Below are 57,671 nucleotides of genomic sequence, written 5' to 3'. Positions count from 1 at the left end.
GGGTTTAACTGGGTGTAGCGGCGGAGCTGGGATTTCACGCGGGCCGTGAGCTCCAGCGGGTTGAACGGCTTTACCACATAATCGTCCGCGCCGGTTCCCAGACCCAGGATCTTATCGAGATCCGTGGATTTTGCGCTCAGCATGATGATCGGAATGTTGTTGGTCTCGCGGATCTTCCTGCACATCTCAAGACCGTCCATTCCCGGCATCATGATGTCTAAGAGTACCAGATGGATATCCTCCTGATCCAGGATCTCCAGCCCCTCTTTCGCGTTATTTGCCTTAAATACCTTATATCCATCGCTGACCAGATAGATCTCTACAAGGTCCGCGATCTCTTTTTCATCATCCACTACCAGGATATTGATCTGCTCCATGATTTTTCCTCCTTTTAGACTTATTCCTAATATCCCTATCGTATCATATTTCGACCTTTTTTTCCTTACTTTTTTCTGAAAACTAATGAGTAATTGTTACAATTTTTTCCGTTCTCTGGAAGGTTTCCGAAAAACAGCGAACTTTGCTCAATAAATACCATGTCTCATGTATACACGCATTTAGGCTCATTATCTGTGTATAAAAGAGGCAGCAGAACTACTCTAAAAAGAATATGTCCCACTGCCTCATTTTAGATTTCATGTAACTGTTCAGTAGGTCTGCGCACTTGCCGCGCTGACCGTAAGAAAACAATTCTGTTTTCTCCCCACAGTACTCTTACAGCCCTAACTCCTCAAACACGCCCTTCAGGATAATCTTCACAGAACCATCCTCCAGCACTTTGTGAAGTCCGCTGTATTTCAGAAGATCGAAGTATCCCATGGATCCGCCCGCCGCACAGAGCTTATAGTAATCTGCCCAGGCTGCCTTCCGGTCTTCCTTCATCTTTGTGTAGAATTCAAAGGCGCCCATCTGTGCCATCGCGTAATCTACATAGTAGAACGGATACAGGAAGATATGCTGCTGTTTGATCCAGAATGCTCCACTCTCAAGGAACTCATTTCCTGCATAATTTCTCCAGGGCATGTAGATCTTCTCCAGACCGCTCCAGACTGCTCTCCGCTCCATTGTGGTCATTTCCGGATTTTCAAATACCTTATGCTGATATTCGTCTACGCAGAGCATATACGGGATCTTCATAAGAGCGTCTGCCAGATGCTCTCTGCGGTATTCCTCTGCCTTATCTCCAAAGAAATTCTCCATCCACGGATAGGTCCAGAGCTCCATGCTCATGGAATGGATCTCATTGATCTCACTGGTGGAATGACATAATTCCGGGGTCTTCTGGTATTTTGCCGCTGTAAATCCTGCAAACGCGTGACCAGCCTCATGGGTCAGAACATTGACATCTGCGTCGGTTCCGTTAAAGTTTGAAAAAATAAACGGTGCATGATACTGCGGGAGTGTCGTACAGTATCCGCCGGCGCGTTTTCCGTGCTTGGAGTCCAGATCGAAAAGCTCGTACTCCATCATGAAATCAAAGAACTCTCCGCTCTCCTTGGAAAGCTCACGGTACATCTTCTGGGCTTCGCCGACAAGATATTCCTTATCTCCGATCGGAACCGGATTTCCGGACGGAGAAGCGATGGATTCGTCATAATAATAGAGTGTATCGATCCCAAGAGCTTCCTTCTGACGCTCGTACAGCTTTGCCGCTGCCGGAACCACGACCTCGCGGACCTGTTTCCGGAATACCTCCAGCTCCTTTTCCGTATAGTCAAAACGACGGCGGCGCAGATATCCCATCGGAATAAAGCTCTTAAATCCAAGCTTCTTTGCCATACCGGCACGGACCTTTACAAGACCGTCATAAACCTCCTCTAACGTCGGTGCAATTCCCTCATAGAGCTTTGCCCATGCCTCAAACGCCTCTTTTCTCTCCGCACGGTCTGTGCTCTGCATGATCTTTAAGAGTCCGTAGTTTCCGATCTGCTCTCCCTTAAATTCCACGGTAGCAGCTGCCTGCGTTTTCATAAAGCGGCTGACAAGCTCCGCCTCTTTCACCTGATCATCCACGATAGATTCGTCAGAAAGCTGTTTCTGGGCCTCCATATTCTGGATCAGGATCGTGCCGAATTCTTTTTCCATCTCAGCCTTAAACGGAGATGCCACGATCACCTCGCCCATCTCTTTTTTCAGGATTTCATATTTCGGCATCTGGCTGTTGAAATATACCATCTCCGCCTCATAGAATTCATCTAAAAGATTGATCGTATTCCGGATATGGGCGACAGTCTTTGATGTCTCAAGCTCTGTGTCGGCTTCCACATAATCCATATAGGCATTCCGAAATTCCTCGTAGTTCTTTGCTTCCTTCAACACTGCGATATCCCCCGATACGCGCGCGAAGATTTTTTCCATGTCCGGACGGACATACTGAAGCTCTGCAAATTTTTTCATGATAAGTAACCCCTTTCCCCAAGTTTCTCATCCCGTTCCCTGCTACCCGCAGGAACCGGCTGCCTAACTGAAGACTACCCCGTTCTTTTTTAAGAACTTCTTTACATTCTCATCCCACTCGTTCTCTAACGTCCTGTCCAAGGTAAACTGCTTCATGGACGTCCCTGTAACGCAGATCATCTCGTGGTTCTCATACTGGATATTGATGTAAAGCCCGCCGACCTGATCCGGATAGATTCCCGGGATTTTTCCGGCAACGAACCGGTCTCTGGCGGATGGGGGCATCTGAAATACAATGCGGAAGCTCTCCGGAAGCCGTTTTCCTTTTATTAAGGAGTAGCAGACCGGCTTTAAGGTCTTCCATGAAGAGTACTCTTCGATCCTGTTTTCTTCCAGTTCCTCTTCGGAAAAATAGCCCTGACGGACCTTTCCGTCGATCGTGAACTGGTTGTAGGTCACGATCTCCGCTTCCCGCACCAGAAATTTATCAAAGATCTCCCCGATGAAAAGCCCTGCCGTAAACGCTTTCTGCTCTTCGATCTTTAATGCAACCATTATTTACCTCCGCATGTTGTTTCCCTGATTATGTCTGGAACTTTTTACCTGTTCCATATCTGTCCTGCTTAAAATAGTTACTGTTCACGCTTTGCGCAAACAGTAACTGATTTTGCCGATGCTTCGCATTCCGAATCGGCAAAATCCACTACCACCACTGTATTGTACGGAATTTTCAGTTCAGAAAATTCCTACCCGTGTACAGTAACTTAAAATATACTCTTATGTCATTACAGCTGTGCGGACCTGGTGAATATTTTTAAGCTGTTAACTGTCTGTACCTTTACATACTGTTTCAAATATCTCGAAAAAGTCCGCCGATGTCCTCTCTCCATCTGTTATCGAGAGATTCTTCCACAGGCTGTCATCCTTCGCGAGATGGACCTTCGCCGCGTACTCCGAGTAGGTCTCGTAAAACACCTCATTCCTCTTCTCCCGGACCATCTCTTCCTTCCGGGCCTTTGTGGCAGCTTCATCGTAGTCGTTGACGCAGCGCAGGATATAATATTTTCCATCCGCCTCGATCACATCGCTGATCTCCCCTGTGGCCAGGGCGTAAGCAGCCTTTTCGTAAGCCTCCGGTCTCAAGCCTCTGGAGATCTTCTTCTCGATCTCCTGATCCTCAGAAACCTCCTTTGCAACGGTCATAAAGTCGGTTCCTTCCATCTGGACTTTCTTTAACGCCTCATCCGCCTGGTCCTTATCGGAGAGCACGATCTCATCCACGGTGATGACCTTCGCCTCGCTGTCGCTGACTTCCAGGTTGACGCTGCCCGTCAGCGTCTCCACCAGTTTTTCGGTCTTCCAGTAGTCTTCATATAAAGATTCTACCACATCTTTGTCGATTTCGGAACTCTCCCCGGCGTTTTTCAGTTCTTTCATGTACTGAGCCGCTGCCTGTTTTGCCAGTTCCCGCTCTTTTCCGGAGAGCGTGACTTTTTCCTCGTCCGCCATGCGGCTCATGGTCTTTAATTCCTTTAAGAAATCATGGATCTGGGACAGCAATGTCTCCTCGAAGGTAGTTCCAGACTCGTCCACCACCGTATCCCAGATCTTGTCTGTATATAATTCTTCATAACGGAGCCGCTCCGTGGTGACGATCACCATGGTTTCGGATTTCCCATACTCTCTTTCACTTTTTCTGCCGGAAAGCAGCGTTTCCTTCACGCCGCATCCGCAGACGACTGCTGCCGCGAGGACGACTACGCTAAGCGTCCGTCCCCATCGGTTCCATTTTCCCATATTTCTGTCTCCACTTCTACACAGCGCCAAGTTCTTTCAATTTCTGGTACACTAAATGCACCGGAAGTCCCATCACGTTCGCGTAGGATCCCTTTAATCCCTCAATATATCTCGCAAAAAATCCCTGGACCGCATAAGATCCCGCCTTGTCCATGGGCTCCTCGGAATCCGCGTACTCACGGATCTCCGCCTCTGTCATCGTGGACACGTTCACGTCCGTCTCATCGTAGAAGGAAACAACGGTATCTTTCTCTCCCGCAGTTCCTTTTTTCACGATGCACACGCCCGTATAGACCTGATGGCTGCGTCCCGCGAGTCTTTTTATCATCTCATATGCCTCTTCATGGCTCTTCGGTTTTCCGAGGATCTTTCCATCTGCCGCAACGACCGTATCAGATCCTAAGACTACCGCGCCTTCCGGCATATCTTCCGCAACATCAACGGCTTTCTGCTCCGCAAGGCTCATAACTACCCCCGAGGGCTCATCCGATGTGATCTTCTCCTCCACGTGGCTCACGATGATCTCCGGGACGATTCCGATCTGCAGAAGCAGTTCTTTCCGTCTCGGGGAACCGGATGCCAGGATGATTCTCTTCTTTTCCATCTTGTTTTTCTTTCCTTTATGTCTTTCCTGCACGGACAGTTTCATACTCAAACTATCGCATTTTTCTATTTTATAGAAGAAAGAGGCGGTCTGACATAAGATCCAGCCGCCTCATCCTGTCCTAATCACTGATTTTTCCAGTAATTAGAAGCTTAATTTTTCCTCAAAATAGCTCTTTAACTCTGCGATCGGGATACGAACCTGCTCCATGGTATCTCTGTCACGAACGGTTACAGCTCCGTCTGTCTCAGAATCAAAGTCATAGGTTACGCAGAATGGCGTACCGATCTCATCCTGTCTTCTATAACGTTTACCGATATTTCCTCTGTCATCGAACTCACAGTTATAGTACTTGGAAAGCTCTGCATATACCTTCTCTGCACCCTCGTTTAACTTCTTGGATAACGGAAGGATACCAACCTTCACCGGTGCGATCGCCGGATGGAAGTGCATAACGGTGCGGACATCGCCGCCCTCTAACTCTTCCTCGTCGTATGCGGAGCAGAGGAATGCAAGTGTCACACGGTCTGCGCCGAGAGACGGCTCGATTACATACGGAATGTATTTTTCATTTACTTCATCATCAAAGTAAGACATATCCTGACCGGATACATTCTGATGCTGCGTCAGGTCATAGTCGGTTCTGTCCGCGATTCCCCAGAGCTCGCCCCAGCCGAACGGGAATAAGAACTCAAGGTCTGTGGTTGCCTTACTGTAGAAGCAAAGCTCTTCCGGAGAATGGTCGCGGGCGCGCATCTCGTCCGGCTTGATGCCGAGATCCTGCAGCCACTTGATGCAGTACTGTTTCCAGTATGCGAACCAGTCGAGGTCTGTGCCCGGTTTGCAGAAGAACTCTAACTCCATCTGCTCGAACTCTCTGGTACGGAATGTGAAGTTACCCGGTGTGATCTCGTTACGGAAGGACTTACCGATCTGTCCGATACCGAACGGAACTTTCTTTCTGGAGGTTCTCTGTACGTTCTTGAAGTTTACGAAGATACCCTGTGCTGTCTCCGGTCTTAAGTAAACCGTGTTCTTTGCGTCCTCAGTAACACCCTGGAATGTCTTGAACATTAAGTTGAACTGACGGATATCAGTAAAGTCATGCTTTCCGCAGCTCGGGCACGGGATCTGGTTATCATCGATGTACTTCTTCATCTGCTCCTGGCTCCAGCCGTCGATCGGAGTCTCCGGCTCAACGCCTTTCTCTGCCATGTAGTCCTCGATGAGCTTGTCGGCACGGAAGCGCTCTTTACATGCCTTACAGTCCATTAACGGATCGGAGAAACCGCCGATATGTCCGGATGCTACCCATGTCTGGGAGTTCATTAAGATCGCGCAGTCAACACCTACATTGTACGGATTCTCTTGAATGAATTTCTTCCACCATGCGCGCTTTACGTTATTCTTAAGCTCTACGCCCAGATTGCCGTAATCCCATGTGTTTGCAAGACCTCCGTAAATCTCGGAACCCGGATATACAAAGCCTCTGGATTTCGCAAGTGCTACAATTTTTTCCATTGTCTTTTCCATTGTGACTCTCCTCTTGATCTCTTTCTGTCCGTGCTGGTCTGCGCGGCAGAGTAATTCTTCTATTGTAACTGTCCAGCCCTTCAAACAGTGTTTTCTTACGGCCGGCGCAGGAAAACGCGCAGACCAGCTGAACAGTTTTTCACTATTTAAATATAATATAGGACGTCTCACCTTCCGGTGTCTCGGCCATACTTCCGTTAAGGGTCACACCCTCAGACACATACCGGACCTGTCCGTCTGTCTGGATCTTTGCGCTGCCCTTCACACATACCACATAGAGCTTTTTCTGTTTTGTTATATCCACAGCGGAGACCTCGGTATTCTCGTCTCCCGCCTTGTAGAACGTGGATCCGACGATATAGCCCTTTTCCACCCCATCCGGAACGGAAACGACATCCAGGCTCTCAATCCGGATCCCACTCTCAGTATCCGGATATTCCTCCGAGAAACGAAGATATTCCTCCGCATCCGGAAATGTGATGAGAAGCTTTGCGGTTCCGTCCTTCACGGTGCATTCCGCGATCTCAGCCTTTTTTTCGCTGCTTCCGGACTGATTTCCACTCTCAAACACGCCCAGCATTTCTTCTGCGTAAGCTTTTAATTCATCAGCACTGTAGTAATCATTCTCGTAAGTCTCCACATCTGCGCTGGTAACGGTTCCTTCCTTTGTGACATAAAGGCTGGTCTCCGTCGGGGCAAATGCGGTCGTTCCGTTTCCTCCGCCGCAGCCGTTTAAGGCAAGCGAAAGAAGGAGAATGGCTGCTGCCGTCTGTCCTTTTTTCATGAATTCCTCCTTATCCCTAAAAATCCGTAACGCTCCAGTACCTTCATCGTTACGCACGGATATTCCGGTATCTCCGACTGTACGAATAAGCCGCACAGATGTCCGCTATTTTTAAGGATTACCCTATTTATATACAAGAACATCCAAAATGTCAAGTGAATGGAAGGTTTTATCTACGAATCGCCGCTTATTTTCCGCTACGCACTTCGTAAATTCTTCCAGAACTTTCTCTGTGACCGTAAAGGTATAGAGCTTTTCCACCGGCGACGCAAGGACATACTCCCAGGTATAGATCGTGGAATCTTCCAGTCTTCCCAGAGGCTTTTCCATATACTCACCGTTGATCTCCATGAGTTTCAGTTCAAAGACTGCCCGCACAAGGCGATTGGGGATCGCGCTTTTCAAGAGCGCCCTGAGGGACTGATAGAGAAGCTTTAAGGTCTCCACTGCCTCCAGATTTTCTCTCCCGTAGTAGTCCGCAAACTCCAGAAAATAGGAGCCGTAACACGCCGCCTCCATATCCTCCGTGATCTCCCGGAAGTAGTTCTGTACATCCACAGAGACGAGAGAGTAGGCATCCCGGCCCTCATAGAGGGCAAACGTGCCGAATACAAAAGGCGCGGATGCCGCCATCAGCGTGCTTCCCGGTCTTCTTGCGCCTCTGGCGAAAGCCGTGATCTTTCCCCGTTCACAGGTCAGGATCACAAGTCTTCTGTCGTATTCGCCCGCCGGGGCGGATTTGATGACCATCCCGGTCAGAATCACCTGTTCTCTCATATCTTAAATGTCTTTCGAATTATAACCGTAGTTCTTCATGTAGAGCTCAGAATCTCTCCACTCCTTGCGGACCTTGACCCAGAGCTTTAAGTTGACCTTCGTGTCCATAAGGTTCTCGATCTCGATTCTTGCGGAGGTTCCGATACGCTTTAACATCTGACCGCCCTTTCCGATGACGATTCCCTTGTGGGACTCTCTCTCGCAGATGATCGTCGCGTCGATATCAAACATGCCATTATCGCGCTCTGTCATGCGCTCGATGGTGACTGCGATTCCGTGGGGGATCTCGTCAGACATCATGCGGAGTGCCTTCTCGCGGATCAGCTCCGCGGCGATCTGGCGCATCGGCTGGTCTGTGACGGTGTCCTCATCGTAATACTGCGGTCCCTCCGGCAGATACTGGAAGATCGTGTGGATCAGGGTATCCGTGTTTGTCTTCTTCATCGCGGATACCGGGATCACCTCTTTAAAGTGGTACGCGTCCTTATAAGTCTCGATAGTCTTTAAGATATCCTCTTTCTTCACCGTATCGATTTTGTTGATGACGAGGATCACCGGCGTCTTTACGGTCTGCAGCACCTTTAAGATATGCTGCTCGCCGGAACCGATGTAGGTTCCCGGCTCCACGAGCCATAAGATCACATCCACCTCGCGGAGTGTGTGCTCCGCTACATTCACCATGTACTCACCAAGCTTGTTTTTTGCCTTGTGGATACCAGGTGTGTCCAGGAAGATGATCTGACCGTGCTCATCTGTATACACGGTCTGGATCCTGTTTCTCGTGGTCTGCGGTTTTTCCGATGTGATCGCGATCTTCTGTCCGATCAGGTGGTTCATCAGCGTGGACTTACCAACGTTCGGGCGTCCGATCAATGTCACAAAACCAGATTTATATCCCTTTTTCATGAAATCTCCTTAATTCTTTTATATGTATCTCTCCCATACCGAATTGCTCCCGCATCTACGCTTCGCTCCGGTCGGTGCTGGACATGTGCCACCGGCACATAGCACCTTCAAAAGCATTGGTAATCTCTCTCATACCAGGTTGCTCCGCACTGCGTGCTCCCGCAACCTTCAAAAGCATTCGTAATCCGCTCATTTTTCTTCGAAAAATGGCTACTTACTCATGCTTTTGGCGGGCCAAAAGGTCAAAACTTCTCCTGCAGGCAAGCCTGCGTCGAAGTTCCGGCCTTTTTTCCCTTGGTATTATGCAAACAGCGGCTTGATCTCCTTAAATATCTCGCTGTCTGCCTTGATCTTATCCTCATTTCCGACCACGCATACCGCGCCAGTCTCAAGGATCGCCTTCGTGATCGGTGCAAGGGCGCGGATGTCTTCCACAGTCGCGTTTAAGATCTCCTCGCGCTCCTTCTTCAGCATCTCGTCCGTCACTCCGGAATACCATGCGGAGAGTCCGCGGCTTCCCTGTAAGGACGAGGTCAGCGGTGTGTCGATATCGCTGATGGTTCCGATGACATATTTTGTCATGGTGCGCTCATCCGCCTCGAAGTTCTCCAGATAAGCCGGAATGCCGAGATAGATATCATCGCTCTTCTTCACTTCCGGATCGCGATAAGAGACAAAATATCCCTCGCCGGAACGTCCAATGCCGCTCATACAGCCGTAAGCGCCGCCCTTCACGCGGATGTTGATCCAGAGGTAATCGTAGCTCAGCATCACCTTCAGGATCCGAAGCGCGCCTGTGTAGGAATATCCGCTTCCCGCGAAGGTTCCACAGTGTGCCACATAGTTGACCTTTGAGGAGGAAGTAAATCCCTCGTTTAAATTCTCCTTCGGTGCCGTAAACGGATAGATTTTTCCGCTGCCCGCCGGAAGCTTCTCAGAGAGCTTCTTCATAGCATTCCCGAGGTAAGAGAATCCCTCGTCGTCCGCCGTGTAGCTGACGGTCATGTTCTCCCTTGTAAAAAGAGCTTCCATCACACGCTTCAGACCTGCGATGATCTCGCTCTTCTTCTCGTCAAAGTTCTTCGCACAGTCCTCCAGGAACTTAAAGTATCCAATCCCGCCTGTCATATCGTTATAGTAGGAGGTGTCAGAGAAGTAGGATGTGGCTCTCGCGACTGCCGCCGTGTGGCCGGATCCCATGAGTTTCATCTGGGACTTTGATTTTCCCTCGCTTAGGATCTCGTTTAACCGCTTCTCATCATCGAGAACAGAGCGGTTAAGGATCTCCTCCAGGATCTCGAAGCCGAAGTCAAGCTTCTCGTAGAGCACTCTCGCGCTGCAGACAAAGACGCCTGTGAAGCTTCCTGCCTTTGTGAGATCCGGGTAAGATGTCACGGAGAAGGAAATTCCACCGCTGTTTAAAAAGATCTCGCTGCTTAAATCGCTGTAGCTGTAATTTTTCGTATCCACATATCCAAGGACAGATTTTAAGAGTCCGAGATACGGCAGGTCCTCCATCGGAATCCGGTCCGTGTTGAAGAGGACCTTCAGATAACCGATCCCTGACGTGAACATGTTGTGGCGGACCACTGTGATGCCATCCAGATTCGTCTCCTCGAAGATCAGCTTCGCCGGTTCCCTTCCGATCTCCTCTCTCGTGAGCATCGGGATCTTCTCGAGATCTTCCTTCGGTGACGGGGTATCCTGGTATTCCTTTAATTCCTTCGTCTGGCGTACCAGAGTCTCGATCTCCTCTTTAGAGAGACTGTCCTTATATTCTTTTAACTTTTTCGCCGTCTGCTCCTCGATCCGTGCGGTGAGGTTCTTCTTCGGGCTCGCGATCACAACAGCCTCGTACGGGTTGTCGAGAAGGTATGTCCTGATCAGTCCCTCAAAATATCCGCTGTCCGCGCCTTTCTTCAACGCCGCGAAGGTGTCCTCATACTCTAAGTGCATCATCGGATCGCCGCCATAGAGCCAGCTGTCCAGGCACTGGAGACCGTACATGAGTCCCTTCGGCGTGGAGCCATAATCCGCCTCGCGGTACTGGAATTCATAGTTGTTGATTCCGGCTTTCAGGCACTTTTTGTCGATGCCGCCGTCCGCGAGCTTCTTTAACTCCGCCTTTACGATCTTTACGAACTCGTCCTTCTGCTCTCTCTCCGCGTTCTTCGCGATCACGGAGAAATACGGCTGTAAGATCCCATACTCGTAGCCTCCCATGATGTCATCGCCAATCCCGGCATCCAGAAGCGCTTTCTTAAGCGACGCGCCTGGGGCATCTAAGAGCACATACTCCAGGATCTGGAATGCCACGTACTCCTTCGGGGAGAGTTCATTTCCCGCCTGGGTATTGATGGAAAGGTAGGTCGCGTGATCAAGGCTCTCGGACTCGGATACGGAGTAGAAGATCTCCCTCTCGATGGGTTCCTTGAATTTCTTCTGGATCTGGATCTCAGAATCGATCTCTTTTCTGTCGTACTTTCCGAGGTACTCCTCATCCAGCCATCTTAATTTCTCCGTCATGTCCATATCGCCGTAGAGGTAGATATAGCTGTTGGACGGATGATAATATTTATGATAGAACGCGAGGTAATCCTCGTAGGTCAGCTTTACAATGTCTTCCGGATCTCCGCCGGACTCCACGCCGTAGCAGGTATCCGGGAACATTGCCGTATGGATATAGCTGTCCAGGACACTCTCCGGGGAGGAGAACACGCCCTTCATCTCGTTGTATACAACGCCGTTGTAGGTGATCTCGCCTTCCGGCTCTTCCAGCTCGTAGTGCCAGCCTTCCTGCATGAAGATTTTCTTCTCTTTTCCGATATTCGGGTGGAAGACCGCGTCCATGTAAACGTCCATGAGGTTCTGGAAATCAGTGTCGTTGCAGCTTGCGATCGGATAAACGGTCTTATCCGGGTAAGTCATGGCGTTTAAGAAGGTGTTTAAGGATCCCTTGACGAGCTCCACAAATGGATCCTTCACCGGGAATTTATCAGATCCGCAGAGCACGGTATGCTCGATGATATGCGGAACGCCGGTGCTGTCTGACGGCGGCGTCCGGAAACCGATGCAGAATACTTTATTATTGTCCTCGTTGCTCATGAGGAATATATTTGCGCCTGTTTTTTTATGCTCTAAGATCATACCGTCGGAATTCAGTTCCGGGATATGTTTTACCTGCCGAAGCCGGTACGCGTCAAGGGCTTTGACTGATTCAATCTGGCTCTCCATATCTGAATGTCCTTTCTGTTGTGCTTTAGGCTATAGTTGTAACCGGATCGCTCCGCACTTCGTGCTTCCACGTCTGCGCTCCGCTCCGGTCGGTGCTGATCATGTGCCACCGGCACATAGCACCCTCAAAAACATTCGTAATCCGCTCATTTTTTCTGCGAAAAAATGGCTGCTTACTCATGTTTTTGGCGGGTCTCAAGGTCATGCCCTCTCCTGCAGGCAAGCTTGCGTCGGATTCCTGACCTTGATGCCCTTATTTACATATTTCCCACAAATTTATCTTTTAATATCGCAAAACACTCTCTGACACAAAAATGTGCAAAAAGCACCGGATCCGACTTCGCGGAAATTCCGCTGACATTCGGGATTCCGACGTGTCTTGCGATTCCTTTTGCCCGGAGTTCGTGGAAATTGCTGGTGAGGATGCCCACGCGGATCGTGATTTCCTCATCCGGCGGAAGAAGGTAACCGTATTCCGCCATGGCCGCGCGCAGCGTTGCCCGGCGGAGACGTTCTCTTTCCGTAATCAGAATCTTACTGTATACCATATTTTCGTAAGTGCTGCGGGACGATTCCTCTAAGAGGAGCTGGTAATCCGGCACCCCACGGCTCTTCATATATCGGTACATAGCGGATGCCTCTGTCACATCCTCATCATCGCCCTGTCCGCCGGAAAGAACGAACACCGTGTTCGGATGATAGGCCGCGTACTCCACCGCCTTATCCAGGCGCCGCTCCAGGGTGCGGCTGATCTTGTTTCCGCGCACCTGGGCGCCGAGGACGATCACGTAGTTCACACTCTCCTTCTGGAAGGAGATAGCGCTGAAACCCATCATGAGTTCCACCACGACAAAAATAAAGGCGATGGCTGAAAAAAACGTGATCACCGCCACTTCCAGCTGCACCGGAATCTTGTCGCGGAATCTCGGGTAAAACTTCATCACCGCGGCCGCGGCAAAAAATCCCAGCGCCAGTATGATCCAGATCGCCGAGAACGAAGTTCCCGCGCCGGAGTAGATCACGATCACGCCGTAATAAATGAGGCATAATATTCCAAGGATGCCAAAAACTACCGCCACAATTATGCCTCCTTTCCAGTCTTTCACATTATTATCTGCAATTCTGTCAACTCTGAAAATGTTTCCCTCCAGCCCCGCAGGATCCCAGCCAGCTCTGCGTGCTGTGAACATTTCTACTCAGGGAATCGCCACCCGGTAATCTCTTACTCTGCCTCTTTCTTACGCAGAATATCGTACTGCTCCACTTCCCCGTCCAGGTCGATATAGAGGACCTGTTTCGGATGCGGTGCACTCTCCTGGCTCTCGCCCTCCTCGGTGTAGATGCCGCGGACAAGGGCGGAAATATTTCTTCCGTCCGGTTTCATGATCTCGATGGTCTCACCGACGGAGAACTTATTCTTCTGCTCGATCTTCGCGAATCCTCTCGCATCGCGCTCTTCCGCAGTTCCGAGATAGATATAGTTCTTTACATACGTGTTGCTGTCGTAGATCTGGGTCTCGGACGTCGGTTTTCCAAAGTAAAAACCTGTGGTAAACTCACGGTAAGTGCACTTTCCGATCTCTTCCTTGTACCACTCCATGTTCGCTTTATATTTCTCCGGATTCTCCAGATAGTCATCGATGGCTTTGCGGTAGGTCCTGGCAACTGTTGCCACATAGAGCGCCGTCTTCATGCGGCCTTCGATCTTAAAACTGTCGATTCCGGCGTCGATCATCTCCGGCACATGCTCGATCATGCAGAGATCCTTGGAGTTGAAAATATAGGTTCCTCGCTCATTCTCGTATACCGGCATATACTCGCCCGGTCTCGTCTCCTCCACAACGGAGTATTTCCAGCGGCACGGATGGGTACAGGCACCCTGGTTCGCGTCGCGGCCCGTAAAGAAGTTGCTGAGCAGGCATCTTCCGGAGTAGGAAATGCACATCGCGCCGTGGATGAAGCTCTCGATCTCCATGTCTTCCGGGATATGCTCCCGGATCTCCTTGATCTCCTTTAAAGATAACTCTCTGGCGGAAACCACACGCTTTGCGCCGAGCTCATGCCAGAAGAGATATGTTCCATAGTTTGTATTGTTCGCCTGGGTGCTGATATGGATCTCCATATCCGGGAGTACCCGCTTTGCGATGGTGAAAACACCCGGGTCTGAGATAATGAGAGCGTCCGGACGGATCGTCTTTAACTCCTCAAAATACTCCTCAACACCTGCAAGGTCGTCGTTGTGCGCGAGAATATTCGCTGTGATATACACCTTTACGCCGTGGTCATGGGCAAATTTGATGCCCTCCATGATCTCTTCGTTCGTAAAGTTTTTCGCCTTGGCGCGGAGGCCGAATGCCTCACCGCCGAGATATACAGCATCAGCGCCGTAGATAACGGCTGTCTTTAAGACATCAAGGCTTCCTGCCGGAATCAGAAGTTCTGTTTTTCTCATAATTCATCCTTTCCAAATGTTCAACCGGTCTGCACACCCGCTGCGCTGACCGCATGAAACAAGTCCGCCTCTATTTTGCCGGACCGCTTCCTTTTTTCACACTGAGCGCGACCCCGTCGCCCACCGGCAGGATCGAAGTCTCGAATTCATCCATATGTTTTAACGTATATAAATACTCCCGCATCCGCTCGTGGATCGTCCGGTCACGGCGCTCCACCGCGTAACGCGATTCCATGATCGTTCCGTCCTGGAGGACATTGTCAGACATTAAAAGTCCGCCATCCCGCAGAAGGCGCAGGATATCCGGCAGCCAGTTGATGTACTGGCCCTTTGCCGCGTCCATGAAGATAAAATCAAAGGAGCCGGAAAGACCCGCAAGGATTTCCCCGGCATCGCCCTCCAGCAGCGTGATTTTTTCTTCCATCCCAGCAAGGCGGAAGTTTTCCTTCGCCTCCGGGATCCTCTTTTCATATTTTTCAATGGTCGTGATCCGGCACTCTTTTGGCATCACCGATGCCATCAAAAGTGCCGAGTATCCGACCGCAGTTCCAACTTCAAGGATCCGGTTCGGAGCCACCAGCGTCACCATCGTCTTTAAGAGCGATGCTGTCTCCCTGCGGATGATCGGAACCCTGTTCTTCACAGCATTCTCAGCGATCGTCTCAATAAGCGGTCCGTCTCCCTGGGCCAGGGAATTTATATAAGTCGTAAGTCTGTTTTCCGTGATCATGATTTTGTGTCTTCCTTCGCGGTATCGTCCGGATTTTCCTTTAAAATATTGATCAGCTCCTTGGAATCCTTCGAGGTGTTTAACTCGTAGGTTCCCGCGTTCACTTCATATCCATAGCATTTTGCCTGGATCGTAAATGTGCGGGCATCGCGGATCAGACCGGCTTTCTTTAAGATCTTTCCGACCTCTTCCACCGACTCATCCCCGTCCAGTTTGATACTCTTTTCTGTTCCAGGCTCTGCTTCCATTGCCGGCGCGTAGAAGATCCCATGTCCGAAGGAGTAGGCGCTTCTCGCCCCCGTAACGATGAGTACCGCAGCGAGACCGTACAGGATGATCCTTCCGGATGTGCTGATGACAAACAGGCTGATTTTGTTGATTTCTCTCGTTATCTTGCTCATATCATTTCCCTTGCAGGTAGCTCCGCCGTGTATCTTCTTGTTTTCATGTGCATGAAAACAAGAAGTCGGGGGCGTTCCCCCCCTATACTGAGCTGTGCCAAAAATTGCTTATGCAAGCAAGCTTGCAACACAATTTTCAGCCCAGCTCGGTGCACGGCTAACTGGGTTCATTTAAACTTCCATGATGATCGGAAGGATCATCGGGTTTCTCTTGATTCGTTTCCATAAGAAGTCGCTTAAGCTGTCACGGATGATGTTCTTGATCTTGCCCCAATCAGACACGTGACGCTCTAAGCAGTCTGCCACAGCCTGATCCACGATTGCCTGAGCCTCTTCCATCAGATCCTCGGATTCACGCACATAGACAAATCCTCGGGATACGATATCCGGTCCGGAGAGCAGCATATTGGAATGCTTCTCCAGCGTCAGGACAACGATGATGATGCCATTCTGGGCAAGGTTCTGGCGGTCGCGGAGAACAATGTTTCCGACATCTCCAACACCGAGTCCGTCAACGAGAACACCGCCAGACTGTACATGATCGATGACGTCCGCTCCGCTCTCACCGATTTCAAGCACGTCTCCTGTGTGGAGCATCACAACATTCTCCTTCGGGATTCCAAGAGAGATCGCAAGCTCCTTCTGTGCCATTCTGTGACGGTACTCGCCGTGGATCGGGATCGCAAATTTCGGGCGTACTAAGGAGTAGACAAGCTTGATCTCCTCCTGGCAGGCATGTCCGGATACGTGGGTATCCTGGGAGATGACCTTCGCGCCCTTCATTGAGAGCTCATTGATGACTCTTGATACGGCCTTCTCATTTCCCGGGATCGGGGTGGAGCTTAAAACAACCACATCACGCGGGGTAATGGAAACCTTTCGGTGCATGGAGGATGCCATTCTGGAAAGAGCTGCCATGGACTCGCCCTGGCTTCCTGTTGTGATGAGGACGGTATCCTCTTCCTTATAATTCTTTAACTGTTCAATATCCACGAGAGTTCCATCCGGGATATTGATGTATCCGAGCTCCTGGGCAGTTCCGATGACGTTGACCATGCTGCGGCCTTCCACAACGACTTTTCTGCCATACTTGCATGCGGAGTTGATGACCTGCTGGACACGGTCCACGTTGGAGGCGAATGTCGCAACAATGATACGGTTCTGCTGATGCTCCGCAAAGATCGCATCAAAGGTCTTTCCGACGGTTCTCTCGGACATGGTAAATCCAGGACGGATCGCGTTTGTGGAATCACAGAGAAGGGCAAGAACGCCTTTCTTTCCAAGCTCTGCCAGTCTCTGGAGATCTGTCACATCGCCGAATACCGGAGTGTAGTCGATCTTGAAGTCACCGGTGTTTAAGATGATTCCCGCAGGTGTGAATACGGCAAGGGCAGCCGCGTCCTCGATGGAGTGATTCATCTTGATAAATTCTACGCGGAAACAGCCGAGATTGATGGACTGTCCGTGCTTTACGACCTTGCGCTTTACGCTGCGCAGCATGTTGTTCTCTTCGAGTTTATGGTCAATTAAGCCCATGGTCAACTTTGTCGCATAGACCGGCGCGTTCACCATTTTTAACACGTACGGAAGCGCTCCGATATGGTCCTCATGACCGTGGGTAATAACGAATCCTTTTACTTTCTCATAATTATCTTTTAGATAGGTCACATCCGGAATGACAAGATCGATTCCAAGCATGTCATCACTGGGGAATGCAAGTCCGCAGTCCATAATGATGATGCTGTCGCCGTACTCGATGGCTGTCATGTTCATTCCGATCTGTTCCAGTCCCCCGAGAGGGATAATTTTGACTTTGCAGTCTGCTGTATCATTTTTCACGTTCTTCACGATTCATAACCTCTTTCTTTTCATTCTTCTTCCTGCATTCACTGCAAAGTCCGTAGAGCTTCACCTCGTGGTTCGTCACGAGAAAGCCCAGTTTCTCCATGACCTCTTCTTCCAGGCTGTCCAAAAGGTCTGATTCAAGGGAATACACCTTTCCGCAGCCGGTGCAGATGGCATGGTGGTGGCGGTGTCCCGACGCGCTTTCTTCACCGTTCAGCTCATACCGGGTAAAACCGTCATCAAATGTGACTTTGTCGATTACATGCAGGTCTAAAAGGACCTGTACGGTCCTGTATATCGTAGCCAGTCCGATCTCCGGGCTGTTTACTTTCGCTAAATCATAAATTTCTTCCGCAGTCAGATGTTCCGCTGGATGGGACGCAATAATATCAAGTACCATCATACGCTGATTTGTTACTTTGAGTCCTGCCTTGCGCAGCAGTCCTTTTACCGTTTCGTCGTTCATCTTCATTGTCCCCCAACATCTGTCCTCCGAATCCCTTCCTGCTGCCAGCGTTCTGCGCAGACAGCAACCGGTCCTGTATTCGATCAGTTTCTTTTCCAAGCACCAGGACCCGCCTATTTCCCGTCATCCAGACGGGCAAGTTTCCTGACTGTCAATACGATTGTTTGTCTGTATCTGTGTATTGAATGTTTGTTTTCTGCTTTTTGTACGTGCTCTACTGTTTCTCGAGATCCACGTCGTCAAGAAGCTCCGCGAAGATCTTCATGAGACCTTCCAGCTCGTCCTCATCTTCCACGAACTCATAGAGAGCATCAGACTCGTCTGCGCCGGACATATCCTTTAAGATATAGCAGTCGCCTTCCTCGTCGTCATCTTCCGCGTCTGTGACAAGAAGATAGTTTGCCCCGTTTAATTTTGTCTCCTCCACAACATAGAATTCCAGTGTCTGGTCATCATCGACCAGCATGATCTTTCTCTCTTCCATACATATTCTCCTGTCTCTGAAAAATGCGTAACTGTTCGGTATCCTTACAGTTACTCGTTCTATTCGTTTTCCTTTGTTTTCAGGCAGTCCAGATAACCCTGTAAGATCAGCCCCGCAGCGACTTTATCGATCACCGCTTTTCTGTTCTCGCGGCGCACTCCGCTCTCCATCAGGATCTGTTCCGCAGCAACGGTCGTGAGACGTTCATCCCAGTAATGCACCGGAAGTCCGGTACGGCGCTCCAGCATTTCTCCGAAAGCTTTCGTCTTTTCGACGCGCTCTCCTTCTGTATTGTTCATATTTTTCGGAAGTCCCAGCACGATCTCCGTGATCTCGTACTCCGCGATCAGCTCCTCGATCCGGGCGCATGTCTTGCGCAGTTTATTCTCGTCCTTGCGCTCGATGGTCTCGACACCCTGTGCCGTCAGGAGAAGTCCGTCGCTGACTGCGACTCCTACGGTCTTTGAACCGAAATCCAGTCCGAGTATTCTCATAACGTATATTATCCTATCTGTTTTTCCTCATAGCAAAACCAGCCGGTGATTCCCGGCTGTCTGCATATTCTTTCTTATCTTTCCCGGAAACTAGCGGAGTCTCGTATCGATATAATTCTCCATCAGTTCTTCCAGGATCTCATCACGTTCCACCTTCATGATCAGGCTTCTTGCGCTCTTGTAGCTTGTAATATAGGTCGGATCACCAGACATGATATAGCCGACGATCTGGTTGATCGGGTTGTATCCCTTTTCCGTGAGCGCCTCGTAAACCTCACGGAGGACCTCACCAACCTCCAGTTTTTTATCTTCCTGTACCGCTTTAAAATATTGTGTATTACTGATATCGCCCATAAATATCCCCACGTCCTTCGACGGCTGTCCCGCGCTTTTCGCGCAAAGCCACTCCTTTTGTTGCTATCCTTATTCTACTCTACTTTCATATTTTGTGCAATATAAAACTTACTCGCCCAATTTAACGCTGTTTTTCATTTTCAGCCAGAAAAATCGGGACTTCCAACACTGTTTCACGGCATTTTGGGTGCCAAAAATACTTATTTTTCGTTCAGAAGCAGAATCTCCTCTGTCAGAAAATCTCCAAGAATGCCCGAAACGAACGTATTTTTCAGCGCTTTCGGATCACGTCCGTCGAGACGGATCGCTGCCTTTACATATTCCTTTGTATACCCGGTCATGTAGATCTCGTCATTGATGGTCACCGGTTCCTCCAGAAGGATCTCCTGTTCTGTTCCCGCGAAGGAACTTCTGTACTCCCCGGACATCTTCTTCTCGAGTTTTAAGAGAACGGCGCTGCGCTCTTTCTTCACCGGCTCCGGCACCTGGTCAGGCATCCGGTCCGCGCGGGTTCCGGCACGTCTGGAATACGGGAACACATGCATCTCGTAGAAGTGAACTTTTTCGAGGAATCTCCTTGTTGTCTCAAAGTCCGCATCCGTCTCTGCCGGAAATCCGACGATAACATCCGTCGTGATCGCCGGATTCCTGAAGTGTTTTCTTAAGATCTCACAGCGGTCCGCATATTCCTTGCAGGTGTAATGGCGGTTCATGCGCTTCAGGGTATCGTCGCATCCGCTCTGCAGGGACAGGTGGAAATGCGGACAGATCTTCGGAAGCCTGGAAAGCTCCGACGCGAACTCTTCTGTGATGACACGGGGCTCTAAGGAACCAAAACGGATCCGCTCGATTCCGTCGATCTCATGAAGTCTCTTAATCAGTGTCAGAAAGTCGATTCCCTCATCCTTGAAATCGATGCCGTAGGAGGTCAGGTGGATTCCGGTGAGAACGATCTCCTTGTAACCTTCCTCTGCCAGGATCTTTACTTCCTCCTCCACATCCTCCGGCCGGCGGCTTCTGACGCGGCCTCTCGTATACGGAATGATGCAGTAGCTGCAGAACTGGTTGCAGCCGTCCTGAACCTTGATGAAGGCGCGGGTGTGCTCCGCCTGTTTGTTGATGTGAAGTTTCTCGTACTCGTTGGATCCCGCAAGGTCCGTGATGGACTCCCGGATCTCTTTTCCGGCAAACCATGCCTCCAGAAGCGGGACAAGGTCCGCCTTGCGGTTGTTTCCGATGATCAGATCAACAGCGGCATCCTCTCTCAGTTTGTCCGCCGCCGCCTGGACATAGCATCCTGCCGCAACTACCACCGCGTCCGGATTCTTCGCCTTCGCGCGGTGCAGCATCTGGCGGGATTTTTTATCTGCAACATTTGTCACGGAACAGGTGTTGATGACATAGACATCCGCTTTCTCCTCAAAGCTCACGATCTCATAGCCTGCAGCCTCCAGAAGCTGTTCCATGGCCTCCGTTTCGTATGCATTTACTTTGCAGCCAAGATTATGCAGCGCTGCTTTTCTCATATTCAATCTCCTTGTAATTACTGGGGTGATTTCTCTGCCATGCCATGTTTCCGTCCTCAAAATTTCAGAATCATATCATGTGCAAAGCTTGTTTTTTATTCAAGATACCTCTTGACTTTTCATGCATGTCCATTTAGTATGAAGATAGGTTTTTTTATTACCAGAATCAAAAAATATTCGAATATTGGGAGGAACACTGACATGAAAACCGTTAAAATTTCTTTAAACTCCATCGATAAAGTGAAATCTTTTGTAAATGACCTTACCAAGTTTGATACCGATTTCGACCTTGTTTCCGGCAGATACGTCATCGACGCAAAATCCATCATGGGTATCTTCAGTCTGGACCTTTCCAAGCCGATCGATTTAAATATCCACGATGGCGGAAATACAGAAGAGATCCTTACTGTACTTGCTCCGTATATCATTGAAGCATAAGAAAGTGTTTTTAAAAACTGCCGGAAACTAAATTCCGGCAGTTTTTTACGCGTGCAACGAGCCAAAGTCCATGCTTGCATGAGACCTTGGCGACTGCCGCGATAACTTGAGAAGCTCGCAAAGCGTGCTTCTCATAGTTTCCTTTTCCGCCAGTTTTTTCCGCACCGCATAACATCATTTTCCGTGCTGCGGCACATTTCAGTCCAACTGGGAATCCCAAACCGCATTTTAGATGCAGCGGATCACCTCTCTTGTCTCCAGAGCTGTCTTCATCAGCTCGTCGATCTTTTCATCCAGCTTTTTCTCTGAATTTTTGATCTTTTTTAAGCTCGGCTTTGTAACCGGATGCTTTGCAACGAAGATCGTGCAGCAGTCCTCGTACGGAAGAACAGATGTCTCGTAGGTGCCGATCTTTAAGGAGATATCAACGATATCCTGCTTATCGAAGGCGATGAGCGGTCTCATGACCGGAAGCTCGCAGACTTCATTTGTGACAGCCAAGGACTGCATCGTCTGGGATGCGACCTGACCGATGCTCTCGCCGGTGACAAGTGCCAGACAATCATTCTCCTTCGCGATCGTCTCTGCGATCTTCATCATATAGCGGCGCATGATGATCGTAAGCTCGTCATGCGGGCACTGATCGTAGATATAAAGCTGGATATCGGTAAAGTTGATGATATTTAAGCGGATCGGTCCCGTGTATTTCGCAACAAGCTTCGCGAGATCAACAACCTTCTGTTTTGCGCGCTCGCTCGTGTACGGCGGCGCATGGAAATAGGTCGCATCGATGGTCACGCCGCGCTTTGCGATCATCCAGCCTGCAACCGGGCTGTCGATTCCGCCGGATAATAATAACATGGCGCGTCCCGCTGTTCCGATCGGCATTCCGCCCGGTCCCGGGATCGTCTCGGAAAAGATATTGATCTTATGGCGCACCTCCACACGGAGCAGCACATCCGGTGTGTGGACATTTACCTTTGTCTCCGGGAACGCGTTTAAGATCACCTCGCCGAGGTCACGGTTGATCTGGTCGGAAACTACCGGATACTGCTTGTTGGCACGTCTTGCAACGACCTTAAAGGTAAAATTCTTATTTTCGTAGGCATCATCAATATATTTTACGACCTGTGCCTTCAGATCCTCATAACCGTTGTCTTCGATCTGAACCATCGGGCAGATCCCGACGATACCGAATACATGCTGAAGAGCGTCGATCACCTCATCGTAATCGAAGTCTTCTGCTGCCTCCGCGTAGATTCTTCCCGCCTCTTTTGTGACGGAGAAATTGCCTTCCAGATTCTTTAAACGGTGATGGATCTGTTTTACAAGGGCATCCTCAAAGAGGTAACGGTTTTTTCCCTTTACGCCGATCTCTGCGTATTTGATTAAAAATGATCTGTATTTCACGGAATATCCTCCATAGGATCCTGAACTTTTTGCGATCGGCATTTTCCCGCCGTCCGCCGCTGTTTCAGGACATTTTTCTTAGTAACCGGCCGGGAATTCTTCGTTTTCCCGCCAAATGTTGTATATGATCTTTATGCTCTCCGATATCTTCTGAGCATCGGCACAAGTTCATTCAGTACTTCCAGACAGTAATCCACTTCCTCCTCAGTATTAAATGCACCGAAGGAGAAGCGAAGCGTGGAATCCAGCAGGGAATCCTTCACGCCGATCCCCTTTAAGGTTCCTGACACACCAGGATGGTTGGAGGAACATGCGGAGCCGGAAGAAACATAGATTCCCTTATCCTCCAGCGCATGGAGCAGGACCTCTGCTCTTACGCCCTCAAAGCCTGCCGCAACGATCTGCGGAGCGCTGTCCCGTCCGGTAAGACCATGGACTGTAACGCCGTCCATCGTCTGAAGACCTTTTATCATATGGTCCTTGATCGCATAAAGCTTATCGATCCTTGCATCATGATCTGTATAAACCATCTTTGCTGCAAGTCCGAGACCTGCACATCCCGGAACATTCTCCGTACCGGAACGCATGCCTTTCTGCTGCCCGCCTCCGTAGATGATCGGTTTGATCTTTACCTTCTCATCAATATAGAGGAAGCCGGTTCCCTTCGGACCGTGGATCTTATGCCCGCTGGCAGATAAAAGATCGATCCCCTGTTTCTTCGGTCGGATCACATATTTTCCGTAAGCCTGGATCGCGTCCACATGGAAGTAAACGGACGGCTTTTTCTCTTTGATGATCTTCGCGATCTCCTCAATAGGCTCTACGGCGCCGATCTCGTTATTCACATACATAATTGAAACCAGGATCGTATCATCGCAGATCGCTTCCCGGAGCGCGTCTAAGGATACATGTCCGTCATGATCTACCGGAAGATAGGTCACACGGAATCCAAGCTCCTCGAGGAACGCTGTTGTATTGTAGATCGACGCATGTTCCACGCAGGAGGTGATAATGTGGTTTCCGGCGCGTTTATTTGCAAGCGCTGTCCCGATCAGCGCCAGATTGTTGGACTCGGTTCCGCCGGAAGTGAAGAGGATCTCCTTATCCTTCACTTTTAAAGTCTTCGCGATCTCCTCACGGGCAGTCTTAATATAATTTTCTGCCTCTACGCCTTTCATGTGTCTGGAGGACGTATTGCCGTAGTCCACGGTCATTGTCTCCGCAACGATGTCGCGCACCTCGTCGAAGGCGCGGGTCGTCGCGGAGTTATCAAAATAAACTTCTCTCTTTTCCATGAGTTTTATTTACTCCCAGTCTGGACCGGCAAAACATTCTCCATATTCATGATACCGGTCTTTTTACTTCTTAAAATTTACCCTTTATAGCATAATGCTATTTTCAACTTTTTTGTAATCGTTCAGTTATTCACAGTTATAATTAAAAACTCATCCTGAATTTTTCTTCGGTCTGCACTGAAATTTTTACTTCATGATTCCAGTAATAATCCCACAGCCGCCATCACAAACATTCCGGCTGTTTCCGTCCTGAGAATTCTCTTTCCGAGCGTCACCGGCTTCACCCCGGACTGCATCGCAAGTTCCACTTCCCCGTCGGAAAATCCACCCTCCGGTCCGATAAAAACAGACAGACTCTGCCCCGATTTTAAGCTTCCGATGAGTTCTCTCGTAAGCGCCATTCCGCCCGCTCCCGGAAGACTCTCAGAATCTTCGTAGGGAATGATCGCCAGATCATCCAGCGCTGCCGCCTCAATGGCCGCCTTAAATTTCATCACATTTCCAATTTCCGGAACAATCATGCGCTTCGACTGTTTTGCCGCGCTCTCGGAGATCCCGTACCAGCGCTTTCTCTTCGCTTCCTCTTTTTTCGCATCAAGCTTCACCACCGCGCGGTCGGTGTCCACCGGAACAATCTTTGTGACACCCAGTTCTACACATTTCTGGATGATAAATTCCATTTTATCTGCTTTCGGAAGTCCCTGATACAAGGTTACTTTTACAGGAAGCTCCGTATCGTCCACTTCCTCCGGCAGGATCTTCGCAAGAACCTTATCCGGGAAAAGCTCTGTGATCTCACAGAGACAGTTTGTGCCCTTGCCGTCGCTGAGCAGGATCTTCTCCCCCGGCTTCATCCGCAGTACGTTCTTAATATGATTCACATCGGGACCGGTGATCACGGCCTCCGACTCTGTAAAAAATTCTGTTTCCGTAAAAAAATGGTACACTATTTCTTCCTCGCTGTGAAGGATACCCACTCGCCCTGTCTTGTCACTTCGATGATCTCGAAGGCTTCGTTCGCCTCAAGCGCTTCGCGGACAGCCTGTTCCTTCATATCAATAATACCGGAGCTGATGAAGATTCCGCCTTTCTTTAAGTGGAACGGAACCTGTTTCTGGATCATGATGATAATGTCGGCAAGAATATTTGCAACAACAATATCGTAGCACTCATATCCCGCCGCATCCTGTGTCGCCTTATCGTCGATGATATTTCCCTGGATCACACCGAACTTCTCCTCCGGGATATCGTTGGCTGCCAGATTTTCATGAACTGCGGTGATGGCGTTCTCATCGAGATCCGTTCCAAATACATACTCCGCACCAAGCTTTAACGCAGCGATTCCGAGAATTCCGCTTCCTGTTCCGAGGTCAAGGACCTTTACGCCCGGCTTTACATACTTTTCGAGCTGGCGGATACAGAGCTGTGTCGTCTCATGTTTTCCGGTTCCAAACGCAGTTCCCGGATCGATCTGGATCAGGAGCTTGTCCTTATGTTCTTCCGGGATCTCCTCCCACGTCGGCTTGATCAGGATATGGTCAACCGTAAACGGTTTGAAGTACTGTTTCCAGTTGTTGATCCAGTCCTTATCGTCTGTCTCGGACTCTGTGATCTTCGCGGTACCGATATTCACGAACTGGCGGATCTCCTCAAGCCCCTCACGGACTGCCTTCAACTTTTCTTCCGTATCCTCGTCCTCGTCTAAATAGAAGCTGACTCTCGCGGTACCGTCATCCGGCGGAAGTTCCGGGAGAATATCGATGAACATTCCCTTCGTCTCGCTTTCGGTAAGCGGTACGTTATCCTCGATCTCCATTCCCTCGATTCCGATATCATCAAACATGCTTCCGAGATAATCCACTGCGTCCGTGGTCGTCTCAAGCGTAAATTTCTTCCATTTCATATATCATTTCTCCTTCTATGTTCTTTTGCCTGTCCAGGATCAGAACTTCCCGCTGCTCTTTCACGTTCTTCGCCCATCATTCCGATCTTTGGTTCCAGACTCACCGCACATATGCCCGCATCCAGCATGGACGCAGACGAAATCACATGATATCATAACATAGTTTTCCGGGGTTTGCAAGGTGGGAAAATGCTGAAACAGAACAAGGCAGAGCGTTCCCGCTCTGCCCCGCAAAGGTTTCCGATTTTATGCTGTTTTTCTGCTCGGACGAACGAATAAGATGCAGCCTACGATGATGCAGATCGCGCACATCACTCCGCCGACACCAACGGTCATTCCGATTCCGGACATGGTCCACATCGGAACGAGCCCTGCGAAAGCTTCCTTCCAGCACATAACCGCGCTGTAGATACCGTGGTTATCCGGTGCGCTGGAGTTGGAATCCGGGTCAACGGCACGGACAAGTGCAAGACCTGTCGCCGTGTTTCCTGTACCTACTCCGAATGCCATCAATGCTTTTTCAAACCATTCTTCTTTGCAGAACAGCTTGCAGAAGCCAAGAGACATCGCAAGTGTCAGCGCACAGCAGATCGCTGTGTAGATCACGATCGGCACGATGTATGTACTGATGAGTTCGATATCAAGCGTTGCCATCGCTGTGAGGACAACGACCTCAAGTAAAAATCCGCTGACATGTTTGATGGTCTTTACATCAATATATCGGTCAAGTTTGACTGCCTTCGCAAGGTTCCAGATAATCGCTCCGCCGAGGATGCCCTGAATAACAGTCGGAAGAACGCTGACACCCGGCCATACAAGACCGACGGCCTTGATCAGAAGACGACCTGCGTAAACTGCCGCGAGAAGCCATCCGCCCTGAAGCGCAAGGTGGTTGATACCGATGGAACTTGTCACGGTGCTGCCGATGGAACTTCTCTTTTCCTCCGGAAGGACTCCGCCATAGTACCAGTCAGGCTGTTTCTGCGCATCCTTAACGAATTTTGTCCAGCCTTTTCTTACACCGATGTTTACAACGACCATGCCGACTAACATAGCCATGATCAGACCAAATGTAGCAAGGACCATTCCGACAGACAGATTTTCCGGAATACCGAGATTCTCATATGTCTGTCCTGCCGCACCTGCGTTTCCGTGACCCCCCTGGAACGCGAACACACCCATGGTGCCCCATCCCTTCGGAAGACCCGGCCAAAGCACCGCGAGCAGTGCTCCAAGAGCAGCGCCGACTGCCATCTGCATACCGTAGATTCCCTGCTCAACGCAGATGTAATCCATGTATCCGACAACTTTCTTTTTGTTGATCGTAACGCCGAATAACAGAGCCGCCATGATCGGAGCAATCAGGACGTTGGAGAATTTTGAGAAAGACTCCGGAATTTCAACAAGGCCAAGCATCTGCTGACCAAGGATCAGTGCCAGAAGTCCTCCGATCAGGGAAGCCGGAAGGAACAGCTTCTGGATAGGTTTCACGATTTCTCTTACAAAAAATCCTGCGAGCATGAACACGCCAATGAGGATCATGTCGCTAAATAGAGACGCAACTGTCATATGTACCCCCGTAAAAATATTTTTTTCTTTTGATTGGGCCAATCTCTTTATGTCCATATTGTATCTCTGTTCTTTTCCAAATACAAACAATGTATTTCTTCTATTTTAACAAAAAATCATTGTTATGTAACTATTGTTTTCTTTATTTTTATGATTGGCCTTTCACATTTAATCTCGTGTTTTCAGACACCTGTGTGAAAAATGCAAAAAGCAGATCAGGGACAGGTTGAGCTTCCTGTCCCTGGTCTGCTTTTCGCAAAATAAGGTTTGGGGTATAACAAACATAAAGTATAGAGGTCTTCATTATGAAATGAATGGATGCTGAATTCTCCCCGGACATTTGACCGTCCAGGAAGACAACAGTTCTATTTCCATGCCTGATTTAGTCAAACGTCTCTGCAAATAAATCCACAGCGGCTTTTCGACCAGCTCCGCGCATGGCGAACTGTCAGTATATGATCTGGATTACGGCTCGTAAACGTCGTCGATGATCTCGAACTCTTTTGCCGCGAGAGTCTTCTCGACCCATTCTCTCTTTGCCGTGCCGTTCTTTGCAGCTGCGAGCTTGCTCTCATCTGCTGCCTGGAACTTCTTTGCGTCCTCTAAGATCTGCGGAGCATCTTTTCTCGGGATAACGATAACGCCATCCGGATCAGCCAGAATGATATCTCCCGGGTTTACGCTGATTCCGCCGCAGGATACCGGTACGTTAACTTCGCCTGGTCCCTCTTTGTACGGGCCGCCCGGTGTTGTGCCTGTGCAGTATACCGGGAAATCCCACTTGCCGATCTCGTCGATGTCACGGATCGGTCCGTCAAGAACAATACCGGCGATCTTTCTGTCATAACGAAGGTAAGCCATCATGATCTCCCCCATAAGAGAACGTGTATCATCCTCTTCGTTGGATACTACGATGAAGTCGCCTTCCTGTGCAATGTTTAATGCTGCGTGAAGGGCAAGGTTGTCACCGCCTCTTGCCTTAACGGTGAGTGCCGGTCCGACTGCCATCTGCTCTTTCGGCTGACTTACAAGGCGGATTCTCGGATTCATCGCTGCGTTTCTTCCCATTACATCACATGTGTTGGATGCCGGAATGTTCTTAAACTGCATCATAACCTCTTTGTCCGGCATGTGTCTCTTTAAATAGATTCTCTTACCTACTGCCATTTTGTAATCTCCTTTTCCTTGGATTTTTATGTGGTTGAGATCGCTTCTTTTGCTCTCTCATCTCTTTCTGACCATATTGTATCGCAGGTCTATAACAATTACAAACAATGTATTTATTTGCTTCTCACAATATTTTTTTGTTATTCACTTTACATCCCGATAAACAATATATATAATGAAAGTATTGGCGGAAAATCCGTCTTTTCGCAAAACGCTGTTTTACAGTAACAGTTCAGTAGGTCTGCACACTTGCTGCGCTGACCGTAAGAAAACATAGGCCGGAAGTCAAAAATCCCATCGACGCAGGTGCTGTGGACCAGTGGCACACAGCCAGCACGGACCTGAGCGGAGCGTAGATCGTTTTAAAATAGATTTTTACTCGTAACTATGAAGGCGCTGAATCGTTACGTCTTGCAAAAGATAGAAAGGGTCTTTTTATGAATTTACTCAGCTTGTACTATTTCGTTGAACTTGCAAAAGAGCTTCACGTCACCAACACAGCCCAGAAGCTCTATATCTCCCAGCAGAACCTAAGCCAGCATATCCAGCGTCTGGAACAGTACTACGGTGTCCCGCTCTTTCACCGGAAGCCAAAGCTCGCCCTCACCTATGCAGGGGAACAGCTCTACGCTGTTGCAGTGAAGATCCTCGCCGAGGAACATGAATTCCAGAACCGTCTCGCCGACATCTCCGAAAAGAGCATCGGCAATCTGAAACTCGGTATCCCGTCTTACCGCGGACAGATCTGTCTTCCGGAGATTCTGCCGAGATTCTACGCGAAATGGCCGAATATCAAGATCGAGCTCTGCAATGAATCCTCCAATAAAATGGAAGAACGCCTCTACAATGGGGAACTTGATATTTTTATCGGTGTCATGTATCAGGATAATCCCAAACTGGAGTCTTCCACCCTTCTGACCGACCATATTTACCTGGTCTGTTCCAACGAGCTTTTGCAGCGCCACTATCCCGATTCCTGGCAAAAATTAAAAGAGGAGTCCTTAAGCGGCGTGGAACTGGCACATTTTTCAAAAATTCCGTTCCTGCTCCCAGCTTCCTCCATGAAGCTTCGAAAGACTCTGGATCAATGTTTTCTCGACGCAAAGGTAAAGCCGAATATTTTTCTGGAATCCCAGACTACAGAGCTTTTTATGTCCCTGTATCCGCATAATTATGGAGCATTCTTCTGCACCCAGATGCGTCTCCCAACGCTCTTAGCTGCCCACCCGGATGCCAATGCGTTTCCACTCGCGCTGAAAAAATCACTGATCAACCACCGGCTGGTCCTTGCCTACCACAAAGAACGTTTCCTTCCGGAGTATGCCCATGATTTTATTGAGATCACGAAGGATGTGTTTGATGGGATCGCGAAGGTTCGGCCGAACTAGACAAAAGTCAGAATAACTAAAGTATTCCGGACTCAGAAATGAGGTAATCGCATTTATCAGTTTTAATCAAACATTTCCCATCGTGAATTTATTGCCTGTACATAGTTAAATACCTATAGTATTACTACATCGCAAACTGGTTTCTCAGATATATTAAAGACTATTTGAGGTGGTAAATTTCGCTGCAACTACACACCCTACGGATTAAAAAGAGATGCAGGAGCCGCGGCACCTGCCAAATACTCTCTTTCATCTATCAAGATATATGACTATCAAAAAATGCTCTGGAACTCTCCGCCGCAAGGCAGAAGCACCAGAGCATTTTCTTCTATTTCTTTCCTTTCTGAAGAATACACAAAGATATAACAATGCGGTCAATCAGGAACGTTCCTCTTAGATGACCTCTTTCTTTACGATACCAGAAAGCACTGCACCGGGATTGCGGCATAACATGGTATGTAACTCATCATCAGAAAAACCATACTCTTTCAGTTTTTCGGCATACTCTCGCAGACCATCAACACTGAATGGTGCATTCACCTGACCAAAATCAGTGCTCATAATAACGTGTTCACATCCCACAACCCGAATCTGTCGGACAATTTCCAGTAAGGTGCAGCGACCAAACCAGGCATTATTATAGCTGTGTTCGATCATCGCCCCAAGTCTCACCGCCTCAAGCTGCTGCTCGTCGGTGTACTGCATCGCCGGATGTTCCACATGGGTCACGATCGTGTGCTCCACACCCAAACATCTGGCTTCGCGCAGAATACACAATCCTTCTTCCGGACTGAGATGACCGGTAGCCACGACCATATGGTATTTTTCAGCCAGTTTTAATACTTCTGCCGTCTCAGGCAGCAGTGTTCCCTGCCCGTCAGTGGCCACCAAGTATGAAGATCCGTCAAAGTCAGGGTCTTCCTTATGCTTGTAAGTCTGAAATGCCCGAGCATCCATAGTAGGAAACCACAAAATTCCGCCGCCCATTTGTCCAAAACGCTCCACTGCATAGGGATTGATCCCGCCTACGGACAGATTTAAGGCCAAACCGCCTGCAATTTCCAATTCAGGGAACTGACTGCGAAGCAAAGCAGCCCGCGCCGCTGTTTCAAAATAATGACATTTGATGACACAGCCCTTCATTCCAGCATCCCGAACTTTCTCTGCCAATTCCAGATCGTTGCATTTTCTTTGAATAACATCCGGAGCTACATGTATATGCAGATCATATGCTCCTTGCAAAATATGGTTCATAAATTACAATCCTTTCCACAGATACACTCTGAGAAGATATCCATTTTAATACGGCATAAATACAGGAATCAGGATAGCAACCGCGATATATGTAAGCACTACCATCGGTGTACCAATTTTTATATAGTCCATAAACTTATAATTCGTCCAGCCTGCTGCCAGCATATTCTGAGGAGCCGCAAACGGAGTCGCATAGGAAGCAGCACCTGCCAGGCAGACTACCATGGCAACGGAAGCCGGATTGACCCCAATTGCTTCAGCAACCGAGATTGCAATCGGCATAAACAGCAGGATGGTCGCCGTATTCGAAATCAGCTGTGTCAGTACTGCAACAGAAACGAATAAAATCGTCGTGATCAGAAGCGGACTTGGGTTGTCTCCAAGAATCTTCAGTGCGAAATCCGCTACCACATTTCCAAATCCACTATTCTGCAGACCGGTAGATACAGCAGACAGGGAGCCCATCAGGAAGAGGCAGTTCCAGTCGATCGCACGGAAAGCTTCCTGCACGGTCATACATCTTGTTCCTACGATGATCAGAGCTCCGATCACAGCTGCAATATGCATTGGAAGTGCATCCAGTCTCAGTGCACACAGTACCAGAACGCAAAACAGGGTCACACAGGAAATGATTGCTTTTCTTTTATCCAGAGGTTTTCTCTCTGTCTGGGCAAACTCAGGAATATAACCGGTATCACGCAGAAACTTGGAACCAGCCAGCGCAAAATAGATTGCTCCCACTACACACAATACCAGACCGAAGGGGGTAATGTCAAACATGCCAAAGCCTTTATATCCGGCACTCTCCAAGAGACCACTGGATAAAATGTTAGATGGAACACCTACCAGGGTATTAAAACCGCCAAGCTGGGCACCAAACAGCAGAGAAAGAAGCACCTTGCTGGGAGCAATTCCGGCAGCCAGACACATAGCTGTGACTAATGGAGCCAGAGCCGTCATTACACCAATGTTTGTGCAGAACGAACTGAGTACGCAGGATGCGAGCATAGTAACCAGAATTGCTTTTTTCTCACTCTTTCCGATCACCGATGCCATCTTGGAGCCAATGAGCTCACTGATTCCCGAATGAAACAGTGAAGCTCCGATCACCATCATCGCAATCATCAGGATATTTGTAGTCGTACCATAGCTGGCAAACACAGCGTTCATGTCGATCAGACCTGTGAAGGCATAGACCAGAGATGCTGTAATGCTGACAACAACTAACGGCAGAGGTTCGAAAATAAAGCAAAGAATTGTAACGCCCATAATGAGCAAAGCTAATACCATAGGATTCATTTGTTTCCCTCCAATTTCATTTTCAGTGATACCTTTGCGCAATCAGTTCCTATTGCGCGAAAAGTAAAGTAATTAGATATAAGTCCCCGTAGGCTATTGACCCACCAATACGCCATTTAATATTTGATTTTCCCCCTATTGTTTCTGCTATCTGTTTAATTTATTTTTTATCTGTGAATCATTTGCAAATTGTTTGTAAATACTTACAACATAATAATATTAAACAGGAATCATAATATCCAACAATAAAAAAGAGCGTTTTTACAATTTTTTATTGTTGCCTTCCAAATACTGTTTATTCACCACATACTTCAACTCTTTTCCAATTGCCAGCAGCTCAATATTTCCTGTGATCATCGGGAACATGACATCAGAAATATCCGCGGAACCGCCGCCTACATGTGGTGTCACGATAATGTTCGGATTTTCGAGAATCGGATTGCCCGGTTTTGCCGGTTCTTCCTCCACACAGTCGATTCCGGCACCGGAAAGTTTTCCGGAGTTCACTGCCTTCACGACTGCCTCATCATCCATAAGCCCACCTCTCGCAACATTGATGAGGATCGCGCCGTTCTTCATTTTTTCGATCTCTTTCTCACCGATCATATGACGCGTAGAATCCATGAGCGGTACATGAAGAGTGATCACATCGCTTGTACGGATCAGTTCCTCAAGTCCTACATATTTCATATGCAGTTTTTCTTCCATCTCCTCCGGTAAGCGGAACGGATCGTAATACTGGACTATAGATCCAAAGGCCTGTACCCTGGCTGCCACCTGACGACCGATATTTCCTCCGCCGATGATGCCGACGACCTTATTGTTTAAAGTTCTCGTCAGATTTAAAAATGTGTTCTTACTCCACTCCCCCTGATGAATCGCACGGTCATGGCAGATCAGTTTTCTTCCGACTGCTAACATCAATGCCACCGTAAGCTCCGCCACAGCATAAGCATTTGCACCTGGAGTATTGCAGACATAAATTCCATGTTTTCCTGCTTCTTCAATGTCAACCGAATCAAAGCCGGCTCCCCAGCGCATGATCATCTTTAATCCTTTGATCCTTGCGACTACTTCTTTCGGCATTTTTAAAATTCGAAGAACGATGGCGTCTGCCTCTGTCAGTGCGTCAAATTTCTCCTGCGTATCAACTTCGACCACTTCAATTTCCGGCTTTTCGGCAAAATAATTTTTAAACTTTTCAAATGTCCCTGCCGGATATGTTCCTACGATTGCTACTTTCACGTTTTTTCCCTCTTTTTATTTGATTTTCTCTGCCACTTCTCTCATGAGATCTTCGCTCGGATTCTTTCTGTTGATCTTGCTGACCTCAACGATCAGTTTATAGAGATCAACGCCTGTATCTTTTGCGACCGCCTTGAAAGTCTTTCCGAAGCTGGAATGCGCTCCGGATACGCCGAGGATCAGGTCGTACGGCGGGATCGCGTCATGGTAGGAGTGCTTTTCCATTGCCGGAAGAAGTCTCTGGTCGATTCCGTTTAACATCGCGTAAAGGTCAATATCCTTGAACTCCCCGTATTTCTGCATAAATGCCACAGCTGCCTCTGTCGGAAGGTTTCCTGCGCTTCTCGCCATTCCCATAAGACCGCAGTCTAAAATATCTGCTCCGCTCTCATAGGCAGCGATGGCATTTGCTGCGGAAAGTCCAAGGTTATTGTGACAATGGAAAGCCACCGGGATCTTAACCGCGTTCTTGCAACACTCCGTTGCTCTCTTTACGTCATCCGGCATCATAGTTCCGGCGGAATCCATGATCGTAAATTCGTCAAGTCCGATGGACTCCAAGAACTTCGCTTCCTCCGCCAGTTCTTCCGGAGTGAGAAGATATGCTTTCATTGCGGAGTAGTACGCTTTCATTCCGCATTTCTTGATCGTTTTTACCGGAACTTCTGAGATCTTTCTCGCATCCCCGGCATCAGCACCACAGCGCAAGAACTTCATTCCCTTGGATGCCGCAAGCTCAACATTCGGTTCGCGGAATCTCTTTGCGTTTAAGAACATGCCGATCTCTGATTTTCCCAGATACGGCTGTACCAGATCCAGATACTCCATGTCAGTCAGGGCGTTTGTGAATCCCGCAACCTCATAAGCTCCGATTCCGCCTGCGTTTCCGAATTCAATAATCGGAACATTGCTCTCTGTCAGGATATCCAGAACGATCTTTGTGATCTCCGCGTCAAACCCTTTTCCTACTACATTTGCACCGTCTCTCAAAGTACAGTCCATCAATCTAACCATCACAAATACTTCCTTTCGTTAATTTGCTGTAAAATATACTGGATTTCTTGTTGTTTTTATACTATCATACAGTTATGACAGTTTTCCAACAGTTATATTTTTAATTTTAAACAGCATTTTCCTGTGGAGGCATCTATGAACCTTAAAACATGTCAGTACTTTGTAGCACTTGCGGAAGAAATGAATTTTACAAAAGCATCCGAATCTCTTCATATCACACAGCAGTCCCTCTCCGGCTCGATCAAGCGCCTAGAAGAGGAATATGGAGTGGAGCTGTTTCAGCGAAAACCATATCTGAAGCTCACACCTGCCGGGGAGACTATGCTTTTTTACTCAAAACAGATGCTGCGAAATGAATCCCAGATGATGGCATCCCTGGCGGATCTCTCCGCCGAATGTTCCGGTCATCTTGTTCTTGGAATGTCAAGGCAGCGGATCCAGGTATTCTTTCCGGGAATCTGGGAGCGATACCACAACGCCTACCCAAATGTTTCTCTGGATCTTCGTCAGTCTTATACTCTGAAAATGGCTGACTCTCTTCAGGCTGGAAAGCTCGATCTTTTCATCGGTGTTGATGTTCCAACTGCATCTAATCTAAATATGATCCCTTTAGCGTCCGAATACCTTTTCTGTCTGATCCACGATAATATTCTGAAGGAATGCTGCCCGAATCACTGGCAGGAACTTTTAAATAAAAGTGCCATCGAAGGTCTTGATGTCTCTGATCTCAAAGACTTTCCAATCCTCCTCCTCGCTTCGGACAACCGAATCCGTTCTCTTTTAGAACGCGCCTATGATCGTTGTGGAATCATGCCTAAGACAATTCTCGAGGCATCTGACCAGAACATCATCTATCAACTCGCCTGTTCTGCCCAGGGAGCCGCTTTCCTGTCTCCGATGATCCTTTTTGATCATAAAAAAGGGGCGATCACTTGGCCAGAGAACTGCCATTGTCTGAGGATGAACCACTCTTTCTCAAAAATCGATATCTCCCTGGTCTACCGCAATGACCTGATCCTGCCCCACTATGCTGAAGGCATGAAAAAAGCCATCACACAGGAATTTTATTCCTACGCGATGGCGATGAAGTCGATTTCTTAAGCAAAGCTGACCCACTTGTATAATGACGTACCAGTGATTTTTTTCAATTCAACAACATTACCTTTTCAATCTTACTAAAAACAGATTGTTTTATTTTGCGAACACTTCCCACTATAATAAAAACAGCGAAAAACAGCTTATCAAAGATGTTTCATTATAGGAACATGGGTTGGAAAATTTACTGTCACAGGAAATTATGTCCGAAAGCCGCACGCCTCTTGAAGATACAGGCCATAATATAATTATCTACGGCCGCGTTTTCGAGACCGCTGATGTTCTCACTGATTTCCATGAAGGTCAGCCGTATACTATGATCGTTCGTATCACATCAACCACTCGCAAAGTGATCGAGCCAAACCCGAACTTAAAAGTTATCGTTCGTCACGGTGCCGATTTCGACGTTCTTGACGTAAAACATACCATGACAACAACATTCAAGTTCTCCACGAACCGGTCGCAAACAGTACCTCCATTGCAGAGGCAGCAATATAGCTCACCTTAGAGTGCAGCCGTAACGTGACTATTCTCCATAAGACATGGGTATGTTGCGATAAAGCAGACAATTTCTACAAGATAAAATTAAAAGTGCGCAAGAACACATTAAAGGCAGAACCATCAATCTGATCGGCAGCGACAACACCGGAAGCTGCGTTACAAAGCACTGTCTCACATTCAAGATAAATGTTCTCGCATACGATCCGTAAAAGCCAACTTCTTTTCTCATATAGAGAAAATAGGCAGGACTTATCAAGATGATAGGTTCTGCCTGTTTTTTGCTGTATCTTCATAAAAGAAACCTGTTAGAAATTTTTCTGTAGCTTTTTATAGTCAGTTAACGGTTATTTATTTTCAACTCTCCCTTAATTTTCTCAAGATCATACTCCGGCGCTGCTTTCACCACTGCCTTGTAGATTTCCTTCAATTGATCTGCTGATGTCTCTAAAGCATCTGCAATCTGTTCCAGAGACTGACCTTTCCGGACTTTTTTTACAATTAAGTCAATCTCTTTCTGCCTACGTCCCTGATCGAGTCCGCTATCATATCCATTATCGTATCCTTCTTCATACCCACATTCTCTCACATTTTTCAGATGCAGCTCTTCGTTATATTCTGTCAATACCACGTTTCGCACCTCCGCTCTGTTTTTCTTTAAAAGATCCTTCAACACGCCCTCTTTCAAGGACTTACTGATTGCTTCATCTACAGCTTCCTCCAATGTTTTTCCGGCACGGACTCCCTGTCTCACATTTTCCACAAAACAAGAATAATCGTGCAGTGTCTGGCACTTTTCCATTAATTCCTGATTGTATCCATAATTGATATTTAACACGATCGCAGTGCATTCCAGCGCTGCCTCCTCATCCTGCCCGCCTTCAAATGAATCTGACAGCCGGAGAATCCTTCTTTCCGGTTCCTTCTTTAAACCGTTATAAAAGACAAGAAACTTCGGCTTTGGGATCATGATCTGCTTTTCGGAATACATATCAAGATGGTTGCTTTCTATCCATCCCTTTAGCAGATCTCCAAAATATATGGTTCCCCTCAATGGCATGTTTGGATTACTGGTACTCTGGGCTTCATACAAATTCAGATAATGTGCAAACAAGAATGAGACATCATTTTTCATCCCCATATACACCACATCTTCCAGCGTATTAATCTCCAGATCGTCCGCATTCGTATACGAACTTCCGTTTACTGCGTTATACAGGCTCAGTAACTCCTCCTTCCCATGAAACACCAGTCGGAAAAGGCTGTCTTTAAAGTTTCTCTTTACTTTCGTCATAGTTTCTCCTTTCATTGTACACGATATAGAGTTTTTTTGCAATTTCGTGGGAACGATTTCAGAACTGAAGTCAGATACCACAGACGCCCGGAATCACGGGCAGGGATCTCCAGGAAAGAGATCTGTTTGATAATCTTATATTAGCATATTTGCCTTATAAAAGAAAGTGCTATAATATATAAGCGTCTCTTTTCGTACCAGCGATTTTCAACAACATTTCCTTTTCAACCTTACAAAAACAGATTGTTTTATTTTGTGAACAATCTCCGCTATAATAAAGACAGTGAAAAACAGTTTATCAAAAATGTTCCATTATAGGAGGTATTATCATGGGTTGGAAAATTTTACTCCCACAGGAAATTATGTCCGAAGGCCGTAAGCTTCTTGAGGATGCTGGTCATACCGTAATCGACGGCCGCGGATTTGAGACAGAGGACGTTCTCGCTGATTTCAAGGAATATCAGCCGGACGCTATGATCGTCCGTATCACACCGATCACACGTGAAGTGATCGAGTCAAACCCGAACTTAAAGGTTATTGTTCGTCACGGCGCCGGTTTCGACGCTCTTGACGTAAAGGCCTGCCACGACAACAATGTCCAGGCTCTCTACGCACCGGTCGCAAACAGCACCTCCGTTGCAGAGACAGCTATGTTACTCATCTTAGAGTGCAGCCGTAACGTGACTGTCCTTCATAAGACATGGGTAAATGACTTCTACAAGGCAAAATTAAAAGTCCGCAAGAACACATTAAACGGCAAGACCATCGGTCTGATCGGCTGCGGCAACATCGGAAGCCGCGTTGCAAAGCGCTGCCTCGCATTCGAGATGAATGTTCTCGCATATGACCCGTACAAACCAGCTTCTGAGTTCCCGGACGGCGTTGAGGTTGTCCGCGACCTTGACCGCATCTTCAAAGAGTGCGACTATGTTTCCCTTCACTGCCCGAACACTCCGGTTACCAAGAACATGGTAAATAAAGAGCGTCTCGCAATGATGAAACCGACAGCATTCTTAATCAACACCGCACGCGGCGGCTGTGTGGACGAGGATGCTCTCTACGAGGCATGCAAGAATGGCGTGATCGCAGGTGCCGGTCTTGACGCAATCAAGAAGGAACCGGTTGATCCGGCTAACCCACTCTTAACTCTCGACAATGTTATCATCTATCCGCATATCGGCGGCAACACATCTGAAGCTGCCCATCGTGCTTCCTACTTCGCAGCTATGGGCGTTCAGGAAGTCTACGAAGGCAAGAAGCCGACATGGCCGATCAACGATGTTGACTATAAGACAGCTAAGACCTACACAGACACAAAGAAACCGGATACAAAACCGGCTGGAATGTTTGATTTCTAAACAATCGTTTGCCAACTTCTTTTCTCATATAACGAAAGCAGGCAGGACTTATCGGAGTGATAGGTTCTGCCTGTTTTGTTATACGTTTATAATTTTCATTCCCATGTATACCACGTCTTCCAGTGTGTTGATTTCCAGATCATCTGCATTCGTATACGAGCTTCCATTTACCGCATTATACAGACTCAGTAACTCCTCCTTCCCATGAAATACCATTCGGAAAAGACTGTCCTTAAAGTTTCTCTTTACTTTCGTCATAGTTTCTCCTTTCATTGTACACGATATGAAGTTTTTTTGCAATTTCGTGGGAATGATTTCAGAACTGAAGTCAGATACCACAGACGCCCGGAATTACGGGCTGCGATCTCCAGGAAAGAGATCTGGTTGATAGTCTTATATTAGCATATTTATTTCACAAACGAAAAAACGCACGTCCTGCTACAGCTCATTTCTGCATGCAAAACGTGCGTTTCCCGCTTTATTTTCAATTATTCATTTTTGAAATCTTCTTTTAACTTATTGAAAAAACCTTTCTTCTTTCCCTCCGGCGATGCAACCCCCTTCATCGCATCATCAAACTTTCTGAGGGCTTCTTTCTGCTCCTCCGTAAGCTTCTCCGGAACTGTAACAACAAGCGTTACATAATGGTCACCGCGGATGTTCTTATTTCTGAGAGACGGAACACCCTTGCCGCGGAGACGTACCTTCGTGTCGGTCTGGGTTCCCGGTTTTACCTCGTACTCAACCTCGCCGTCGACGGTCTTGATCTTGATCGGACCTCCAAGGGCTGCTGTTGCGAAGGAGATCGGTACTGTGGAGAAGATGGATGTCTCCTGGCGCATAAATACCGGGCTTCTGGATACGGTTACCTCAACGAGAAGGTCTCCTCTCTCGCCGCCGTTCGTTCCGGGCTCTCCTTTTCCTGCGATACGGATGCTCTGTCCGTTGTCGATACCTGCCGGGATCTTGACCTGAATCTTCTTCTTGCTGGAGATATATCCGGTACCGTAGCAGTCCGGGCACTTCTCCTTGACGATCTTACCGGTACCTCGGCAGTCCGGACATGTCTGGACATTCTGTACCTGACCGAAGAAGGACTGCTGGGTGTAGACGATCTTACCTTTACCGTTACATTTCGGGCAGGTAACCGGAGATGTACCAGGCTTTGCGCCTGTTCCGTGACATTTCGGACACTCATCCTTCAATGTGAGCTCGATCTCTTTCTCGCAGCCAAAGATTGCCTCTTCAAATGTGATCCTTACGCCGGTTCTTAAATTTGCGCCGCGCATGGGACCGTTGCTGCTTCTTCCGTAAGCGGAACGTCCACCTCCGAAGAAATCTCCGAAAATATCTCCAAAGATATCTCCCATGTCGGCTCCGTTGAAATCGAATCCGCCGTAGCCGCCGGCTCCGCCTGCGCCGCCCTCGAAGGCCGCATGGCCGAACTGGTCATACTTTCTTCTCTTTTCCGGATCACTTAAAACGCTGTATGCCTCGGAAGCTTCCTTGAACTTTGCCTCCGCCTCTTTATCTCCCGGATTTGCGTCCGGATGGTATTTCTTTGCAAGAACTCGATATGCTTTCTTTAACGCCGCTTCGTCCGCATCTTTCGGCACGCCGAGGACTTCGTAATAATCTCGCTTGGTCTCTGCCATTTCTTTATTCTTACCTTTCCTGTTAGTGAGCGGTACCACGCTTCACGCGTACCTTTTTACGGAACCTGCCGACGGAAGCTTTCTTCAGACGTCACGGCTGAGTCCTGCCGCGGCAATATTTCCGGATCGTTATCGATCAAAGCCTTGATACAAGGCAACCGAAAGAACGCCCCCTCTTGGGCGTTCTTTCGGATTTATTGTGCCTGACTCGCGCCAAATGGCAATTCCGGCTAAAAAGGACTTATGCAAGCTATCTTGCAACGTCCTTTCCAGCCCTCATTGTGGCTCGATCAAACTGTTATTTAGACTTCCTTGTAGTCACCGTCAACGACATCATCGCCATATCCAGCCTGGCTTGCGCTCTGTCCAGCCTGCGGACCTGCCTGACCCTGTGCTCCAGCTGCGCCCTGAGCTGCCTGAGCCTGCTCGTAAACCTTTGCGAAGAGCTTCTGCGCACTGTTCATGAGTTTCTCTTTCGCTGCCTTGATCTCCTCGACCTGGGCGTCTGTCATCTGCTCTGCCGGAGCTTTGTTGATCGCTTCCTTGAGGGCATTCAAGTCAGCCTCAACAGCGGCCTTATCGTTTGCATCGATCTTATCGCCAACTTCTTCCATTGCCTTCTCTGTCTGGAATACCATGGAATCAGCTTCATTTCTTGTATCGATCGCTTCTTTCTTCTTCTTATCCTCAGCCTCGTAAGCTGCAGCCTCCTTAACAGCCTTATCGATATCATCCTTGGACATATTGGATCCGGATGTGATGGTGATGTGCTGCTCTTTGCCTGTGCCGAGGTCCTTAGCGGATACGTTTACGATACCATTTGCATCGATATCGAAGGTAACTTCGATCTGCGGAACACCTCTTCTTGCCGGAAGGATACCGTCAAGACGGAACTGGCCAAGAGTCTTGTTGTCTCTTGCGAACTCACGCTCACCCTGTACAACGTGGATATCTACGGCTGTCTGGTTATCAGCAGCTGTGGAGAATACCTGGCTCTTCTTTGTCGGGATCGTTGTGTTTCTCTCGATCAGCTTTGTAGCAACGCCGCCCATTGTCTCGATGGAAAGGGAAAGCGGAGTTACATCGAGAAGAAGGATGTCACCTGCACCGGCATCGCCTGCTAACTTACCACCCTGGATCGCTGCACCGATGGCTACGCACTCATCCGGGTTTAAGCTCTTGCTCGGCTCTTTGCCTGTTAACTGTTTAACCTTTTCCTGTGCGGAAAGCATACGTGTGGAACCACCTACGAGGAGAACCTTGGAGAGCTCTGCTGCTGTTAAACCAGCGTCTCTTAACGCGTTCTGTACCGGAATTGCTGTTCTCTCAATGAGATCACTTGTCAGCTCATCGAATTTAGCTCTTGTGAGGTTCATATCTAAGTGCTTCGGTCCCTCAGCAGTTGCTGTGATGAACGGAAGGTTGATGTTTGTTGTTGTTGCGGAAGAAAGCTCTTTCTTTGCTTTCTCAGCAGCTTCTTTTAATCTCTGAAGTGCCATCTTATCACCGGAAAGATCTACGCCCTCTGTCTTCTTGAACTCGTCGATCATCCACTGTGTGACACGGTTATCGAAATCATCACCGCCGAGGTGTGTATCACCGTTCGTCGCAAGAACTTCGATAACGCCGTCACCGATCTCGATGATGGAAACATCGAATGTACCGCCGCCGAGGTCATATACCATGATCTTCTGCTCTTTCTCGTTGTCAAGACCGTAAGCAAGGGCTGCCGCTGTCGGCTCGTTGATGATACGCTTTACATCAAGACCGGCAATCTTACCTGCATCCTTTGTTGCCTGACGCTGGGCATCGTTGAAGTAAGCCGGAACTGTGATAACAGCTTCTGTTACTTTTTCACCGAGGTAGCTCTCAGCATCTGCTTTTAACTTCTGAAGGATCATCGCGGAGATCTCCTGCGGTGTGTACTTCTTGCCGTCAATATCTACCTTGTAGTCGGTACCCATATGTCTCTTGATGGAGGAGATGGTTCTGTCAGCGTTTGTAACTGCCTGACGCTTTGCCGGCTCACCCACAAGTCTTTCTCCTGTCTTTGTAAATGCAACGATAGACGGTGTTGTTCTGACACCTTCTGTATTAGCGATAACTGTTGGTTTACCGCCTTCCATAACTGCTACGCAGCTGTTTGTTGTACCTAAGTCAATACCAATGATCTTACTCATAATGATTTTCCTCCTCTAAATTTGGAATATTAGGAATGAGTGGTCGTCCAGCAGTCTCTGCCGGATGATCACATTGTTTCAATGTTAGTTTGCAACCTGCACCATGCTGTGACGAACGATGGAATCTTTGTAGGTGTAGCCCTTCTGGAGTTCCACTGCCACAACATTCTCGCCGAGATTCTCATCCTCCACATGCATCACTGCGTTGTGGAAGTTCGGGTCGAACGGTTTTCCGACTGCCTCGATCGGCTTAACGCCCATATCATCGAGTGTCTTTACAAATTGCTTATATATCTTTTCCATTCCGTCTGCAAACGCGGATCCTTTCGCGTCTTCCGGAATGGAATTAAGACCTCTTTCAAAGTTATCGACGATCGGAAGGATCTTTTCGATTACATCCTTCGCACCGATCTCATACATTGCGGACTTTTCCTTGTCCGTTCTCTTGCGGTAGTTATCAAACTCCGCCATGGATCTCTTGAGCTTGTCATTTAACTCATCGATCTTCTCGTCCTTCGGATCTTTCTTCTTTTCAGAAGCTTTTTCCTCTTTTTCGGACGTCTCTTTATTTTCTTTTTCGGAAGCGGCTGTCTCTTTGGTTTCTTTTTCCTCAGAAACGGCTTTTTCCGTTTTCTCTTTTTCTAACTCTTTCTCTTTCACTGCTCTCTTCACCTTTCATTTTTAAACGTTTCGTTCAGCTGCGCAACTAACGATCTCAAGGTCGATACGACTTTTTCGTAGTCCATTCGTTTTGGTCCCACGATACCGATCGTTCCGCGCATCCCATCGCCGAGCGCATAATTTGCGGTTACGATGCTGCAGTCTTTCATGCTCTGGACCGGAGTTTCATCTCCGATATAGACCTGAATTTCATTGTCCGTATCATCCGTTTTATTCTGCTGCTGCCCGTCGATCAGTCCCCTGAGAAGTTCTTTATGTTCCAAAGTACCGATCAGCTGGCTCGCTTTTTCCGTATCGGAAAGCTCCGGGTATTTGAAAATATTGGTTGCCCCGCTGGTATAGATCTGGAGATCTTCGTCCTGGGACCGGATCACTTCACTGACTTCATTCAGCACCAGATCCACCACTCTTCTGTGGGATCCGGCCTGTTCTTTCATTTTTGCGATCACGCCAAGGTTGATCTCCTCGATCGTCAGACCGTTCAGGCTGCTGTTTAAAAGAATATTTAAATTCAGAAGCTCTTCGTCACTGAGTTCCTCATCGATCGTAACAAAGGAGTTTCTTATAATATTTCCTTCCACAACGACTACCACCAGAAGTTTGTGTTCCTCCACCTTCGAGAGCTGGATAAACTTTAACTTTGTCTGGTTGTAACTCGGTCCGCTGATCAGGGTCGCATAGTTCGTATTGTTGGCAAGAACCTTTGCAAGCTGCTTCAGAAGCAGTTCCACGCGGTCTACCCGCTGGATCATCAGTTCCTGCATATGCTCGACCTGACTATCTTTTTCCTTGATGATCTGGTCAACATAGAAGCGGTAACCTTTATCGGAAGGAATTCGTCCCGCCGAGGTATGCGGCTGAATGATGTAGCCAAGTTCTTCCAGATCAGACATCTCATTTCGGATCGTCGCGGAGCTGAGCTTCAGATCCGAGTATTTGGAAATCGTTCTGGATCCCACCGGCTCACCGGTCTCCAGATACGTCTGGATAATCGCTTTTAAAATTTTTTCTTTTCTCTCATCCAGTTCCAAAACTCTCACCTCTTCTTTATTAGCACTCTTTATTGAGGAGTGCTAACATTTACAGTTGTTACTATATTACTTAGTGTGTTGTTTGTCAAGGGCTTTTGATAATTTTCACATTTTTTTCACTATTTTTTTCATCGCCTTTTTCTACCAGGATTTTACAGGATCCGCCCGGCTTTCCCCTGGATTTTCCTGTGAATCCCGGGGGCTTTGCGTCACATTAAGAACATTTCTGCCATATGGGGGGACTGTTTGCGTCCTGGCAGTAATACCCAAAAACTTGACAAATTTGGAAAATTATGTATAATACATACTTGTTTCCAAATTGTTACATTTCTATTACATATCTGCATATAATTTGTAATAGATATGAAACAAAAAAAGAAAGGATTGTTATATGAAGAAATTTAGATTGACCATCTGTGTTTTACTGACCGTCATTTCGATGCTCTTAAACACCGTATGTGCATTCGCAAGTACCCCGAAAAACTCTGGCCACCTGGACAGCATCGATGGAAATAAGGTTTCCGGATGGGCGTGGAACTCCGCTGCCCCGGATACCCCGGTCTCCGTCACCGTCACTGTGGCCAACTCCCATACAGGCGAGTCTCTTTTATCTGAGACCGCCGAAGCTGATATCGAGCGCAATGACTTAAAGGAAAGCGGCATCGGAAACGGTGCCCACGGCTTTGAGATCATGATCGACTGGTCCTCCATCCCGGATGATACCTACATGATCAAGCTCAGCGTGAACGGCACAGCACTTCCGTTAGCTTACCAGTACAATACCGCAACAAAGATCATCAAAAATGCCACCCTCGTTTCCTTAGGTACATTTAAGACCACAGCTTACTGCCCGTGCAGAAGCTGCTCCGAGGGCTACGGCCGTCTCACAAAGACCGGAACCCAGGCGACCGCAAGCCGCACCGTAGCCGTTGACCCGCGGGTCATTCCGCTTGGAAGCCACCTTTTGATCGATGGTGTCGAGTATATCGCTGAGGACGTCGGAGGCGGCGTCAAAGGAAAACATATCGATATTTTTTACAACACACATTCGGAAACAAGAGATCACGGCGTTGAGCGGTCTGAGGTCTATCTGATCCAGTCTTAAGTTCATCTGCCCCGTTATATGAGTTTCCACCCGATATATGACAGGACCGGAAGGACATCCACTAATAAATTCTTCCTGCTGCATGGCAAAAAAGGGAATCTCTCCAGAGCATGTGAAAATGCTCATGAAAGATTCCCTTTCTTAATTATACATATCTTATGTGAGTCAGGACCTCTCCTGAATTCACAGGCTTGCTCCTATCTTTAAACAGTATGCCCCTTCGCCACATAAAACGGCTGTGTATCCGTTCCCTTCAGCTCCTGGCCAACCTCAATCGTCACGTTCTTGTCTGTGACAACGTAATCCAGCCGTGCGCCTGCATTCACCACCGTATCCTGCATCAGGACACTGTTTCTGATCTTTGCGCCCTTCGCGATCTTAACGCCTCGGAAGAGAACACAGTTCTCCACATCGCCTTCGATCACGCAGCCATCAGCCACAAGGTTATTTTTTGTCTTACATCCGTTAATATATCTTGTCGGGTTGTCATCACGGATCTTTGTGTAGATCTGACCGCCGGTAAATAGTGCGTCCAGATTCTCATCATCGAGAAGTTTCATATTCTCATCGAAGTAGCTCTTTAAGCCGCAGATCCTCGCGTAATATCCATCATATTTATATCCGCGGATGTTGTACTTCTCAAGACGCGGCGCAAGGATATCGCGCTCGAAGTAGGAGTATCCACGTACAAATGCCGCATGGATCTTGTCGATCAGCGCTTCTCTATCCATAATATAAATATTCATGGATAGATTCTGTTTTCCGCACATTTCGGAATTCATAAAGATCCGTCTCACACGTCCGTCATCAAGCTTTAACGTGTAATACATATCCCCGTGGACACCTGCGCGGATCAGTTCCGCCGGAATCTCCTGCTCCGTGTAGGCAACCGTCACATCGGCACCGCTCTCGATATGTTCCGCTAACATTGCGTTGAAATCAAAATCCACCGCGATATTGGCGTCCATCATGATCACATACTTTTCTTTTTTGCATTTCAGATACGGAAGGATGCTCTCAAGTGCCTCGACGCGTCCGCTGTAGACCTTCATATTTTTCTCCGCATAGGGCGGAAAAATACTGAGACCTCCGTTTTTTCTGAGAAGATCCCACGCTCGTCCGGAGCCCAGATGGTCCATCAGGGAATGATAATTCTCCCGTACCACGATGGCAATATTGCTGATCCCGCAGTTTGCGAGACTGGAAAGCAGAAAGTCGATGATCCGGTAACGTCCCGCAAACGGGATCGATGCCATCAGGCGGTCACCCGCAAGCTCCGGCACCAGATTATCATAACTGTTTGGAAAAATAATACCGATCGCATTTGCATTGGAATTTACCATTGTTCTTCACCATCCTCCACATTTTTATTGACCATGGCGTTCGGGCCGATCTTTGCGCCCTTTCCGATGGTGATTCCGGAACCGATCGTCGCAACGCCGTGTTCTTCCCCCTTCGGCATGGATCCAACAACGGCATTTTCACCGATCACAACATTTTCCGCGACGATACAGTGTTCTACAACAGCTCCGGCCTTTATGACCGTTTTGCCCATGACAACGGCATCTTCGATCTTTGCTCCCTTTTCTACCCTGACACCGGAGAACAGGATCGAATGCTTAATACTTCCGTCGATCCGGCATCCGTCTGTGATCATGGAATTCTCAACGACTGCGTTGGAGCCGATCTTGTGACCGGTCATACCGCTGTTCCGGCTGTAGATCTTCCAGTTTTCATCAAAGATATCGATCCCGCTGTGTTCCGGATCAAGAACCTCCATATTTGCTTCCCAGAGGGATGAGATCGTTCCAACGTCCTTCCAGTATCCCGCAAAGTGGTACGCGTACATCTTCCGTCCGTCTTTTAAGAGGTTCGGAATGATGTTGTTTCCGAAATCATTCTCGGAATTCGGGTCTGCCTCATCCTCGATCAGGTACTTCTTTAAGATATCCCAGTTGAAGATATAGATTCCCATGGAAGCCAGATTCGACTTCGGGTTCTTCGGTTTCTCCTGAAACTCTGTGATCCGGTCGTCCCCATCCGCCACCATCAGACCAAAACGGGATGCCTCGTCCCACGGCACTTCCATAACCGCGACACTGAATTCTGCGCCTTTTTCCTTGTGGAAGCGCAGGAAATCACTGTAATCCTGCTTGCAGATCTGATCACCGGATAAGATGATCACATACTGCGGATCGTAGCGCTCGATGAACGGAATGTTCTGATAGATTGCGTTTGCGGTTCCCTTATACCAGTCGGAACCGGATGCCTTCTGATACGGCGGCAGCACATGTACTCCGCCGTAAAGACGGTCGAGGTCCCACGGCTGGCCGTTTCCGATATACTCATTCAGTACCATCGGCTGGTACTGGGTCAGAATTCCCACGGTATCAATTCCGGAATTTACGCAGTTCGAGAGCGGAAAATCAATAATTCTGTATTTCCCGCCGAAAGGGACTGCCGGTTTTGCAAGCTTCTGTGTCAGTGCATAGAGTCTTGAACCCTGGCCGCCTGCAAGAAGCATTGCGATCATTTCCTTAGCCATAATAATATCCCCCTGTTTTTTGGATACAATCTCTCCGTGCAAAATGTACAACCATGCATTTCATTGGATTGTACAAATCATATCACATTATTGCCATTTTTGATAGTAGTTTTATGCACTTTTACCATGTTTTTTACATGATCTATATATGTATTCTGCTTTTTTATCCTCTGTACCATTTAAGCTGCGCTTATGATCTACTTGTTTTTTCTCAGCATGCATGCCCTTTTTCACTCCACGCAGTATCTCTGACATCGAAAACTACGGCTGAAAAAAAGCGCGGTCTCCGCAGGATCTTTAGTCCTGCAGAAACTGCGCCATAATATAATTGCTTACATCAAGTCCATAATCCGTCAGAACGAACCGGTCGCCCTGAAATACTGCCGCTTTTTCCTCCACAAACATTTCCATGAGCCCCGGATAGACGTCCTTCGCGGACACCCCGAACCTCCGCTCAAACTCCGGGAGGGACACCCCCGCTGTCATCCGTAGTCCCACATAGAAGAATTCCTCCTCCATGTCTTTCTTCGTGAGCTTTTCCACATCCGTAAACATCCCCGGCTTTTCTTCCAGATACTGCTTCATATCGGAATTGACCGCAAACCTACAGCCGTCCATGTAGGAGGATGCCCCGAGTCCCAGTCCCAGGTAGGGCAAGCCTGTCCAATAACCGATATTGTGGCGGCACGCTCTCCCCGGCTTCGCATAGTTTGAGATCTCGTACCGCTCATACCCACAGTCCCGCAGGAACCGCTTCGTCTCGTGGTACATCTCCCTCTCGGAATCCTCGTCGGGAAGAAGTTTCCGTCCCTCTTCGCTCCCGTACTTCTCACCGAAAGGAGTTCCATCCTCAATGATCAGGCTGTACGCCGAGATATGTTCCGGATTCAGGTCCGTGACCCGCTTTAAGGTGTCCTTCCAGGACTCGCGGGTCTGTCCCGGCAACGCTGACATAAGGTCGATATTGATGTTCGTGAACCCGCACTCCCGGGCCAGATGGAAGCTCTCCAGGAATTCCGCCCAGGTATGGATCCGGCCGAGAAGCTTTAGCTCTCTGTCATTTGCTGATTGGAGTCCAAAGCTCAGGCGATTGATCCCGGCCCGCCTGTAATCTGTGAGTTTCTCCCGTGTCACGGTTCCAGGGTTCGCCTCCATGGAAATCTCCGCGCCTTCCGCCACATGAAACGCCTTCCGCACATGTTCCATGATCCCGACAATCAGCGCCGAATCCGGCACGGACGGGGTTCCGCCGCCGATAAAGATCGTATCTACCGGAATGTCCCCGTATTTTTTTCCCATGGCGTCAATATCTTCCCTGAGCCGCCTCGTGTACAGGTTCTGGGTCTCCTGGTCCGTCGGAAATGAAAGGAAGTCGCAGTAAGCGCATTTTCTCACACAGAACGGCATGTGCAGATATAATTCCATGCCCCCGTTCATGCGAGAACCTCACTGAGCATCTCGATCTCGTCCTCGAACAGGCAGTATCCCGGATCATGGGCTTTCACCGCCGCCAGGACATCCTTGATCCGCATCCACTTCACAGACTCCACTTCTTCTTTCTGAAGCTTGAGTTTTTCGATCTCTACCGGCTTTTCATAAGCAAAAACATGACTCTTCTCATGATTCTTAAAGATCCGTCCATGGAACTCGCCTTCATAGCGTCCGTCATGGACCCCGACAAGCCGCAGGTCTTCCGGCTCTGCCGCAATTCCCAGCTCTTCCTTCAACTCCCTGAGCGCCGACTCCAGATAGTCCTGTCCCGCCGGAATATGCCCGGCGCTGGAGATATCGTAGCAGCCCCCGAAGGAGTCCTTCCCTCGGCTCCGCTTCTGTAAAAGCAGGTCATGTCCGCCGTCCCCCCGTCTTCTTACGACCCAGACATGGCTCGTCCGGTGCCAGTCACCGTTGAGATGGACCAGCGTGCGCTCTCTCACCTGTCCCGACGGCTCTCCATTCTCATCGAGGAGATCAAGAAGCTCCAGCGGCTTTCCGTCCAGGACCGCTTCCTTTAAGAGATCATCCTGGTAGCGGAGTTTCAAAGAGAAGAACGGTGCTTCCTCGCCGAGGAGCCGATGGAAGATCCGGTCGCCTTCCCAGAGGTTCAGGCTGTTGATCTCAGTCTTAGGAACCCACTCCAGAGTACCCTCATTGCAGTCTGCCAGCTCACCTGTAAAGCCATCTGCCGTGTAGAGGAAAATGTACTCCATTTCGGCATCATCATCATTGTACACGAAAGTCAGAACGCCCCGAAGTCTATAGCTTGTGAGTGTCAGGCCTGTCTCCTCCTTCGTCTCCCTTAAAATGCAGTCCTCCGGGCTCTCCCCCCGCTCAAACTTCCCGCCAATGCCGATCCACTTGTCTTTATTGACGTCGTGTTTCTTCTTGATACGATGGATCATCAGGTATTCGTCATCTTTTTCAATGTAGCATAATGTTGTAAGCTTCATAATAGTTCCTCATCTATGTGCAAAAAAGTCCATTTCTTCGAACGATCTGAAATGGACTTTTTATCTGGATCAATATTTTAATTTACTCCTCATCCAGCTTCAGAACGCTCATAAACGCCTTCTGCGGAATCTCTACGTTTCCGACCTGGCGCATACGCTTCTTGCCTTCCTTCTGCTTCTCGAGAAGCTTCTTCTTACGGGAGATATCGCCGCCGTAGCACTTCGCGAGGACATCCTTTCTCATAGCTCTCACCGTCTCACGGGCAATGATCTTGCCACCCACAGCGGCCTGGATCGGAATCTCGAATAAATGCTTCGGGATCTCATCCTTCAGCTTTTCGCACATCTTTCTGCCGCGCTCGTAAGCGGATCCCTCAAACACGATGAAGGAAAGGGCATCCACAGTTTCCTTATTGATCAGGATATCGAGTTTTACAAGCTGTGACTGCTCGTATCCCTTCAACTCGTAGTCGAAGGACGCGTAACCGCGGGATCTTGATTTCAGCGCGTCAAAGAAGTCGTAGATGATCTCGTTTAACGGGAGCTCATACTTTAAGAGTGCACGCGTCTCTTCCATATATTCCATGCCGAGGTAAACGCCGCGGCGCTCCTGGCATAACTGCATGATCGCGCCCACAAATTCTGTGGTCACCATAATCTCTGCGGAGACGATCGGCTCCTCCATATATTCGATCTCGGACGGATCCGGCATGTTGGACGGGTTCGTGAGGTCGATCACCTCGCCGTTCGTCTTGTGGATCCGGTATACAACGCCCGGTGCTGTCGTCACGAGGTCAAGGTTGTACTCGCGCTCCAGGCGCTCCTGGATGATCTCCAGGTGTAAAAGCCCTAAGAATCCGCAGCGGAATCCGAAGCCCAGCGCGATGGATGTCTCCGGCTCAAAGAACAGGGACGCATCGTTTAACTGCAGCTTCTCTAAGGCATCACGGAGCTCCGGATATTTCGCTCCATCCGCCGGATAGAGTCCGCAGTACACCATCGGTGTTACCTTCTTATATCCCGGAAGCGGGGACGCGCACGGATTTAAGCGGTTCGTCACCGTATCACCCACGCGGGTATCTTTCACATTCTTGATGCTGGCTGTAATGTATCCAACCATGCCGGCCCGGAGCTCATCACAGGGGATAAATTGGCCTGCGCCGAAATATCCGACCTCAACGACATCGTAGGAAGCTCCCGTCGCCATCATCTGGATCGGGGTGCCTTTCTTCACGGTTCCCTCTTTCACACGGCAGAATACGATAACACCGCGGTAGGAATCGTAGAGGGAGTCAAAGATCAGCGCCTGAAGCGGTGCCTCCGGATCTCCCTTCGGAGCCGGGATCTTATGGACGATTGCTTCCAAAACATCCTCGATATTGAGTCCCATCTTCGCGGAGATCCTCGGTGCGTCGTGAGCCTCAAGTCCGATCACGTCCTCAATCTCCTCCGCCACACGATCCGGATCAGCGCTCGGAAGGTCGATCTTATTGATGACCGGGACAACATCAAGATCATGGTCAAGGGCAAGATACACATTTGCAAGCGTCTGGGCCTCGATGCCCTGAGCTGCATCTACAACAAGGATCGCACCGTCACACGCCGCAAGACTTCGGGATACCTCATAGTTAAAGTCAACGTGACCTGGGGTATCGATCAGATTAAAGATATACTCCTCGCCGTCCTTTGCCTTGTAAACCGTGCGGACTGCCTGGGATTTGATCGTGATTCCGCGCTCGCGCTCCAGCTCCATGTTGTCGAGGATCTGGGCCTGCATCTCACGGCTGGTTAAAAGACCGGTCTTCTCGATAATGCGGTCCGCCAGCGTGGATTTACCGTGGTCGATATGGGCAATGATACAGAAATTTCTGATTTTATCCTGGGAATAATGAACCATTCATGTTCCTCTCTTCTATATGATTTCTTCTTTATATGATCCATTTCTCTGTCACTGCTTGTCGGACCACCAGATCTTTACTCCTGATCGTTCGGTCCATCGGAAAATACCTTTATACACAGGAATTTCTCCCTCGGGGACAGGAATGGCAATTTATCATGTTAAATATAGCATTTTTTAGGTTTCCGCGCAAGCAGTAGTATGAGGTTTGGATGTGATAAAAAATAGACAAAAAGCTGACAAATTACAATTCGTTACAGTTCAGCCATGCGCTGGTTTGAATGAGAAAGTGTGTTGCAAGCTTGCTTGCATAAGCACTTTTTCATCCAAATCAGCATATGGTGGAACCACCAAGCTTCTTGTTTTCATGAATATGAAAACAAGAAGATGTAATGGCTGAACTGTAACTACAATTCTTTTATGTGTTGTAAAATCAATTGACATTCCATCCATTCTGATTTAGACTTTAATTAACATTTTGTCACGTATATTCAGGACTTTTCTTCGTCCCGTCACCCGTCCACCTTTTCTATCATTTCAGCAGCTATCCTTCATGTTCGCAGATCCTGTATATTCCTTGACCGTTCTGCGTTTTCTGAATGGCTGCCCGGGAGATAACATATGAATCAAACTCGGAAAAAACAGCAGTCCATGGACATGACCTCAGGGTCCATCACAAAGCTCCTGATCATGTTCGCGGTTCCCCTCGTGATCGGAAACCTTTTTCAACAGCTATACAACACTGTGGACAGTCTCGTTGTTGGAAACTTTGTCGGCTCCCATGCTCTCGCCGCCGTAGGTTCCACCACCAGCATCATCAACATGATCGTCATGTTCTTTACCGGTACCTCTGTTGGTGCCGGTGTCGTCATCAGCCGGTACTATGGGGCCCACGATGACGAAAAGCTTCACATTGCCGTGGAGACCACGATGGCAGTGACCTTCATCTGTGGGATCATTTTTACAGGTCTTGGAATCTTTGTTGCCCCCTATATGTTAAAATTTATGTCCACACCGGATGATGTCCTGCCGTCCGCCTCCGTATACTTAAAGATCTATTTTTCCGGCGTTTTCGGTCTGCTTGTATACAACATGGGAAGTGCTATCCTGCGTGCCGTTGGCGATACGAAGCGGCCGCTGTACTTCCTCTGTCTCTCCAGTGTCATGAATATCGGCCTTGACCTTCTTTTTGTAGTGGGCTTCGGCATGGCCATCGAGGGAGTTGCCTACGCGACGATCATCTCCCAGTTTGTTTCCGCAATTCTCGTGCTCATCGTTCTCACCAGAAGCACGGAGAATTACCGCCTGACCTGGAAGGACCTGCGGATCAACAAAAAAATCTTCCGGCAGATCCTCATGGTCGGACTACCGACAGGATTTCAGCAGTCACTGACATCATTTTCCAACGTGTATGTCCAGTCCTATATCAACACCTTCGGATCCAGCTGCATGGCCGGATGGAGCAGCTACTCAAAGATCGACCAGTTTGTTTTCCTTCCGATGCAGAGTATCGGACAGGCATCCACGACCTTTATGAGTCAGAACCTGGGAGCCGGGAATCTGCCCCGCGCGAAAAAAGGAACCGGTGTGGCTCTCCGGCTGGCACTCCTCATTACATTCGCCAGCGCTGGGATCCTTTTCCTCTTTGCGCCTCGGCTCGTCGCAGTCTTCAACCAGGAGCCTGACGTTGTCCGGTACGGAACCATGTTTCTCCGGATGAACGTGTTCATGCTGGCATTCTGCTGCCCGAACCAGGTCGTTGCGGGCGCGATGCGCGGAGCCGGAGATTCCAGGACACCAATGCTGATCATGCTGTTCTCCTTTGTCCTGTTCCGCCAGATCTATCTCTATATCGCGACCTCGATCTGCAATACAGCCGCAGTTGTCGGATTCGGATATCCAGTGGGCTGGATCGTAGCTTCGGTTCTCGTAGAGCTCTACTATATGTCCGGAAAATGGGAGAAAAAGATCAATATGTAACCTCTTCCCATGTTCTGTTATTCTCCTGTCAGTACCTGATCCAGGAGATCGGATAACGGCATCATCGCCGCTTTCGCCTCCGCATACGTGTTTGTCTGGGCGCCCACCTCGATGAGGGCGGAACGCGCCCGGACATGCTCGTTATAGCGGAGGCCTTTTAAATAGATCTTTCGCGTAAGTCCCGGATATTTTCCAGCAGCCAGAAGCTGCATCTGGAAGCTGAACGCCAGGTTTTCCTTGAGATTTGGATTCGGAAGATACTCGATGGGGCCGTCCGGGCTCATGGATGTCCCGTTGAAGAACATGATCTTCGCGGTCTCCGTCCCGTCGATCTCCGTCACAAGTCTCGTCCCATCCGAGACGCCGTCCCGGTGGACATCCAAGACCACCTCGATAGACGGGTATTTCTGCAGGAGACCAGAGATCCCGTCGAGGGCGTAGGTATACGCCGCACTGCGGTCCAGCTTTCCGTTCCGGTAATCGTAGACGCTCTCATCATGGTACACGTTGTACCCCTTTTCCCTGAGAAGCTTCGCCAGGCACTCTCCGAGGTGGATCACGTCCGCCTCCGAATTTTCCGGGTAGTCGGCGTAGGTCTCCTGGGAGTGGGTATGGTAGATCAGGATCTGGGGGATGTCGGCGTTTTTTTCGATGGAAAGGTCCGCGGCGAGGAAATTCTCCGCCCGCATCAGGTCCCGGCCCGCCGTTGTTGTGGGGTGGACGTTGTAGAATTTTTTCATCAGGTAGTCGTAATCGTTGAGTTTTTCTAAAATGATGCCGGAATTTCCGGTGTTGAAGGTTCCTGCTGCGAGCAGGCCTGCGAGTGTCGTCTTTTCATTCTGGGATGATCCGTTTTCTCCAGTTCCGCTTTTTCCCGAATTCCCCCATTCTTCTGAACTTTCTGTTTTTGTTCTGTCTTGTGCATTTTCATCCGCATTTCCGCTTCCCCATGCATTCTTCCTACGATCATCTCCGTAAACTCCCTGATTTTGTTCCCTGTCTGCGATCCATTCTGCCCGCAGTACCCCATTCTCATTCTCGATCCCAAATATCTCCTCATACTCCTTTGTCCGCCTGCTGCCATTTTTTCTGCTCTCCAGATAAAAAGCCGTACCCTCATCCTCCTTCCACGCCGGAAGAAATCCCCGCATCACATCATCCGCGATCCGCACCGCGTAATTTTCATAGAAATCCTTCCATGCGCCCGCACACAACCCACGTCCGAGATACAGCGCCGCCACGCAGACCACCGCCAACACGATCCACCGCCCGGCATACTGGATCATCCTGATGATATTTCCGATCATCTGCGCAACAAACAGGCGGTCCGCCTGAAGCATCCGCTTAAAATAGTACCATCTCCGCCTCATATCTGCCGCCTGATTCGCCGTTTCTTTACAGTTTATGTGAATATGCGGTTATTCAGTACCTGCGCAACCATACTGCCGCCGCAAAATCCGAACCATATCAGCCAGGCACCAACAGCCATTTCCGAATAAAAAATGCAGAGTTTTTCACATATATCACGCAAATCTATGCAGTTCTGAACAACGCCTCATGGATCGCCTCCGAGATCGTAAAGCTCAGAAAATCCACCCGCTCATCAATATCATGGGGCGTCACATACATGGGACCGAGGTCCGGCTTTAAGAGTTCCTTAACAAGCTCATAAGATTCTTCTACCCGAAGAATTTCCAGCTTCTTCTCTCCGGATTTTCTTTTCTTTTCACCATTTCGATCCCTGTCCGAGTCCTCCGCTTCCATTACCTCATCATCTTTTTCCAAAACATCACACCCTATCTTCTCCCTCAACACCTCCGTCATCGCCCCAACCGTATCATACACGATCGCCGCCGCCCCGACGACCATCGGGATCCCGATCGCAAACACAGGAATCCCCAGTGTCTCCTCCGTCAGCCCGCTCCGGTGATTCCCGACCCCGGATCCCGGCTGGATCCCCGTATCGGATAGCTGCACCGTGACTCCCAGTCTCCCGGCACTTCTCGCCGCCAACGCATCCACAACGATCACTGCGTCCGGCTCCGTCTCCTGCACAATGCCTTTCACGATCTCCGCCGTCTCCATCCCCGTCTGCGCCATGACCCCCGGCGTGATCCCGCTTAAGACCGGATACCCGTGCTTCCTGCAAAAATCCGTCCCATACTCCAGCTCCAGATGCCTCGTCGCCTGAAGATGCTCCAAAACCTTCGGTCCCAAAGCATCCGGCGTCGCCTCCGGATTTCCCAGGCCAACGACCAGAGTTCTCACCGGCCGCCCCATCTTCTCCGTCTCAAGCCCATGCTCCTTTAGCATCCCCCGCAAAAGCCCCGCCAACTCCTCCGAGACCTCCCTGTGATAATCATCATCCTTCTTCGCCAGCGAAGCCGCCTCCACCGTCAAATACATCCCCACCGGCTTTCCCAGCGCCTTCTCTCCTCTCTCATCACACACCGCGACCTCCGTCACCCGGATCCCAGTCTCCTCCTTCTCCCACTCCCGCACCCGGATCCCCGGAATCTCACTCCCCTGCACCTTCTCTCTCTCCTCCAGCGCCAGATCCGTCCTCACCGTAAACTCCACATCCGCCTGTCTCATAAACACGCCTCCTATCTCAACTTTCTCCTTATTTTTCTCGCAAAAAAGCAATTTATGTATTGACATACCGGGAAATATTCGCTAGAATGTAATAGTATGTTTACATTGAACTGTCCGTGTCCAGGCTTTGATGCAAAACAAACAGAGATAATTTTTTAAAATAATATGGAGGTGTACAGATTGGCTAACATCAAATCTGCAAAGAAAAGAATCGTAGTAGCAGAGACAAGAGCTGCTAGAAACAAAGCAATCAGATCCAAAGTGAAAACTTTCGTTAAGAAGGTAGAGGCTGCAATTACTGCTGGTGACAAGGCTGCTGCACAGGCTGCACTTCTTGCTGCTACAAGCGAAATCGATAAGGCTACTTCCAAGGGCGTATATCACAAGAATACCGCTTCCAGAAAAGTATCCCGTTTGGCTAAAGCTGTAAGCGCAATGGCTTAATTTATCATCGAACTGGATTATTACGCATAAATAAAAAGAACCGCTGTTTCCGAGGTGTGTCGGTTCTTTCTGAGTTTTGGGTATTTCAAGAAAAAGTAGA

At 48.7% G+C, this 57,671-nt stretch carries 50 protein-coding genes (1 of these 50 running past the window's edge); 7 read left to right on the top strand and 43 right to left on the bottom strand.

The features are described 5' to 3' along the window. From DW826_RS03400 to mtaB, 20 genes are all read right to left on the bottom strand, one after another. Positions 1-377 carry the 5' portion of a response regulator transcription factor gene (locus DW826_RS03400; protein ID WP_117552023.1) on the bottom strand. 328 nt of this gene lie to the left of the window's left edge, so the window shows 377 of its 705 coding nt (coding positions 1-377); the start codon lies at positions 375-377; its stop codon lies beyond the left edge, outside the window. Between the two features lie 337 nt (positions 378-714). Next, positions 715-2,397, bottom strand: a complete 1,683-nt coding sequence (locus DW826_RS03395) for a M3 family oligoendopeptidase (protein ID WP_117552022.1) — start codon at positions 2,395-2,397, stop codon at positions 715-717. Positions 2,398-2,460: 63 nt separating this feature from the next. Further along, entirely contained in the window at positions 2,461-2,952 is a 492-nt protein-coding gene (locus tag DW826_RS03390; RefSeq protein ID WP_015554996.1) for a DUF5721 family protein, read from the bottom strand. A 267-nt stretch (positions 2,953-3,219) separates the two neighbouring features. Then, positions 3,220-4,194: a peptidylprolyl isomerase gene (locus DW826_RS03385; protein WP_117552021.1), complete on the bottom strand. Its 975-nt coding sequence runs from the start codon at positions 4,192-4,194 to the stop codon at positions 3,220-3,222. Positions 4,195-4,210: 16 nt separating this feature from the next. Beyond that, the gene (locus DW826_RS03380; protein ID WP_215703933.1) at positions 4,211-4,798 is read right to left on the bottom strand and encodes a Maf family protein; all 588 of its coding nucleotides are present in this window, start codon (positions 4,796-4,798) and stop codon (positions 4,211-4,213) included. Between the two features lie 144 nt (positions 4,799-4,942). Next, positions 4,943-6,331, bottom strand: coding sequence for a glycine--tRNA ligase (locus DW826_RS03375; RefSeq protein WP_117503034.1), 1,389 nt, complete (start codon positions 6,329-6,331; stop codon positions 4,943-4,945). Positions 6,332-6,473: 142 nt separating this feature from the next. After that, entirely contained in the window at positions 6,474-7,115 is a 642-nt protein-coding gene (locus DW826_RS03370) for a hypothetical protein (protein ID WP_117552019.1), read from the bottom strand. A 123-nt stretch (positions 7,116-7,238) separates the two neighbouring features. Then, positions 7,239-7,892 carry a DNA repair protein RecO gene (gene recO, locus DW826_RS03365; RefSeq protein ID WP_015555001.1) on the bottom strand — a complete coding sequence of 218 codons (654 nt, stop codon included), beginning with the start codon at positions 7,890-7,892 and terminating at the stop codon, positions 7,239-7,241. Positions 7,893-7,895: 3 nt separating this feature from the next. Then, the gene (gene era / locus DW826_RS03360) at positions 7,896-8,798 is read right to left on the bottom strand and encodes a GTPase Era (RefSeq protein WP_015555002.1); all 903 of its coding nucleotides are present in this window, start codon (positions 8,796-8,798) and stop codon (positions 7,896-7,898) included. A gap of 300 nt (positions 8,799-9,098) precedes the next feature. After that, a complete protein-coding gene (locus DW826_RS03355; RefSeq protein ID WP_181967977.1) occupies positions 9,099-12,032 on the bottom strand; it encodes an insulinase family protein in 2,934 nt (977 codons plus the stop codon). Positions 12,033-12,289: 257 nt separating this feature from the next. Next, on the bottom strand, positions 12,290-13,111 hold the full coding sequence (locus DW826_RS03345) for a YdcF family protein (RefSeq protein WP_242994033.1): 822 nt from the start codon (positions 13,109-13,111) through the stop codon (positions 12,290-12,292). Between the two features lie 143 nt (positions 13,112-13,254). Further along, positions 13,255-14,484 carry a U32 family peptidase gene (locus DW826_RS03340; protein WP_015555005.1) on the bottom strand — a complete coding sequence of 410 codons (1,230 nt, stop codon included), beginning with the start codon at positions 14,482-14,484 and terminating at the stop codon, positions 13,255-13,257. Between the two features lie 70 nt (positions 14,485-14,554). Beyond that, positions 14,555-15,214: an O-methyltransferase gene (locus DW826_RS03335; protein WP_117470599.1), complete on the bottom strand. Its 660-nt coding sequence runs from the start codon at positions 15,212-15,214 to the stop codon at positions 14,555-14,557. Further along, a complete protein-coding gene (locus DW826_RS03330) occupies positions 15,211-15,615 on the bottom strand; it encodes an endolytic transglycosylase MltG (protein ID WP_015555007.1) in 405 nt (134 codons plus the stop codon). The genes DW826_RS03335 and DW826_RS03330 overlap by 4 nt, the downstream gene beginning before the upstream one ends. A 171-nt stretch (positions 15,616-15,786) precedes the next feature. Continuing rightward, positions 15,787-17,454, bottom strand: coding sequence for a ribonuclease J (locus DW826_RS03325; RefSeq protein ID WP_117552072.1), 1,668 nt, complete (start codon positions 17,452-17,454; stop codon positions 15,787-15,789). Further along, positions 17,444-17,926, bottom strand: coding sequence for a Fur family transcriptional regulator (locus tag DW826_RS03320; protein WP_181967976.1), 483 nt, complete (start codon positions 17,924-17,926; stop codon positions 17,444-17,446). The genes DW826_RS03325 and DW826_RS03320 overlap by 11 nt, the downstream gene beginning before the upstream one ends. 214 nt (positions 17,927-18,140) lie before the next feature. Next, positions 18,141-18,410 (bottom strand): DUF1292 domain-containing protein, encoded by a 270-nt coding sequence (locus tag DW826_RS03315; protein WP_117552018.1) that lies wholly within the window; start codon positions 18,408-18,410, stop codon positions 18,141-18,143. Between the two features lie 59 nt (positions 18,411-18,469). After that, the gene (gene ruvX / locus DW826_RS03310) at positions 18,470-18,904 is read right to left on the bottom strand and encodes a Holliday junction resolvase RuvX (protein ID WP_021905316.1); all 435 of its coding nucleotides are present in this window, start codon (positions 18,902-18,904) and stop codon (positions 18,470-18,472) included. 90 nt (positions 18,905-18,994) lie between these two features. After that, positions 18,995-19,258, bottom strand: coding sequence for an IreB family regulatory phosphoprotein (locus DW826_RS03305; protein ID WP_021905317.1), 264 nt, complete (start codon positions 19,256-19,258; stop codon positions 18,995-18,997). A gap of 200 nt (positions 19,259-19,458) precedes the next feature. After that, the gene (gene mtaB / locus DW826_RS03300; protein WP_117512762.1) at positions 19,459-20,784 is read right to left on the bottom strand and encodes a tRNA (N(6)-L-threonylcarbamoyladenosine(37)-C(2))-methylthiotransferase MtaB; all 1,326 of its coding nucleotides are present in this window, start codon (positions 20,782-20,784) and stop codon (positions 19,459-19,461) included. A gap of 201 nt (positions 20,785-20,985) precedes the next feature. Here mtaB and DW826_RS03295 point away from each other — a divergent pair, with 201 nt between their 5' ends. Beyond that, a complete protein-coding gene (locus DW826_RS03295; protein ID WP_015555013.1) occupies positions 20,986-21,222 on the top strand; it encodes a PTS HPr component phosphorylation site in 237 nt (78 codons plus the stop codon). Positions 21,223-21,450: 228 nt separating this feature from the next. Here DW826_RS03295 and thiI read toward each other — a convergent pair whose 3' ends face one another. The 6 genes from thiI to DW826_RS03265 all read right to left on the bottom strand — a co-directional run bounded on the left by thiI (position 21,451) and on the right by DW826_RS03265 (position 28,566). Then, on the bottom strand, positions 21,451-22,632 hold the full coding sequence (gene thiI / locus DW826_RS03290; RefSeq protein WP_117484213.1) for a tRNA uracil 4-sulfurtransferase ThiI: 1,182 nt from the start codon (positions 22,630-22,632) through the stop codon (positions 21,451-21,453). A gap of 131 nt (positions 22,633-22,763) precedes the next feature. Continuing rightward, positions 22,764-23,927, bottom strand: coding sequence for a cysteine desulfurase family protein (locus DW826_RS03285; RefSeq protein ID WP_117552017.1), 1,164 nt, complete (start codon positions 23,925-23,927; stop codon positions 22,764-22,766). A 191-nt stretch (positions 23,928-24,118) separates the two neighbouring features. Next, positions 24,119-24,874: a 16S rRNA (uracil(1498)-N(3))-methyltransferase gene (locus tag DW826_RS03280; protein ID WP_117552016.1), complete on the bottom strand. Its 756-nt coding sequence runs from the start codon at positions 24,872-24,874 to the stop codon at positions 24,119-24,121. Beyond that, on the bottom strand, positions 24,874-25,830 hold the full coding sequence (gene prmA, locus DW826_RS03275; protein ID WP_117552015.1) for a 50S ribosomal protein L11 methyltransferase: 957 nt from the start codon (positions 25,828-25,830) through the stop codon (positions 24,874-24,876). Before prmA ends, DW826_RS03280 begins: the two co-directional genes overlap by 1 nt. A gap of 246 nt (positions 25,831-26,076) precedes the next feature. Continuing rightward, on the bottom strand, positions 26,077-27,399 hold the full coding sequence (locus DW826_RS03270) for a sodium:glutamate symporter (protein ID WP_242994032.1): 1,323 nt from the start codon (positions 27,397-27,399) through the stop codon (positions 26,077-26,079). A gap of 465 nt (positions 27,400-27,864) precedes the next feature. Continuing rightward, on the bottom strand, positions 27,865-28,566 hold the full coding sequence (locus tag DW826_RS03265; RefSeq protein WP_021905324.1) for a demethylmenaquinone methyltransferase: 702 nt from the start codon (positions 28,564-28,566) through the stop codon (positions 27,865-27,867). 437 nt (positions 28,567-29,003) lie between these two features. Here DW826_RS03265 and DW826_RS03260 point away from each other — a divergent pair, with 437 nt between their 5' ends. Then, positions 29,004-29,954 carry a LysR family transcriptional regulator gene (locus DW826_RS03260; RefSeq protein WP_117552014.1) on the top strand — a complete coding sequence of 317 codons (951 nt, stop codon included), beginning with the start codon at positions 29,004-29,006 and terminating at the stop codon, positions 29,952-29,954. A gap of 393 nt (positions 29,955-30,347) precedes the next feature. Here DW826_RS03260 and DW826_RS03255 read toward each other — a convergent pair whose 3' ends face one another. The 4 genes from DW826_RS03255 to DW826_RS03240 all read right to left on the bottom strand — a co-directional run bounded on the left by DW826_RS03255 (position 30,348) and on the right by DW826_RS03240 (position 34,766). After that, positions 30,348-31,208 carry a DUF6282 family protein gene (locus DW826_RS03255; protein ID WP_117552013.1) on the bottom strand — a complete coding sequence of 287 codons (861 nt, stop codon included), beginning with the start codon at positions 31,206-31,208 and terminating at the stop codon, positions 30,348-30,350. A 45-nt stretch (positions 31,209-31,253) separates the two neighbouring features. Next, positions 31,254-32,507, bottom strand: a complete 1,254-nt coding sequence (locus tag DW826_RS03250; protein ID WP_117552012.1) for an SLC13 family permease — start codon at positions 32,505-32,507, stop codon at positions 31,254-31,256. Positions 32,508-32,768: 261 nt separating this feature from the next. After that, entirely contained in the window at positions 32,769-33,752 is a 984-nt protein-coding gene (locus DW826_RS03245) for a 2-hydroxyacid dehydrogenase (protein WP_117552011.1), read from the bottom strand. Between the two features lie 15 nt (positions 33,753-33,767). Beyond that, on the bottom strand, positions 33,768-34,766 hold the full coding sequence (locus tag DW826_RS03240; RefSeq protein ID WP_181967975.1) for a 4-hydroxy-2-oxovalerate aldolase: 999 nt from the start codon (positions 34,764-34,766) through the stop codon (positions 33,768-33,770). 135 nt (positions 34,767-34,901) lie between these two features. Here DW826_RS03240 and DW826_RS03235 point away from each other — a divergent pair, with 135 nt between their 5' ends. Continuing rightward, a complete protein-coding gene (locus tag DW826_RS03235) occupies positions 34,902-35,867 on the top strand; it encodes a LysR family transcriptional regulator (protein ID WP_117470585.1) in 966 nt (321 codons plus the stop codon). Positions 35,868-36,699: 832 nt separating this feature from the next. On the opposite strand, the gene DW826_RS03225 is transcribed toward DW826_RS03235, so the two are convergent. Then, the gene (locus tag DW826_RS03225; protein ID WP_117552010.1) at positions 36,700-37,653 is read right to left on the bottom strand and encodes a hypothetical protein; all 954 of its coding nucleotides are present in this window, start codon (positions 37,651-37,653) and stop codon (positions 36,700-36,702) included. A 329-nt stretch (positions 37,654-37,982) separates the two neighbouring features. On the opposite strand from DW826_RS03225, the gene DW826_RS03220 reads away from it, so the two are divergent. Next, positions 37,983-39,011, top strand: a complete 1,029-nt coding sequence (locus tag DW826_RS03220; protein ID WP_015555029.1) for a hydroxyacid dehydrogenase — start codon at positions 37,983-37,985, stop codon at positions 39,009-39,011. Between the two features lie 78 nt (positions 39,012-39,089). Here the strand turns inward: DW826_RS03220 and DW826_RS03215 are convergent, their stop codons facing one another. From DW826_RS03215 to hrcA, 5 genes are all read right to left on the bottom strand, one after another. Beyond that, on the bottom strand, positions 39,090-39,269 hold the full coding sequence (locus DW826_RS03215) for a hypothetical protein (RefSeq protein WP_117470914.1): 180 nt from the start codon (positions 39,267-39,269) through the stop codon (positions 39,090-39,092). Positions 39,270-39,499: 230 nt separating this feature from the next. Further along, a complete protein-coding gene (gene dnaJ / locus DW826_RS03210; protein ID WP_117503048.1) occupies positions 39,500-40,666 on the bottom strand; it encodes a molecular chaperone DnaJ in 1,167 nt (388 codons plus the stop codon). Between the two features lie 302 nt (positions 40,667-40,968). Continuing rightward, positions 40,969-42,846 (bottom strand): molecular chaperone DnaK, encoded by a 1,878-nt coding sequence (gene dnaK / locus DW826_RS03205; protein WP_117470916.1) that lies wholly within the window; start codon positions 42,844-42,846, stop codon positions 40,969-40,971. 84 nt (positions 42,847-42,930) lie between these two features. Beyond that, positions 42,931-43,506: a nucleotide exchange factor GrpE gene (grpE, locus tag DW826_RS03200; RefSeq protein WP_242990593.1), complete on the bottom strand. Its 576-nt coding sequence runs from the start codon at positions 43,504-43,506 to the stop codon at positions 42,931-42,933. Between the two features lie 8 nt (positions 43,507-43,514). After that, positions 43,515-44,567 carry a heat-inducible transcriptional repressor HrcA gene (hrcA, locus tag DW826_RS03195; RefSeq protein ID WP_117552009.1) on the bottom strand — a complete coding sequence of 351 codons (1,053 nt, stop codon included), beginning with the start codon at positions 44,565-44,567 and terminating at the stop codon, positions 43,515-43,517. Positions 44,568-44,949: 382 nt separating this feature from the next. Between hrcA and DW826_RS18550 the strand changes: the two genes are divergently transcribed. Next, positions 44,950-45,663 carry a 3D domain-containing protein gene (locus tag DW826_RS18550; RefSeq protein ID WP_015555032.1) on the top strand — a complete coding sequence of 238 codons (714 nt, stop codon included), beginning with the start codon at positions 44,950-44,952 and terminating at the stop codon, positions 45,661-45,663. Between the two features lie 203 nt (positions 45,664-45,866). On the opposite strand, the gene glgD is transcribed toward DW826_RS18550, so the two are convergent. The 5 genes from glgD to lepA form a co-directional block, all read right to left on the bottom strand. Next, complete coding sequence (gene glgD / locus DW826_RS03185; protein WP_117552008.1) at positions 45,867-47,006, bottom strand: glucose-1-phosphate adenylyltransferase subunit GlgD; 1,140 nt, start codon at positions 47,004-47,006, stop codon at positions 45,867-45,869. After that, entirely contained in the window at positions 47,000-48,208 is a 1,209-nt protein-coding gene (locus DW826_RS03180; protein ID WP_117470919.1) for a glucose-1-phosphate adenylyltransferase, read from the bottom strand. Before DW826_RS03180 ends, glgD begins: the two co-directional genes overlap by 7 nt. Positions 48,209-48,505: 297 nt before the next feature. Then, on the bottom strand, positions 48,506-49,645 hold the full coding sequence (hemW, locus tag DW826_RS03175) for a radical SAM family heme chaperone HemW (protein ID WP_117503053.1): 1,140 nt from the start codon (positions 49,643-49,645) through the stop codon (positions 48,506-48,508). Beyond that, complete coding sequence (locus tag DW826_RS03170) at positions 49,642-50,655, bottom strand: NUDIX domain-containing protein (protein WP_117552007.1); 1,014 nt, start codon at positions 50,653-50,655, stop codon at positions 49,642-49,644. The genes hemW and DW826_RS03170 overlap by 4 nt, the downstream gene beginning before the upstream one ends. Positions 50,656-50,737: 82 nt before the next feature. Continuing rightward, positions 50,738-52,552, bottom strand: a complete 1,815-nt coding sequence (gene lepA / locus DW826_RS03165) for a translation elongation factor 4 (protein ID WP_117484191.1) — start codon at positions 52,550-52,552, stop codon at positions 50,738-50,740. Positions 52,553-53,173: 621 nt separating this feature from the next. Here lepA and DW826_RS03160 point away from each other — a divergent pair. Further along, positions 53,174-54,532, top strand: a complete 1,359-nt coding sequence (locus tag DW826_RS03160) for an MATE family efflux transporter (RefSeq protein ID WP_117472278.1) — start codon at positions 53,174-53,176, stop codon at positions 54,530-54,532. A gap of 17 nt (positions 54,533-54,549) precedes the next feature. Here the strand turns inward: DW826_RS03160 and DW826_RS03155 are convergent, their stop codons facing one another. Further along, positions 54,550-55,902, bottom strand: a complete 1,353-nt coding sequence (locus tag DW826_RS03155) for a stage II sporulation protein P (RefSeq protein ID WP_242994031.1) — start codon at positions 55,900-55,902, stop codon at positions 54,550-54,552. A gap of 163 nt (positions 55,903-56,065) precedes the next feature. Further along, on the bottom strand, positions 56,066-57,127 hold the full coding sequence (gene gpr, locus DW826_RS03150; protein WP_117472274.1) for a GPR endopeptidase: 1,062 nt from the start codon (positions 57,125-57,127) through the stop codon (positions 56,066-56,068). Between the two features lie 180 nt (positions 57,128-57,307). On the opposite strand from gpr, the gene rpsT reads away from it, so the two are divergent. Beyond that, a complete protein-coding gene (gene rpsT, locus DW826_RS03145; protein WP_021905348.1) occupies positions 57,308-57,571 on the top strand; it encodes a 30S ribosomal protein S20 in 264 nt (87 codons plus the stop codon). Positions 57,572-57,671 lie beyond the last annotated feature (100 nt).

This window comes from Clostridium sp. AM34-11AC (assembly GCF_003435375.1).
Classification (GTDB): domain Bacteria; phylum Bacillota; class Clostridia; order Lachnospirales; family Lachnospiraceae; genus Pilosibacter; species Pilosibacter fragilis.
This window is presented reverse-complemented; position numbering and strand designations above follow the sequence as displayed.

Excerpts from the sequence above, each read along its gene's own strand:
- DW826_RS03390 (WP_015554996.1), bottom strand. The coding sequence starts at position 2,952 with ATGGTTGCATTAAAGATCGAAGAGCAGAAAGCGTTTACGGCAGGGCTT.
- DW826_RS03155 (WP_242994031.1), bottom strand. The coding sequence starts at position 55,902 with ATGAGGCGGAGATGGTACTATTTTAAGCGGATGCTTCAGGCGGACCGC.
- DW826_RS03170 (WP_117552007.1), bottom strand. The coding sequence starts at position 50,655 with ATGAAGCTTACAACATTATGCTACATTGAAAAAGATGACGAATACCTG.
- DW826_RS03380 (WP_215703933.1), bottom strand. The coding sequence starts at position 4,798 with ATGGAAAAGAAGAGAATCATCCTGGCATCCGGTTCCCCGAGACGGAAA.
- DW826_RS03315 (WP_117552018.1), bottom strand. The coding sequence starts at position 18,410 with ATGGAAGAGAGAAAGATCATGCTGGTCGATGATGACCAGACACTGGAA.
- DW826_RS03255 (WP_117552013.1), bottom strand. The coding sequence starts at position 31,208 with ATGAACCATATTTTGCAAGGAGCATATGATCTGCATATACATGTAGCT.
- DW826_RS03320 (WP_181967976.1), bottom strand. The coding sequence starts at position 17,926 with ATGAACGACGAAACGGTAAAAGGACTGCTGCGCAAGGCAGGACTCAAA.
- gpr (WP_117472274.1), bottom strand. The coding sequence starts at position 57,127 with ATGAGACAGGCGGATGTGGAGTTTACGGTGAGGACGGATCTGGCGCTG.
- lepA (WP_117484191.1), bottom strand. The coding sequence starts at position 52,552 with ATGGTTCATTATTCCCAGGATAAAATCAGAAATTTCTGTATCATTGCC.
- DW826_RS03220 (WP_015555029.1), top strand. The coding sequence starts at position 37,983 with ATGGGTTGGAAAATTTTACTCCCACAGGAAATTATGTCCGAAGGCCGT.
- DW826_RS03330 (WP_015555007.1), bottom strand. The coding sequence starts at position 15,615 with ATGAGCAAGATAACGAGAGAAATCAACAAAATCAGCCTGTTTGTCATC.
- dnaJ (WP_117503048.1), bottom strand. The coding sequence starts at position 40,666 with ATGGCAGAGACCAAGCGAGATTATTACGAAGTCCTCGGCGTGCCGAAA.
- DW826_RS03370 (WP_117552019.1), bottom strand. The coding sequence starts at position 7,115 with ATGAAAAAAGGACAGACGGCAGCAGCCATTCTCCTTCTTTCGCTTGCC.
- mtaB (WP_117512762.1), bottom strand. The coding sequence starts at position 20,784 with ATGAGAAAAGCAGCGCTGCATAATCTTGGCTGCAAAGTAAATGCATAC.
- DW826_RS03180 (WP_117470919.1), bottom strand. The coding sequence starts at position 48,208 with ATGGCTAAGGAAATGATCGCAATGCTTCTTGCAGGCGGCCAGGGTTCA.
- DW826_RS03235 (WP_117470585.1), top strand. The coding sequence starts at position 34,902 with ATGAACCTTAAAACATGTCAGTACTTTGTAGCACTTGCGGAAGAAATG.
- DW826_RS03270 (WP_242994032.1), bottom strand. The coding sequence starts at position 27,399 with ATGACAGTTGCGTCTCTATTTAGCGACATGATCCTCATTGGCGTGTTC.
- DW826_RS03285 (WP_117552017.1), bottom strand. The coding sequence starts at position 23,927 with ATGGAAAAGAGAGAAGTTTATTTTGATAACTCCGCGACGACCCGCGCC.
- DW826_RS03265 (WP_021905324.1), bottom strand. The coding sequence starts at position 28,566 with ATGGCAGTAGGTAAGAGAATCTATTTAAAGAGACACATGCCGGACAAA.
- DW826_RS03260 (WP_117552014.1), top strand. The coding sequence starts at position 29,004 with ATGAATTTACTCAGCTTGTACTATTTCGTTGAACTTGCAAAAGAGCTT.
- DW826_RS03385 (WP_117552021.1), bottom strand. The coding sequence starts at position 4,194 with ATGGGAAAATGGAACCGATGGGGACGGACGCTTAGCGTAGTCGTCCTC.
- DW826_RS03395 (WP_117552022.1), bottom strand. The coding sequence starts at position 2,397 with ATGAAAAAATTTGCAGAGCTTCAGTATGTCCGTCCGGACATGGAAAAA.
- hemW (WP_117503053.1), bottom strand. The coding sequence starts at position 49,645 with ATGAACGGGGGCATGGAATTATATCTGCACATGCCGTTCTGTGTGAGA.
- DW826_RS03340 (WP_015555005.1), bottom strand. The coding sequence starts at position 14,484 with ATGAGAAAAACAGAACTTCTGATTCCGGCAGGAAGCCTTGATGTCTTA.
- DW826_RS03215 (WP_117470914.1), bottom strand. The coding sequence starts at position 39,269 with ATGACGAAAGTAAAGAGAAACTTTAAGGACAGTCTTTTCCGAATGGTA.
- DW826_RS03240 (WP_181967975.1), bottom strand. The coding sequence starts at position 34,766 with ATGGTTAGATTGATGGACTGTACTTTGAGAGACGGTGCAAATGTAGTA.
- prmA (WP_117552015.1), bottom strand. The coding sequence starts at position 25,830 with ATGAAATGGAAGAAATTTACGCTTGAGACGACCACGGACGCAGTGGAT.
- DW826_RS03160 (WP_117472278.1), top strand. The coding sequence starts at position 53,174 with ATGAATCAAACTCGGAAAAAACAGCAGTCCATGGACATGACCTCAGGG.
- DW826_RS03295 (WP_015555013.1), top strand. The coding sequence starts at position 20,986 with ATGAAAACCGTTAAAATTTCTTTAAACTCCATCGATAAAGTGAAATCT.
- DW826_RS18550 (WP_015555032.1), top strand. The coding sequence starts at position 44,950 with ATGAAGAAATTTAGATTGACCATCTGTGTTTTACTGACCGTCATTTCG.
- DW826_RS03225 (WP_117552010.1), bottom strand. The coding sequence starts at position 37,653 with ATGACGAAAGTAAAGAGAAACTTTAAAGACAGCCTTTTCCGACTGGTG.
- glgD (WP_117552008.1), bottom strand. The coding sequence starts at position 47,006 with ATGGTAAATTCCAATGCAAATGCGATCGGTATTATTTTTCCAAACAGT.
- DW826_RS03250 (WP_117552012.1), bottom strand. The coding sequence starts at position 32,507 with ATGAATCCTATGGTATTAGCTTTGCTCATTATGGGCGTTACAATTCTT.
- DW826_RS03335 (WP_117470599.1), bottom strand. The coding sequence starts at position 15,214 with ATGATCACGGAAAACAGACTTACGACTTATATAAATTCCCTGGCCCAG.
- era (WP_015555002.1), bottom strand. The coding sequence starts at position 8,798 with ATGAAAAAGGGATATAAATCTGGTTTTGTGACATTGATCGGACGCCCG.
- ruvX (WP_021905316.1), bottom strand. The coding sequence starts at position 18,904 with ATGAGAATACTCGGACTGGATTTCGGTTCAAAGACCGTAGGAGTCGCA.
- DW826_RS03355 (WP_181967977.1), bottom strand. The coding sequence starts at position 12,032 with ATGGAGAGCCAGATTGAATCAGTCAAAGCCCTTGACGCGTACCGGCTT.
- DW826_RS03305 (WP_021905317.1), bottom strand. The coding sequence starts at position 19,258 with ATGGGCGATATCAGTAATACACAATATTTTAAAGCGGTACAGGAAGAT.
- DW826_RS03375 (WP_117503034.1), bottom strand. The coding sequence starts at position 6,331 with ATGGAAAAGACAATGGAAAAAATTGTAGCACTTGCGAAATCCAGAGGC.
- recO (WP_015555001.1), bottom strand. The coding sequence starts at position 7,892 with ATGAGAGAACAGGTGATTCTGACCGGGATGGTCATCAAATCCGCCCCG.
- dnaK (WP_117470916.1), bottom strand. The coding sequence starts at position 42,846 with ATGAGTAAGATCATTGGTATTGACTTAGGTACAACAAACAGCTGCGTA.